This is a genomic window from Rheinheimera aquimaris (genome assembly GCF_020531985.1).
In the GTDB taxonomy this organism is placed as follows: Bacteria; Pseudomonadota; Gammaproteobacteria; order Enterobacterales; family Alteromonadaceae; genus Alishewanella; species Alishewanella aquimaris.
In genome coordinates, this window is the sequence record NZ_JAJAVQ010000002.1 from 1 (window position 1) to 57,671 (window position 57,671).

At 49.7% G+C, this 57,671-nt stretch carries 56 protein-coding genes (1 of these 56 running past the window's edge); 26 read left to right on the forward strand and 30 right to left on the reverse strand.

Annotated elements, in window-relative coordinates; genetic code table 11:
* The first annotated feature begins 107 nt into the window (after nt 1-107).
* On the forward strand, nt 108-641 hold the full coding sequence (locus LHL18_RS04925) for a gamma carbonic anhydrase family protein (protein WP_226766009.1): 534 nt from the start codon (nt 108-110) through the stop codon (nt 639-641).
* On the opposite strand, the gene LHL18_RS04930 is transcribed toward LHL18_RS04925, so the two are convergent.
* Together LHL18_RS04930 and aroE are read right to left on the reverse strand one after the other, a co-directional pair.
* Nucleotides 638-874: a DUF1488 family protein gene (locus LHL18_RS04930; RefSeq protein ID WP_226766010.1), complete on the reverse strand. Its 237-nt coding sequence runs from the start codon at nt 872-874 to the stop codon at nt 638-640. The two genes, LHL18_RS04925 and LHL18_RS04930, sit on opposite strands and share 4 nt — an antisense overlap.
* Nucleotides 871-1,686, reverse strand: a complete 816-nt coding sequence (gene aroE / locus LHL18_RS04935) for a shikimate dehydrogenase (RefSeq protein ID WP_226766011.1) — start codon at nt 1,684-1,686, stop codon at nt 871-873. The genes LHL18_RS04930 and aroE overlap by 4 nt, the downstream gene beginning before the upstream one ends.
* 44 nt (nt 1,687-1,730) lie before the next feature.
* Here aroE and LHL18_RS04940 point away from each other — a divergent pair, with 44 nt between their 5' ends.
* Complete coding sequence (locus LHL18_RS04940) at nt 1,731-2,138, forward strand: group II truncated hemoglobin (RefSeq protein WP_226766012.1); 408 nt, start codon at nt 1,731-1,733, stop codon at nt 2,136-2,138.
* Here LHL18_RS04940 and hemF read toward each other — a convergent pair.
* Both hemF and LHL18_RS04950 read right to left on the reverse strand, forming a co-directional pair.
* A complete protein-coding gene (gene hemF / locus LHL18_RS04945; RefSeq protein ID WP_226766013.1) occupies nt 2,135-3,067 on the reverse strand; it encodes an oxygen-dependent coproporphyrinogen oxidase in 933 nt (310 codons plus the stop codon). The genes LHL18_RS04940 and hemF overlap by 4 nt on opposite strands.
* 1 nt (nt 3,068) lies before the next feature.
* A complete protein-coding gene (locus LHL18_RS04950; RefSeq protein ID WP_226766014.1) occupies nt 3,069-3,623 on the reverse strand; it encodes a Sua5/YciO/YrdC/YwlC family protein in 555 nt (184 codons plus the stop codon).
* A 119-nt stretch (nt 3,624-3,742) separates the two neighbouring features.
* On the opposite strand from LHL18_RS04950, the gene purE reads away from it, so the two are divergent.
* Nucleotides 3,743-4,234, forward strand: a complete 492-nt coding sequence (gene purE, locus LHL18_RS04955; protein ID WP_226766015.1) for a 5-(carboxyamino)imidazole ribonucleotide mutase — start codon at nt 3,743-3,745, stop codon at nt 4,232-4,234.
* Nucleotides 4,231-5,364, forward strand: coding sequence for a 5-(carboxyamino)imidazole ribonucleotide synthase (locus LHL18_RS04960; RefSeq protein ID WP_226766016.1), 1,134 nt, complete (start codon nt 4,231-4,233; stop codon nt 5,362-5,364). Before purE ends, LHL18_RS04960 begins: the two co-directional genes overlap by 4 nt.
* A gap of 14 nt (nt 5,365-5,378) precedes the next feature.
* Here the strand turns inward: LHL18_RS04960 and LHL18_RS04965 are convergent, their stop codons facing one another.
* Genes LHL18_RS04965 through LHL18_RS04980 form a run of 4 tightly spaced genes read right to left on the reverse strand, consistent with a single transcriptional unit; the run spans nt 5,379 to nt 8,638 of the window.
* The gene (locus tag LHL18_RS04965) at nt 5,379-5,921 is read right to left on the reverse strand and encodes a DNA topoisomerase family protein (protein WP_226766017.1); all 543 of its coding nucleotides are present in this window, start codon (nt 5,919-5,921) and stop codon (nt 5,379-5,381) included.
* 15 nt (nt 5,922-5,936) lie between these two features.
* Nucleotides 5,937-6,410, reverse strand: coding sequence for a DUF494 family protein (locus tag LHL18_RS04970; protein ID WP_226766018.1), 474 nt, complete (start codon nt 6,408-6,410; stop codon nt 5,937-5,939).
* A 2-nt stretch (nt 6,411-6,412) separates the two neighbouring features.
* Nucleotides 6,413-7,504 carry a DNA-processing protein DprA gene (gene dprA, locus LHL18_RS04975; RefSeq protein ID WP_226766019.1) on the reverse strand — a complete coding sequence of 364 codons (1,092 nt, stop codon included), beginning with the start codon at nt 7,502-7,504 and terminating at the stop codon, nt 6,413-6,415.
* A 24-nt stretch (nt 7,505-7,528) separates the two neighbouring features.
* Nucleotides 7,529-8,638, reverse strand: coding sequence for a LysM peptidoglycan-binding domain-containing protein (locus tag LHL18_RS04980; RefSeq protein WP_134053506.1), 1,110 nt, complete (start codon nt 8,636-8,638; stop codon nt 7,529-7,531).
* A gap of 123 nt (nt 8,639-8,761) precedes the next feature.
* Here LHL18_RS04980 and def point away from each other — a divergent pair, with 123 nt between their 5' ends.
* From def to trkA, 4 genes are read left to right on the forward strand one after another with little or no spacing between them, the layout of a single operon-like run.
* Nucleotides 8,762-9,277: a peptide deformylase gene (gene def, locus LHL18_RS04985; RefSeq protein WP_134053504.1), complete on the forward strand. Its 516-nt coding sequence runs from the start codon at nt 8,762-8,764 to the stop codon at nt 9,275-9,277.
* A gap of 12 nt (nt 9,278-9,289) precedes the next feature.
* A complete protein-coding gene (fmt, locus tag LHL18_RS04990) occupies nt 9,290-10,246 on the forward strand; it encodes a methionyl-tRNA formyltransferase (RefSeq protein WP_226766020.1) in 957 nt (318 codons plus the stop codon).
* Entirely contained in the window at nt 10,243-11,547 is a 1,305-nt protein-coding gene (gene rsmB, locus LHL18_RS04995) for a 16S rRNA (cytosine(967)-C(5))-methyltransferase RsmB (RefSeq protein ID WP_226766021.1), read from the forward strand. The genes fmt and rsmB overlap by 4 nt, the downstream gene beginning before the upstream one ends.
* Nucleotides 11,548-11,583: 36 nt before the next feature.
* Complete coding sequence (trkA, locus tag LHL18_RS05000; protein WP_226766022.1) at nt 11,584-12,960, forward strand: Trk system potassium transporter TrkA; 1,377 nt, start codon at nt 11,584-11,586, stop codon at nt 12,958-12,960.
* A gap of 24 nt (nt 12,961-12,984) precedes the next feature.
* Here the strand turns inward: trkA and LHL18_RS05005 are convergent, their stop codons facing one another.
* The 3 genes from LHL18_RS05005 to LHL18_RS05015 are packed head-to-tail and all read right to left on the reverse strand — an operon-like array spanning nt 12,985 to nt 17,743.
* Nucleotides 12,985-14,436, reverse strand: coding sequence for a TrkH family potassium uptake protein (locus LHL18_RS05005; protein ID WP_134053496.1), 1,452 nt, complete (start codon nt 14,434-14,436; stop codon nt 12,985-12,987).
* 22 nt (nt 14,437-14,458) lie between these two features.
* Nucleotides 14,459-15,784 (reverse strand): Xaa-Pro dipeptidase, encoded by a 1,326-nt coding sequence (pepQ, locus tag LHL18_RS05010; RefSeq protein ID WP_226766023.1) that lies wholly within the window; start codon nt 15,782-15,784, stop codon nt 14,459-14,461.
* A 45-nt stretch (nt 15,785-15,829) separates the two neighbouring features.
* The gene (locus LHL18_RS05015; protein WP_226766024.1) at nt 15,830-17,743 is read right to left on the reverse strand and encodes a transglycosylase SLT domain-containing protein; all 1,914 of its coding nucleotides are present in this window, start codon (nt 17,741-17,743) and stop codon (nt 15,830-15,832) included.
* Between the two features lie 190 nt (nt 17,744-17,933).
* Here LHL18_RS05015 and fadB point away from each other — a divergent pair, with 190 nt between their 5' ends.
* From fadB to tusA, 3 genes are all read left to right on the forward strand, one after another.
* Nucleotides 17,934-20,087 (forward strand): fatty acid oxidation complex subunit alpha FadB, encoded by a 2,154-nt coding sequence (gene fadB, locus LHL18_RS05020; protein ID WP_226766025.1) that lies wholly within the window; start codon nt 17,934-17,936, stop codon nt 20,085-20,087.
* 13 nt (nt 20,088-20,100) lie between these two features.
* Nucleotides 20,101-21,267: an acetyl-CoA C-acyltransferase FadA gene (gene fadA / locus LHL18_RS05025; protein WP_425542611.1), complete on the forward strand. Its 1,167-nt coding sequence runs from the start codon at nt 20,101-20,103 to the stop codon at nt 21,265-21,267.
* Between the two features lie 294 nt (nt 21,268-21,561).
* Nucleotides 21,562-21,810 carry a sulfurtransferase TusA gene (gene tusA, locus LHL18_RS05030; protein ID WP_226766026.1) on the forward strand — a complete coding sequence of 83 codons (249 nt, stop codon included), beginning with the start codon at nt 21,562-21,564 and terminating at the stop codon, nt 21,808-21,810.
* Here the strand turns inward: tusA and LHL18_RS05035 are convergent.
* Genes LHL18_RS05035 through LHL18_RS05045 form a run of 3 tightly spaced genes read right to left on the reverse strand, consistent with a single transcriptional unit; the run spans nt 21,800 to nt 23,278 of the window.
* Nucleotides 21,800-22,438 (reverse strand): transglycosylase domain-containing protein, encoded by a 639-nt coding sequence (locus LHL18_RS05035; protein WP_226766027.1) that lies wholly within the window; start codon nt 22,436-22,438, stop codon nt 21,800-21,802. The two genes, tusA and LHL18_RS05035, sit on opposite strands and share 11 nt — an antisense overlap.
* Nucleotides 22,435-22,929, reverse strand: a complete 495-nt coding sequence (locus LHL18_RS05040; RefSeq protein WP_226766028.1) for a hypothetical protein — start codon at nt 22,927-22,929, stop codon at nt 22,435-22,437. Before LHL18_RS05040 ends, LHL18_RS05035 begins: the two co-directional genes overlap by 4 nt.
* Nucleotides 22,919-23,278: an excalibur calcium-binding domain-containing protein gene (locus LHL18_RS05045; RefSeq protein ID WP_226766029.1), complete on the reverse strand. Its 360-nt coding sequence runs from the start codon at nt 23,276-23,278 to the stop codon at nt 22,919-22,921. Before LHL18_RS05045 ends, LHL18_RS05040 begins: the two co-directional genes overlap by 11 nt.
* 189 nt (nt 23,279-23,467) lie before the next feature.
* Between LHL18_RS05045 and LHL18_RS05050 the strand changes: the two genes are divergently transcribed.
* A complete protein-coding gene (locus LHL18_RS05050) occupies nt 23,468-24,262 on the forward strand; it encodes a response regulator (protein WP_226766030.1) in 795 nt (264 codons plus the stop codon).
* Nucleotides 24,263-24,309: 47 nt separating this feature from the next.
* Here the strand turns inward: LHL18_RS05050 and glyS are convergent, their stop codons facing one another.
* From glyS to LHL18_RS05080, 6 genes are all read right to left on the reverse strand, one after another.
* Nucleotides 24,310-26,367 carry a glycine--tRNA ligase subunit beta gene (glyS, locus tag LHL18_RS05055; protein ID WP_226766031.1) on the reverse strand — a complete coding sequence of 686 codons (2,058 nt, stop codon included), beginning with the start codon at nt 26,365-26,367 and terminating at the stop codon, nt 24,310-24,312.
* Nucleotides 26,367-27,290, reverse strand: coding sequence for a glycine--tRNA ligase subunit alpha (gene glyQ, locus LHL18_RS05060; protein ID WP_226766032.1), 924 nt, complete (start codon nt 27,288-27,290; stop codon nt 26,367-26,369). Before glyQ ends, glyS begins: the two co-directional genes overlap by 1 nt.
* 168 nt (nt 27,291-27,458) lie before the next feature.
* Complete coding sequence (locus LHL18_RS05065) at nt 27,459-28,088, reverse strand: hypothetical protein (protein ID WP_226766033.1); 630 nt, start codon at nt 28,086-28,088, stop codon at nt 27,459-27,461.
* Entirely contained in the window at nt 28,078-29,247 is a 1,170-nt protein-coding gene (locus LHL18_RS05070) for a flagellar assembly protein T N-terminal domain-containing protein (RefSeq protein ID WP_226766034.1), read from the reverse strand. The genes LHL18_RS05065 and LHL18_RS05070 overlap by 11 nt, the downstream gene beginning before the upstream one ends.
* Nucleotides 29,247-29,705, reverse strand: a complete 459-nt coding sequence (locus tag LHL18_RS05075; protein ID WP_226766035.1) for an LPP20 family lipoprotein — start codon at nt 29,703-29,705, stop codon at nt 29,247-29,249. The genes LHL18_RS05070 and LHL18_RS05075 overlap by 1 nt, the downstream gene beginning before the upstream one ends.
* On the reverse strand, nt 29,693-30,451 hold the full coding sequence (locus tag LHL18_RS05080; RefSeq protein WP_226766036.1) for a flagellar basal body L-ring protein FlgH: 759 nt from the start codon (nt 30,449-30,451) through the stop codon (nt 29,693-29,695). Before LHL18_RS05080 ends, LHL18_RS05075 begins: the two co-directional genes overlap by 13 nt.
* 166 nt (nt 30,452-30,617) lie before the next feature.
* On the opposite strand from LHL18_RS05080, the gene LHL18_RS05085 reads away from it, so the two are divergent.
* A complete protein-coding gene (locus LHL18_RS05085; protein WP_226766037.1) occupies nt 30,618-31,157 on the forward strand; it encodes a winged helix-turn-helix domain-containing protein in 540 nt (179 codons plus the stop codon).
* Nucleotides 31,158-31,217: 60 nt separating this feature from the next.
* Here LHL18_RS05085 and gyrB read toward each other — a convergent pair whose 3' ends face one another.
* From gyrB to dnaA, 4 genes are read right to left on the reverse strand one after another with little or no spacing between them, the layout of a single operon-like run.
* On the reverse strand, nt 31,218-33,635 hold the full coding sequence (gyrB, locus tag LHL18_RS05090) for a DNA topoisomerase (ATP-hydrolyzing) subunit B (RefSeq protein ID WP_226766038.1): 2,418 nt from the start codon (nt 33,633-33,635) through the stop codon (nt 31,218-31,220).
* Nucleotides 33,619-34,737, reverse strand: a complete 1,119-nt coding sequence (gene recF, locus LHL18_RS05095; protein ID WP_226766039.1) for a DNA replication/repair protein RecF — start codon at nt 34,735-34,737, stop codon at nt 33,619-33,621. Before recF ends, gyrB begins: the two co-directional genes overlap by 17 nt.
* 3 nt (nt 34,738-34,740) lie before the next feature.
* On the reverse strand, nt 34,741-35,844 hold the full coding sequence (dnaN, locus tag LHL18_RS05100) for a DNA polymerase III subunit beta (RefSeq protein ID WP_226766040.1): 1,104 nt from the start codon (nt 35,842-35,844) through the stop codon (nt 34,741-34,743).
* 12 nt (nt 35,845-35,856) lie between these two features.
* Nucleotides 35,857-37,233 carry a chromosomal replication initiator protein DnaA gene (dnaA, locus tag LHL18_RS05105; RefSeq protein ID WP_134053621.1) on the reverse strand — a complete coding sequence of 459 codons (1,377 nt, stop codon included), beginning with the start codon at nt 37,231-37,233 and terminating at the stop codon, nt 35,857-35,859.
* A gap of 438 nt (nt 37,234-37,671) precedes the next feature.
* On the opposite strand from dnaA, the gene rpmH reads away from it, so the two are divergent.
* The 6 genes from rpmH (at nt 37,672) to LHL18_RS05135 (ending at nt 43,686) form a co-directional block, all read left to right on the forward strand.
* The gene (gene rpmH, locus LHL18_RS05110) at nt 37,672-37,809 is read left to right on the forward strand and encodes a 50S ribosomal protein L34 (protein WP_008222343.1); all 138 of its coding nucleotides are present in this window, start codon (nt 37,672-37,674) and stop codon (nt 37,807-37,809) included.
* A gap of 18 nt (nt 37,810-37,827) precedes the next feature.
* Entirely contained in the window at nt 37,828-38,196 is a 369-nt protein-coding gene (gene rnpA / locus LHL18_RS05115; RefSeq protein WP_134053462.1) for a ribonuclease P protein component, read from the forward strand.
* Nucleotides 38,151-38,414: a membrane protein insertion efficiency factor YidD gene (yidD, locus tag LHL18_RS05120; RefSeq protein WP_134053460.1), complete on the forward strand. Its 264-nt coding sequence runs from the start codon at nt 38,151-38,153 to the stop codon at nt 38,412-38,414. Before rnpA ends, yidD begins: the two co-directional genes overlap by 46 nt.
* A 3-nt stretch (nt 38,415-38,417) precedes the next feature.
* Entirely contained in the window at nt 38,418-40,055 is a 1,638-nt protein-coding gene (gene yidC, locus LHL18_RS05125; protein WP_226766041.1) for a membrane protein insertase YidC, read from the forward strand.
* Between the two features lie 178 nt (nt 40,056-40,233).
* On the forward strand, nt 40,234-41,598 hold the full coding sequence (gene mnmE, locus LHL18_RS05130) for a tRNA uridine-5-carboxymethylaminomethyl(34) synthesis GTPase MnmE (protein ID WP_226766042.1): 1,365 nt from the start codon (nt 40,234-40,236) through the stop codon (nt 41,596-41,598).
* A 186-nt stretch (nt 41,599-41,784) separates the two neighbouring features.
* Nucleotides 41,785-43,686, forward strand: a complete 1,902-nt coding sequence (locus LHL18_RS05135) for a sensor histidine kinase (RefSeq protein WP_226766043.1) — start codon at nt 41,785-41,787, stop codon at nt 43,684-43,686.
* Here LHL18_RS05135 and LHL18_RS05140 read toward each other — a convergent pair.
* The 6 genes from LHL18_RS05140 to LHL18_RS05165 all read right to left on the reverse strand — a co-directional run bounded on the left by LHL18_RS05140 (nt 43,683) and on the right by LHL18_RS05165 (nt 50,878).
* Complete coding sequence (locus LHL18_RS05140; RefSeq protein WP_226766044.1) at nt 43,683-44,873, reverse strand: YbfB/YjiJ family MFS transporter; 1,191 nt, start codon at nt 44,871-44,873, stop codon at nt 43,683-43,685. The genes LHL18_RS05135 and LHL18_RS05140 overlap by 4 nt on opposite strands.
* 89 nt (nt 44,874-44,962) lie before the next feature.
* Complete coding sequence (locus tag LHL18_RS05145) at nt 44,963-45,457, reverse strand: YbhB/YbcL family Raf kinase inhibitor-like protein (RefSeq protein WP_226766045.1); 495 nt, start codon at nt 45,455-45,457, stop codon at nt 44,963-44,965.
* Nucleotides 45,458-45,480: 23 nt separating this feature from the next.
* Nucleotides 45,481-45,903: a thioredoxin TrxC gene (gene trxC, locus LHL18_RS05150; protein WP_226766046.1), complete on the reverse strand. Its 423-nt coding sequence runs from the start codon at nt 45,901-45,903 to the stop codon at nt 45,481-45,483.
* A 67-nt stretch (nt 45,904-45,970) separates the two neighbouring features.
* A complete protein-coding gene (locus tag LHL18_RS05155; RefSeq protein ID WP_226766047.1) occupies nt 45,971-46,468 on the reverse strand; it encodes a DUF6702 family protein in 498 nt (165 codons plus the stop codon).
* Nucleotides 46,468-48,954: a M1 family metallopeptidase gene (locus LHL18_RS05160; protein WP_226766048.1), complete on the reverse strand. Its 2,487-nt coding sequence runs from the start codon at nt 48,952-48,954 to the stop codon at nt 46,468-46,470. The genes LHL18_RS05155 and LHL18_RS05160 overlap by 1 nt, the downstream gene beginning before the upstream one ends.
* A 154-nt stretch (nt 48,955-49,108) precedes the next feature.
* Nucleotides 49,109-50,878 (reverse strand): DEAD/DEAH box helicase, encoded by a 1,770-nt coding sequence (locus tag LHL18_RS05165; protein WP_226766049.1) that lies wholly within the window; start codon nt 50,876-50,878, stop codon nt 49,109-49,111.
* Between the two features lie 163 nt (nt 50,879-51,041).
* Between LHL18_RS05165 and mioC the strand changes: the two genes are divergently transcribed.
* The 7 genes from mioC to atpB form a co-directional block, all read left to right on the forward strand.
* Nucleotides 51,042-51,479: an FMN-binding protein MioC gene (mioC, locus tag LHL18_RS05170; protein WP_226766050.1), complete on the forward strand. Its 438-nt coding sequence runs from the start codon at nt 51,042-51,044 to the stop codon at nt 51,477-51,479.
* A gap of 580 nt (nt 51,480-52,059) precedes the next feature.
* Nucleotides 52,060-53,949 carry a tRNA uridine-5-carboxymethylaminomethyl(34) synthesis enzyme MnmG gene (gene mnmG / locus LHL18_RS05175; protein WP_226766051.1) on the forward strand — a complete coding sequence of 630 codons (1,890 nt, stop codon included), beginning with the start codon at nt 52,060-52,062 and terminating at the stop codon, nt 53,947-53,949.
* Between the two features lie 17 nt (nt 53,950-53,966).
* Nucleotides 53,967-54,584: a 16S rRNA (guanine(527)-N(7))-methyltransferase RsmG gene (gene rsmG / locus LHL18_RS05180; RefSeq protein WP_226766052.1), complete on the forward strand. Its 618-nt coding sequence runs from the start codon at nt 53,967-53,969 to the stop codon at nt 54,582-54,584.
* Between the two features lie 19 nt (nt 54,585-54,603).
* Nucleotides 54,604-55,398, forward strand: a complete 795-nt coding sequence (locus LHL18_RS05185) for a ParA family protein (RefSeq protein ID WP_226766053.1) — start codon at nt 54,604-54,606, stop codon at nt 55,396-55,398.
* 29 nt (nt 55,399-55,427) lie between these two features.
* Nucleotides 55,428-56,303, forward strand: a complete 876-nt coding sequence (locus LHL18_RS05190) for a ParB/RepB/Spo0J family partition protein (RefSeq protein WP_226766054.1) — start codon at nt 55,428-55,430, stop codon at nt 56,301-56,303.
* Nucleotides 56,304-56,435: 132 nt separating this feature from the next.
* Complete coding sequence (locus LHL18_RS05195; protein WP_134053436.1) at nt 56,436-56,816, forward strand: ATP synthase subunit I; 381 nt, start codon at nt 56,436-56,438, stop codon at nt 56,814-56,816.
* A gap of 14 nt (nt 56,817-56,830) precedes the next feature.
* Nucleotides 56,831-57,671, forward strand: partial view of a F0F1 ATP synthase subunit A gene (atpB, locus tag LHL18_RS05200; RefSeq protein WP_226766055.1) — the 5' portion only. 20 nt of this gene lie beyond the right edge of the window; only the first 841 of its 861 coding nucleotides appear in the window; it begins with the start codon at nt 56,831-56,833; the stop codon falls past the right edge of the window.

The following is a 57,671-nucleotide window of genomic DNA, read 5'->3' on the forward strand; positions in this document are numbered from 1 at the left end:
CGAATAATTGAGAAAAATTGGCTTTTTAGGATCGTTCGAAGAAAAAACGCTCGAAAAGCGCTTTTTTAATACATTTACTGCATAATAACTCAGCATTGGAGGGAATTATGACGATAAGAGCTTATAAAGATGTATCACCGAAACTGGCAAAAGGTGTTTATGTCGACGACTCAAGCGTACTGGTAGGCGATATTGAACTAGCAGAAGATGTTAGTATCTGGCCATTAGTTGCTGCCCGCGGCGATGTTAACTATATCCGCATCGGCGCACGCACTAATGTACAGGACGGCAGCGTGCTGCATTTATCCAGGCCCAGTAATGGTAAACCGGCTGGTTCGCCGCTTGTTATTGGTGAAGATGTTACCGTAGGACATAAGGTTATGCTTCATGGCTGCAGAATAGGAAACCGCATTCTTATTGGTATGGGCGCTATCGTTATGGACGATGTCATAGTAGAAGATGATGTCATTATCGGCGCGGGCAGCCTGGTACCGCCGGGTAAGCATCTGCAAAGCGGCTATTTATATGTCGGTAGCCCGGTAAAACAGGCGCGACTATTAAATGATGCTGAAAAAGCTTTCCTTAGTGAATCCGCTGCAAATTATGTACGGTTAAAGAATGAATATCTGGCTGAAGTTTAAAGCCAGATCTCTCCTGCAGCATTAAAAGCATCGTCAGCGATTGCTTGTTCGGCGAAATCTTCCCAGGTAAAAGCATCCGCTTTTACCTGTTGTAGAAAAAGTGGCGCAGTTATACCTTCAGCTAAAGGTATAAAACACATTACTTTTAGCCCGGAGACCAGACAGCTGAACACCACGGCATTGTTCTCAGCTGTCAAAGCAAAATCATTATTGAAGATGATGCTTTGGTTCATTGCGCCAGTTGCTCCTGAACTAAGCTTAATACCGGCGTAATATCCGGCCTTACACCTCGCCAGATAAAAAATGCCTCGGCCGCCTGAGACAGCAACATACCTAGACCATCTTCACAGCGCTGCGCGCCCTGTTGTTTTGCCCATTGCAAAAATGCAGTGGGCGTTTTGCCATACAACATGTCATAAACCAGCGCACACTGGTGAACATGCTCAGCGGCAATATTCGGTCGTTCCCCGGTTAAACCAGATGAGGTGGCATTAATAACCAGGTCGTAACGCAGCGCAGGGATCTGAGCAAACCCTACCGCCTGCACGCGGTTGTCGAAACAGCTCGCTATTGTCGCTGCTTTTGCCGGTGTGCGATTCGCCAGTACAATCTGGGCAACCCCAGCGGACAATAAAGGCCCGATAACTCCCCGGCTTGCACCGCCTGCACCTAATAGCAGCACTTTAGCATCAGCAAGTTTGCAGCCTAAACGCTGCAAGTCGGCAACCAAACCACAACCATCGGTGTTGTCGCCGCATAGCTGCCCGGCTTCATCTATATAAAGCGTATTAACTGCACCCGCTTGTTTTGCCCGCTCAGACAAACAAGCAGCTAACTGAAAGGCCTGTTCTTTGAGCGGCGCAGTCACATTAGCACCTTTACCACCTGCAGCAACAAAACGCTGCCAGCTGTCGGCAAAGCTATCGAGCGGTGCTAGAATGGCCTCATATGTCAGTTGCTGCGCACATTGCTGTGCAAATTGCAGGTGAATAAAGGGTGACTTGGATTGCCCTATTGGATTTCCGAAAACAGCGTAACGGTCCACAACGAATGTCCATCAAAAATGTAATACAGAAGATTGTTAATAAAATGACTGCAAATAGCAAGTCTCATCCCACCCCGGATGAACCACCCTATCAATTGATGGGTGGCGAACAGACTGTACGCCGGTTAGCCAACCGCTTTTACGACATTATGGAAACGGCACCGCAAGCGGCCGAACTTTACGCTATTCACCCTTTGCCTTTAGATGTTATCCGGCAAAAATTTTATGAATTTTTGTCGGGCTGGCTTGGCGGTCCGGCACTATTTGAGCAAAAGTATGGTCACCCTCGCCTACGCGCACGGCATCTGCCATTCACGGTAAACGAGCAATTGCGCAATCAATGGATGTTTTGTATGAACCAAGCGCTGGATGAAGTGATTGAAAATAGAATGCTGCGTGAGGGCATTCGCCAGTCGATAGGTCAACTGGCGAGCCATATGATCAACTGTTAAGGCTCAAGCTTCAGCCAATCCTGTGGTTTTAAATAGCGCTGATACAACTGCGCTTCTGCACTACCCGCTTCCGGCTGATAACCATACTGCCAGCGCACCAGCGGTGGCATTGACATTAATATCGACTCTGTACGGCCGCCACTTTGCAAGCCGAACAAGGTTCCCCTGTCATACACCAGATTAAATTCCACATAACGGCCACGGCGGTATAGTTGGAACTGTCGTTCGCGCTCGCCAAAGGGTGTAACTTTGCGCTTCTCAACTATCGGCAGATAGGCCGGAATAAACGCCTCACCGACTGAGCGCATCAATGCGAAGCTTGTATCAAAACCCGGTTGGTTTAAGTCATCAAAGAACAAACCACCGACACCACGGGTTTCGTTGCGGTGTTTCAGATAAAAATAGTCGTCACACCATTTTTTATACGCCGGATAGTATTGTTCACCGAACGGGTCCACCGCAGCTTTGGCTGTTTGGTGCCAATGCACCACATCCTCTTCAAACGGGTAAAAAGGTGTTAAATCGAAGCCACCGCCGAACCACCATACCGGCGCTTCACCTGCTTTTTCCGCGATAAAAAACCGCACATTAGCATGTGTGGTTGGCAAATAAGGGTTGTTGGGATGAATAACCAAAGAGACGCCACAGGCATTAAAGCTGCGCCCGGCCAATTCCGGCCGGTGTGCAGTTGCAGACGCAGGCATGTTAGCGCCAAACACATGAGAATAGTTAACCCCGGCTTGTTCAAACACAGCGCCACCTGTGAGCACCCGGCTTTTACCACCGCCGCCCTCTGCACGCTGCCAGGCGTCTTCGACAAACTGCGCTTTGCCATCAGCACGTTCCAGGCAGCTGCAAATACTATTCTGCAACTGTTGTAAAAACTGCTGTACAGCCGTTAAATGCTCATGCGGTTGTGTCTGTGCCACCTTAACTCCTTACGATATCGCCGGTTAACGCATTGCGGATTTGGCTCGGCTGCGTCGCGCCGCCCAAAGCGCCCGGCATAATAGCTGATAACAGCGAACCTAAACTTTGCTCCAGCTCAACCGGATCGGTAATTGATGGTTGGCCGGATAAATTCGCGCTGGTTGACACCAGCGGTTTGCCGTAAGCCCGGCACAGCTGCTGTACGATTGGATGAGCGCTGACGCGCACGGCGATGGAATCAAACTGACCAGTAATCCATTTGGGAGCGGTCGCGCCAGCTGGTAGCACCCAGCTAACATGGCCTGGCCAGCTTGCGAAAATCTTGGCGCGTTTATCCTGGGGTATAGCAGTATCATCCACATAGGGCAAAAGCTGTGAGTAATCGGCAGCAATCAGGATAAGACCCTTTTCAACCGGGCGTTGCTTTATCGCCAGTAATGCCATTACTGCCGTTTCATTGTCAGGATCACAGCCCAAGCCAAATACCGCCTCTGTCGGGTAGGCTATTACACCACCGTCATTCAGAGCCTGAATTACAGAATCCAACGCCGTCATTTCTTACAGTTACTCCAGTATACGAACGGAAATTCACAGTTAAAATTTTCTTCGCTTGCGCAACTGGCTATAATAGCGCCTTCACGCTTTTAGTTCATCACGTTCAGAAGGAAACAACAATGCAAGTTGGTATCATCATGGGCTCCACTTCAGACTGGCCTACTATGAAAAACGCCGCTGATATGCTGGATAAATTCGGTATTGCCTATGAAACCAAAGTTGTTTCCGCACACCGCACACCGCAGTTACTGGCGGATTACGCCAGCTCTGCAGCCAGCCGCGGTTTGAAAGTAATTATTGCCGGTGCCGGTGGTGCTGCGCATTTACCTGGCATGGCAGCAGCCTTCACCAGTTTACCGGTGTTAGGTGTGCCTGTGCAGTCAAAAGCACTAAAAGGCCTGGACTCACTGTTATCTATTGTACAAATGCCAAAGGGCGTAGCAGTAGGCACCTTAGCCATTGGCGATGCGGGTGCAGCCAACGCCGGTTTATTAGCGGCGCAAATTCTGGCCACACACAGCCCTGAACTGATGAAAAAAATCGATGAGTTCCGTCAGGCGCAAACAGATATGGTGTTAAGCCAGCCAGATCCATCACAGGTGCAATTATGAAGGTATTAGTACTGGGAGCCGGCCAGCTAGCGCGGATGATGTCCCTAGCCGGTGCACCGCTGAATATCAGCATCAGTGCGTATGATGTTAACAGCGACAGTATAGTGCACCCGTTAACACAGCAGCCTTTAGGTAAAGGTCTGGACAAGGCCATTGCCGATGCCGACGTTGTTACAGCAGAGTTTGAACATATACCTCTACCGATTCTGGCGCAGTGTCAGCAAAGCGGTAAGTTTTTACCCGGCGAAACCGCGATAAAAGCCGGTGGTGACCGTCGATTAGAAAAACAGTTGCTGGATGACGCAGCTGTGCGTTCTGCCGCTTATCATATCGTTAATAACGAAACGGACTTTGAACAAGCTATTCGCAAACTGGGTTTACCCTTAGTATTTAAAAGTGCACTGGCTGGCTACGACGGCAAAGGCCAATGGCGCTTAAAGCGCGCTGAGGATGCCGCTGCACTGTGGCAGCAACTGGATGCGTTTCTTCAGGCAGACAGTAAACAAAGCATCGTTGCCGAGCAGTTTATTCCGTTTCAGCGTGAAGTTTCACTGATTGGTGCCCGCCGAGCCAATGGTGATGTGCAGGTGTTTCCACTAACTGAGAACCATCACGTCAATGGTGTGCTTAGCGTATCGCTGGCGGCAGCCGGGAATGAGCAACTGCAACAACAGGCACAGCAGATGTTTACTGCGGTGGCTAATCAACTCAACTACATTGGTGTATTAGCGATAGAGTTTTTTGACGTTAACGGCGAGCTGCTGGTTAACGAAATTGCCCCGCGGGTACATAACTCTGGTCATTGGACGCAGCAAGGTGCCGACGTTTGCCAGTTTGAACAGCATTTACGTGCTGTGTGTAATTTACCTTTGGGCAGTGCTGCGTTAGTTCGCCCCAGCCTGATGGTAAACATTCTTGGCGAAGAAAGCGTGCCGGAAGCTATTTTGGACATACCAGGCTTACACCTGCACTGGTACGGTAAAACGAAACGGGCAGGCAGAAAGATGGGCCATATTAATTTGTCCGGTGCGACAACAGCGGAACTTAAAGCCCGGTTTGAGACATTGATCAGCTTGTTGCCTGAAACGGCCTTTCCTGAACTGGCACTAATGGCCGCCAGGCTGAAGTAAGAATGAGGCCGGTGCTAGTCTGGCACCGGCTGCTTTACACCGCAGCGCTTATCGGCACAGAATAGCTGGCCTTTTTTATAGATCAATAAACCAAAGTCGCAGTCGGCGCACTGCCCACTAACAGGTTGGTCATTTAGTAAAAACTTACATTTGGGGTAGTTATCGCAGCCCCAGAAGTGCTTACCAAATTTATTCACCCGCTCAGTCATGTGGCCATTACTGCACTTAGGGCAAAGCAACCGCTCAGCTTCAGGCTGTTCATCTTGTTCGTGTACAACAAAATGGCAGTCGGGATAGTTTGTGCAGCCGATAAACATACCATAGCGACCATTCTTTACCGCTAACGCAGCACCGCACTCTGGGCATGGTTCGGTTTCAAGCACTTTTACAATCGCGGTTTCATGCTGATGCAATGCTTTAATATAGTGACAAGCCGGGTAAGCACTACAGCCGAGAAAAGGACCGTTTTTACCGGATTTCATCACCAGGGGTTGCTGGCATAAAGGGCACAGTTGCTGCTGTTGTGGCAACGAGAATAGCGCAGAATCGTCGGTCATAAAGTTAAAGGCCGCTTAGTGCAGCGGCCCTTCAGGTTCATCAAAAATTAAGTCTTCCATCTGGGCATAGGCGGATTCATGGCCTGGAACGTTGAACAGCACCATCAGTACCACCCATTTTAAATCTTCCAGGCTGATGCTGTTACCATCTAAATCCATCACTCTATCAATCACCATTTCACGGGTAACAGCATCGAGTACATTGATCTGCTCCAGAAACAGCAAGAAGCCCTGACACTCGACTTCCAGTTTTGCCAGTTCAGGCGCACTGTAAATACGAGTTGCGTTGGACGCTCCTTTTGATAAGTAAGGCTTGACGTGACTTTCCTGCAGCGCAGACAGATTGTCGAGCCATTTTAGCGCTTTAAAGATATCGTCGTCATGAAAACCCGCCCGGCTTAGCTCTTTGGTCAGATCAGCATGATTAACGTAAATGTCAGATTCGTTGTGGATATAATTTTCGAACAGGTAAACGAGGATATCAAACATACTCAGGCACTCCTCACTCTTATGTAGCCACCGGGAACTGCTGCTACTTCTCCAGCCAACTCCAGCTGCAGCAGCGCTATTGTTGCATCAGCTATCACCAAACCGGCGCGCTCTGCAATCAGATCAACTGCGGTAACTTCATCTCCTACGTTAGCCAACAACTGACGGGCAAACAAGTCCGTTTCCGTACTTTTTTCTTCCTCAATACTACTTTTTAGACAACTTTGACTAAAAAAGCTCCATTCTTCCACTATATCGGCCACACTGGTGACCAGTTTAGCGCCTTGTTGAATCAGCGCATGGCAACCCGCCGACTGTGGGCTGTACACCGGGCCAGGCACCGCAAACACATCGCGGCTGTACTCAGCGGCCAGGTTGGCACTGATCAAGGTGCCGCTTTTCAGCGCCGCTTCAACCACTATAGTACCTATGCTTAATCCAACGACAATGCGGTTACGTTGTGGAAAAAACTCGGCTCTGGCCTGCACATCCGGAAAATACTCCGATACCAGGGCGCCTTGCTCAGCGATGGTCTGTGCCAATATCTTGTTAGACGAAGGATAGACCTGCTCTAAACCATGGCCCAATACGGCTATTGTGAGGCCACCTGCACTTAACGCACCTTTGTGGCTCTCGCTGTCAATACCACGGGCCATACCGCTGGTTACCAGATAGCCCTGTTGTGTCAGCTCAGCCGCAAAGTTATAGGCCACTTTGCGCCCGGTTGGGGTTGGCTGCCGGCTTCCGACCATTGCCAGCTGTTGTTGCGACAACAGCTGCGGATCACCTTTTACAAATAATAATAGTGGAGGCTGTTTCGTTTGTTTCAATACCGACGGATAGCGCACATCAGCATAAGTTATAACGTGATGGTTCTGTGCTGCATCTAACCAGCGCAATGCAGATTGCGCTTTAGGCATAGCTTCATGCGCCAGCAAGTATGCCTGCCGTTCGGTGAGGCCAATGTTGCGTAACGTGCTTGCCGGTAGTTTAACCAGCTCAGCAAGTGAGATGTGCTCGCGAAGTCGCTGGTACTTCAGGCCATCCAGGCCATGCACAGAGGCTAAAGCGAGCCAGTTATGGAGTTCATCCATGACAAACCGGCTCCCTGAGATTTGTTACAGGTTGGCGATCATGTCACCAACACGGATAGGCCGTTGGGTTTTGGTCACGATAGCAAAGCTGGTGCGCTCAGACACTTTAAATACCATCAACTCACCCACTTTTTCCCGTGGCAGCGTGATAGTATCTTCGCCAAAATTTTTAAACATCTTTTGTAGCTTGTTTGCATCCTCAACATATACCGGACCGTTTTTGCCATCGATCACTGTAGGTGAGTTACGATAAATACCCAGCATATGTCCGGCCTTGAGTTCACTCAGCGTGCCACGGTTCAACACCACGATATCCCATTTAGAAAATTCACGCAGGTTAGAGGTGGTATCGATAATAGTGCCCGACACATCAAACTCCGGTTTTTGCATCACAAAGAAAGCTGGTAGTGCTTGCCCTTCCAGCGCAGGCATAACCCGGTCACCTTGTTTGATCTCACGCTTAACACTGAGCACATTCAAAGACGATGCCTCTGCCGGAGTATCTTCTGTCGCTTCACGGCCACTTCTGAAAGCGCGCGCAGTTGCAATTAACGTAGTTTCGTAACCAAGCAGGTCGCCGGTTTCTAAATCAATGTAAGGCTTGCCTTTGCGATACACGCCATATGATGCCCCGCTTTCCAGTACGCCCTTGGCGTAGATGGTATGGTCACCGACAGAGTTCTTAACATTGGCATTCGACCCCAGAATATAAGGTAATGCTTTGATCTGTTCATCATCAAGTGATTGTTCGAAGGTAAGATAATGGCGGATCATACTCAGCGGCAACGTACTTACAGCATCTCCACCTTTCATTGTTTTACGAATACCTGGAGATAAGCGTTTTACATTGTCATTAACTATCAGCCTTGGCCTGCCCTGAGCATCGTAAGTTAACGTTAGCGTATCACCGGGATAAATCAGATGCGGGTTATCAATTTGCGGGTTCATCTGCCATAACTGAGGCCACAACCAGGGTTCGTTCAAATACAGTGCAGAGATATCCCACAACGTGTCGCCTTTTTTCACCACATAGTTTGCAGGAGCATCGTCACGGATCTTTAGTACGTCCGCAAACACGTTAAAACAGCCACTCAATACAATCAGAGTGACAATCATTGCAATTTTTTTCAGCATGCCTGCATCCTTGAGCTCGATCTTGTTGTAATTATTGCACACTAAGCTGTTAATACAGCGGATTAATGGCTAAAATTAAAACATACCACAACCTTTGAAACAAAGCATATTTTTGTAGGTGTTATGGCAGTTTTACAAGTTTTACATTTCCCGGACGAACGGCTACGTACCGTAGCAAAACCGGTAGACAAAATTACCCCCGAGATTCAGCAATTAGTGACTGATATGCTCGACACTATGTATGACGAGAACGGCATCGGGCTGGCAGCAACTCAGATCGATGTGCACCAGCGCGTTGTTGTGATCGATATTTCTGAAGACCGTAATGAACCCATGGTGTTTATTAATCCGGAAATTACCTCACGCAGCGGTGAAACCAGCTATGAAGAAGGCTGTTTGTCTGTACCACAGAACTACGCCAAAGTTGAGCGGGCAGCTGAAGTAACCGTAAAAGCGCAAGACAGGGACGGCAACTGGTTTGAACTGCACGCTGACGGCTTGCTGGCTATTTGTCTGCAACACGAACTCGATCATTTGCTCGGTAAACTGTTTATCGATTACCTGTCTCCGTTAAAGCGGGATCGCATCAGGAAAAAGCTGGAAAAAGAAGCCAAAATGGCGCAGCGCCACGCGCTGTAAACAGGAACGACTGTGACCACTCCCTTACGTATTATTTTTGCAGGCACGCCCGATTTCGCGGCGCGCCATCTGCAAGCACTGTTAAATTCTGAACATGATGTTGTTGCTGTATATACCCGACCCGACCGCCCGGCCGGGCGTGGCCAGCAATTGCAACCCAGTGCGGTAAAACAGCTGGCAATGCAGCACGATGTCACCGTTTACCAGCCTAAATCATTAAAAAAAGCCGCTGCACAAGCCGAACTTGCAGCTTTAAATGCAGATTTAATGATTGTTGTCGCCTACGGCCTTATTCTGCCACAGGTTGTGCTGGATACCCCCAAGCTGGGCTGTATTAACGTGCATGGTTCTTTATTGCCAAAATGGCGCGGTGCAGCGCCAATTCAGCGGGCCATTTGGGCTGGTGATACGCAAACCGGTATTACCATTATGCAGATGGATGCCGGCTTGGATACCGGCGCCATGCTAAGCAAAGTAAGCTGCGAGATAAGCAGCACAGATTCCAGTGCATCCTTGTACGAAAAGCTGGCTCAGCTTGGCCCCAACGCGCTGCTGCAGGCGCTGGCAGATTTGCCCCGGTTGCAACAACAGGCGCAGGCTCAGAATAATGATTTAGCCAGCTACGCGGAAAAACTGCACAAAGACGAAGCCCAGCTCAATTTTGCGAAAAGTGCTGTTGCACTAGAACGTGAAATAAGAGCTTTCAACCCCTGGCCGGTAAGCTGTATCAGCCTGCCACAGGGTACCGTTAAAGTGTGGCAGGCCCGCACACAAAACAGCACCACCACATCGCCAGTTGGTACAGTAACCGGTGCAGATAAACATGGCATTCGTATCGCCTGCGCCGAAGGTGAACTGATTATAAGTCAGTTGCAACCACCGGGTAAAAAGCCGATGGCTGCAGCGGATTTTCTTAATGGCCGCGCTGACTGGTTCAGCGTCGGCAGCGTTATCGGTCAGTCTGAATGAGCTTGAGTGTAAGGGCGCTTGCTGCCCGTAGCTGTTTTGATGTGGTTGATCAGGGGATGTCACTGTCCGAGGTATTACCTAAGGCTCAGGCGTTACTTGATAACCCGCTGGATAAAGCGCTGCTGCAGGAAATCTGTTTTGGTGTTATGCGCTACCTGCCTCAGCTGGAGGCCGTATGCAGCCAACTGATGGCTAAACCACTAATCAAGCAACTGCGGCCACTGCAGTTTTTGTTGTATGTCGGTATTTATCAGCTGAAGTTTATGCGCATTCCGGACCATGCGGCGATAAGTGAAACGGTAGAGGCTGCACGCGAGTTAAAAGGCCAGTCGTTAACCAAATTGATTAATGGCGTGCTGCGCAATGTGCAGCGCCAGCAAGAGCTGTTTAATTTCGAGGCCGCACCGGCCGCTGTTAAGTTCAATCACCCCGGTTGGCTCATCACCGCTTTGCAGCAGGCGTATCCTGAGCAGTGGCAGGCGATACTGGACGCCAACCAGCAAAAAGCCCCACTTTGGCTGCGGGTTAATGTCAGCAAAATCAGTGCCACCGATTATGCCGCTGCATTAACCCGTGCCGGCATCGAATATAGCCGGCCACTGGCAGACCTGCCAGCAGCAATTAAATTAGCGCAAGCGCAGGATGTCACTAGCCTGCCGGGTTACAGCGATGGCTGGTTTTCAGTGCAGGATGCGGCAGCGCAATATGCTGCAACCCTGCTCGATGTGCAAAACGGCCAACAAATACTCGATGCCTGTTGCGCGCCGGGCGGTAAAACCTGTCATATTCTGGAACTGGCACCCGATGCCAGCGTAACAGCACTGGACAAAGACGCCAGACGTCTGATGCGGGTGCACGACAACCTGGCGCGGCTTGGCCTTACAGCCAAGGTGATTGCCGCCGACGCCAGCGAACCGACCACCTGGTGGCAAGGCCAGCTGTTTGACCGGATTCTGCTGGACGTCCCTTGCTCAGCCACCGGCGTAATACGCCGCCATCCGGATATCCGCTGGCTGCGCAAGAAGGCAGATATTCCAGCTCTTGCCGAACTGCAACAGCGTATACTTCAGCAGTGCTGGGCGCTGCTGGCGCCGGGTGGTAGCCTGCTGTATGCAACCTGCAGTGTGCTACCGCAGGAAAACAGCATGCAGATTGAACAGTTCTTACAGCAAAAGAGTGATGCCAGTTTAGTCGCGCTGCCGCATCAGCCAGACAACGCGAACTACGGCTGGCAAATACTACCTGGCGAGCGCGATGTGGACGGTTTTTTCTATGCCCGGCTGGTTAAACAGGTACGCTGACATTTATCAGCCTTAATAGCGAGATAGTGAGCAAGCATGAAGATTATTATCTTAGGCGCAGGTCAGGTTGGTGCCACGCTGGCAGAAAACCTGGTGGGTGAGCAAAACGATATCACAGTAGTAGATATTAATATCGACAAGCTCCGGGCCTTGCAGGACAGGTTTGACTTACAGGTGGTGCATGGCCACAGCTCACACCCGGATATTTTAAAAAAAGCCGGTGCAGAAGACGCTGATATGATCGTCGCGGTAACCAACAGCGACGAAGTAAATATTGTCGCTTGTCAGGTGGCATACAGTATTTTCAGTACTCCGCTTAAAATTGCCCGCATCCGCACGAACCAGTATCTGAAGTATAGAGACCAGCTGTTTCATAAAGACGATATGCCGGTTGACCACTTCATTGCCCCAGAGGCTTTGGTTACCAACTATATCCGCCGGCTGATTGACTATCCGGGCGCTTTGCAGGTGGTAGAATTTGCTGGTGGCAAAGTCAGCCTGGTTGCAGTCAAAGCCTACTATGGTGGTTTATTGGTTGGCCACGCATTATCTGCGCTGAAAGAGCATATGCCGAATATCGAAACCCGGGTAGCGGCTATATACCGTCGCGGTCATGCGATAAAGCCGCTTGGCACCACTATTATTGAAGCCGACGACGAAGTGTTTTTTGTCGCCGCCACTAAACATATCCGTGCGGTAATGAGTGAGCTGCAAAAGCTGGAGCGCAGCTACCGCCGCATTATGATTGCCGGAGGCGGTAATGTCGGCTTTGGCTTGGCCCGCGCGCTGGAAAAAACCCATAGCGTAAAATTGATAGAACGCGGTAAAGAACGCGCAGAGTTTTTATCCAGCTCGCTGGATAATACCGTGGTATATGTTGGTGATGCGTCAGATCCAGAGCTGCTGGAAGAAGAAAACATCGAACAGGTAGACGTGTTTATTGCGGTTACCAACGATGATGAAGCCAATATTATGTCGGCTATGTTGGCTAAGCGGATGGGTGCGCAGAAAACCATGGTACTGATCAAGCGCGGTGCCTACGTTGATCTGCTGCAGGGCGGCGAAGTTGACATCGCGGTGTCGCCGCAACAGGCGACTATCTCGGCGCTGCTAACGCATATCCGCCGCGGTGATATCGTGAATGTGTACTCGCTGCGCCGCGGCGCCGCTGAAGCCATAGAAGCCATTGCGCATGGAGACAGCAGTACCAGCAAAGTCGTGGGAAAACCGATTGGCGCGATCAAGTTGCCACCGGGTACCACTATCGGCGCCATAGTGCGCGGCGATGAAGTATTAATTGCCCACGACAGTACGGTAATCGAGACAGACGATCACGTTATCCTGTTTATGGTGGATAAGAAACACATCATTGAAGTGGAAAAACTGTTCCAGGTCAGTGCAATCTTTATCTGACACTTGATGCCGGCCCCGCCGGCGTCAGTCTTTCCAGAATGCCGGGGTGAAAAGCACCAGCAGTGTGAACACCTCAAGCCGGCCAAACACCATGGCAACAATCAGCAACCATTTGCTGCTATCAGGGATAGCGCCGAAATTCGCTGCCACTTCGCCAAGGCCGGGGCCTAAGTTATTTAAACAGGCGGCCGTGGCGGTAAAGGCGGTAATATTGTCCAGACCGGTCATCAGCAGTAGCAACATAATGACGACAAACACCAGCGCATAAGCTGCAAAAAATCCCCATACCGCCTCAACAATGCGATCTGCCACTGGCCGTCGGCCCAGTTTAATGGCGTACACCGCCCGGGGGTGAATAAGCCGGTTCAGCTCACGGATCCCCTGTAAAAACAGCAGTAACACCCGCACTACTTTTAACCCTCCGCCGGTAGAACCGGCGCAACCACCAATAAAGCTGGAAAAAATCAGCAATATCGGTAAAAACAAGGGCCAGGCGGCAAAACCGTCGGTAGCAAACCCTGCGGTGGTCGATATCGATACCGCCTGAAATGCAGCATGGTTCAGGGCTTCGGCGCTACTGCTGTAGACATTGGTATACAGCAATACGGCAAAACAAATCAGCACCAGCGCGGCCTGTATCAGTAGAAACGCTTTAAATTCAGGGTCGCGAAAATAGGTGCTGACACTTTTGCCACGGATAGCAGCAAAATGCAGTGGAAAATTCACCGCGCCTAATAACAAAAACAAGATACAGATAGCGTTGATCAACGGGCTTTGAAAATGACCAATACTGGCATCGTATGTAGAAAAACCACCTATAGCTACAGTAGAAAACGCATGGCATATCGCATCGAACCAGTCCATGCCTGCCAGATAAAATGACAAAGCGCAGGACAGCGTTAATGCCAGATAGATATACCACAAATGCTTTGCTGTATCGGCTATGCGCGGTGTCATCTTGTTATCTTTTACCGGGCCCGGTGTTTCGGCACGGTACAGCTGCATGCCCCCTACACCCAGCATCGGCAAAATGGCAACGGCCAGTACGATGATCCCCATACCGCCAAGCCATTGCAGCTGCTGACGGTAATACAGAATGGCTTTTGGCAGAAACTCAATGCCCGTCAGCACTGTAGCCCCGGTCGTTGTCAGGCCGGAAAAGGCTTCAAACATCGCACTGGCAAGATTCAGGTGCGGATTGCTGGCCAGCATAAACGGAATAGCCCCTACCGCCCCCAGTACTATCCAGAACAAGACGACAATTAAAAAGCCGTCCCGAACTTTCAGCTCTTCTTTATATTGCCGGTTTGGATACCAGATCAGAAAGCCGATAACCACGCACAGCACAAAAGACAGAATAAAGGGTACGCCGGCACCATCCTTATACCAATAAGCTACAAATGCCGGCGGCACCATGCTAATGCTGAAAATCGCAATCAGCAGCCCCAGGATCCGGATTATCGAGCGGTATTGCATACCCTGTTGGCGTCCTTAGGTGTTAAGCCAGCTTAAGTTCACGGGTCATATTTTCGTTGCGGTCCTGATGCACAATGATGTTATCTTCAATACGAATACCGCCATATTGGCGGAATGCATCAATTTTCTGCCAGTTAATGGCGTTATCGTGCTCAGTGGTAGCCAAATCGGCCAACAGGCTGTCGATAAAATACAGACCAGGCTCAATGGTAAACACCATATTTGCCTCTATCGTACGGGTACAGCGCAGGTACGGGTGGCTTTCTGGTGCTGCCACATGGGTGCCGCGCTCATCAGCCATAAAGCCGCCAACATCATGCACCTGTAACCCCAGATGATGGCCTAAACCATGCGGGAAGAACGTACGGCTGATCTCTGTTTCGACAATCGCATCTGCTGACATACGGACGAAATCAAACCGTTGCAGAATCTCTGCAATACGCTGATGACATTTCACATGCAGCTCGCCGTATTTCAGGCCCGGCTTTAGTGCCGCAGCCAGCTCCAGCGTCACGTCATTTACAGCCGTGATCAGGCTGGCAAACTCGTCCTGAGTATCGTAACTGTAGGTACGGGTGATATCCGCGGCATAGCCATTAAACTCAGCACCGGCATCAATCAGAAACGAATGGCGCTTGGCTGGCGCAGTGCGTTCCAGTGCAGTGTAGTGCAAAATAGCGGCATTCTGATTCAGCGCGATAATATTGCCATAGGGCACTTCGTTCTCGGTTTGACGCACCGCGGCAAGATACGCCAACTGAATATCAAACTCGCTGCCACCGGCATAAAATGCTGCTTTAGCAGCGTTGTGCCCTGCCACTGCCATTTGGTTAGCGATACGCAGGCAGGCCTGTTCATATGGTGTTTTATATGCCCGGTAAAAGTGGATGAAATTCAGTACCGGCTCAGGGTTAATCTCGTTAAAGCCTAGCGCACGGGCCACTTCCAGATACTCACCTAAATAGGCCATACGGGCTTTATCATAAGGTAGCAGCGTTTCCACCTTATTGGCTTTGTCGAGCAACTGGATATCAAAATACTCAGCCCAATAATCATGCGGCTCATCCGGTACTTTGTGCCAGAAGTCTTTTGGCCGGTAGAAAATCAGTTTTGGCTTGTTCACGCCGTCTACAATCAGCCAGCAATGTGGATTATCAATTACCGGCAGCCAGGCCTTAAACAGCGGGTTGGCTTTAAACGGGTAATCCATATCATCAAGAAACTTACGCTGGGTCTGGCCGGAATGAATAACCAGCGCATCCAGATTTTCCCGCTCTAATAAACGGCGGGTGCGCAGTTGTAACTCGATAATATGGGCCTGGTACAGGCTCTGATAAGAAGCTGTCATAAGTGTCTGACCTGTTGGCTGAAAAATATGCGGGGCATCATAACATTAATCCACCACGACCCCAATCTGCATTGTCGTCAGTGGTTTAAATACGTCTGTAGGGGTATTCAGCCGGATATTATAGATCTGATAATACGCCATTACCGCTTTCACATAGTCACGCGTTTCACGGTAAGGAATCGTCTCAACCCAAACATCAGCCGGCATGGCATAATCTTTTGGCACCCACTGCTTAACCCGGCTGTAACCGGCATTGTAGGCTGCTGTAGCCATGAGTAAATTACCGTCGTTGCGTTTCATCAGGTAATTTAAATAATCGGTACCATAATCGATATTCAGTGCCGGGTTATTCAGCTGCGACAATTGCACCGGTTTTTTTGCAATCTGCCGTGCGGTAGCGGGCATTAGCTGCATTAAGCCACGCGCACCCACGGGTGATGCAGCATCGGCCATAAAAGAGCTTTCCCGCCGGGCTATCGCCATCGCCCAACCCGATTCAATCTCAGCCTTGGCAGCTGACTGACTGATTTCATCCTGAAATGCCAGCGGAAAGCGCAGTTCTACATCGTCCCAGTAGCCGACATCGGCCAGTGAAAAAATGGCGCGCTCATACCAGCGCAGTTGATACGCCAGTTTGGCAGATACCAGCTTTTGTTGTTCATCCGAGCTGTCCTGCAGGTAATTCCATTCACGGCGGGCCTCAGTTAACCGGCCAAGCGCCAGCCATTCCTGCGCCCGGCGTACGGCGGGATGTTGTTGCAAGCCGGCCAGTTCCTGCTCCGATACGGTCACAGGCGCATGGGCCAGACTGGGTGGCAGCCCCAACCGGGCAGCAGCCATAAAGCCATAAAAATGCCGTTGCAGTGCCAGCTGCTGAAAAATCGGCGTAGCTTTATCATCCTGCCCCTGCTGCTGATACGCCCGAGCCAGCCAGTATTGCCAGCTGGCATCTTTAGCAATATCAGCCGGCAATGCTGTAATCACCTTTTCAACCTCAGGCCAGTCAAGCTGCGCCAGCGCATGGCTTACCTGCCAGTGCGCCAGCGTACTGTCAATCAGCTCGGGCGGTAATTCATCAAACCACTGCGCAGCGCGGTCATCCCCTTTACTGGCAAGCGCTATAGCAAACTGGCGCTGTACATCAAGCCGCTGGCCTGCGCTAAAATAGGGGTCGTTGACAAACTTCTGCCATACCCGCAGGGCCTGATCCGGGTGTCGCCAGATCAGGCGCTTCATGCCGTAGGCAGCAATGTCGCGCTCCTGTACTGTTTTCAGCGCAAAGAACTTGCTGTTGGCAATAACCGCAGGATTACGCCGGGTTTGCTGATACATATCCGCCAGATACTGCTGAGCCGCCGGCAGTTGCGTTTTTAGATAGGGGATAAGGCTGGCATCCCCGCCCTCTGCAGACAGTATCAGCCGTTGCCATACCAGCTCTGGTGTCTGCTGGCCGGCTTTACGCCAGGCACTGAACAAGGGGTCGCAAGCTTTAGGCTGCGACTTACCCACCACCCACAAACGGCTGACATCGAGCCAAAGTGCAGCTGCATCAGCGTTCTTCTCTGCCAGTTTAAACCGCAGCGCCAGACACTCCAGCTCAGCATCCTTAGAGCCTTTGTAATTGGCCAGATATAACTGGCTTTTGCCGCGGCGGGCTAAATCCAGTAACCAGGGTTTACGCAGCGGCCAATCCATCGGGGTGCCGGTATGCTGCTGCAAAAAGGCACTGATACGCTCATCGGCTGTCAGAAACTGTTGCAGCCGGCGCTGCTCAAGATAGGGCTGCAACGGATAGTCAGCAAACTTTTTCAGCACCTTTTGTGCCTGTTCGTACTTTAAACTGCCAATCTGGCGCTCGGCCTGCAGAAATTCGTTCCGTAACGCTGCCTCAGAAGACACCGACGCCGCAGACAGCGGCGCCAAAAGCAGGTTAGCCAGCATAAAAACAATACGTTTCACGACGATAACCCCGACAAAAATTCTAAACTGAAAGAAATACCACCTATAGTTACTGCTGATTACCGCGGCCAATTCAAACACGCGTTTAAATAACGGTTGAATTTTTTACTGATCCGCGACACACTGACTGTGACAACCTCATCGTACCAGTTGCGAACAACCCTAACATACGCGACCAAGGAGCACCGTTATGATTTACCAGAGTGACAACATCAGTGTTGCTTACCTGAAACCTGGTATCGCCCGTTTTGCTTTTAGTGCCAAGGGCTCAGTCAACAAGTTTGATCAGCAGACACTGTCTGATTGTAAGACAGCTTTAGAGCAACTGCACGCTGACAAGGCCTTGCAAGGCGTTATTTTTTGTAGTGAAAAAGACACCTTTATTGTCGGCGCCGACATTACTGAATTTTTAAGCACCTTTCAGCGCCCGGAAAACGAACTCATTCCCTGGATAAAACAGGCATCAGATATCTTTGATCTGGCCGAAGATTTACCGGTACCTACGGTAGTAGCCCTCAAAGGTTTCGCGCTGGGTGGTGGATGTGAGTGGTCACTTACTGCCGATTACCGCGTTGCCGATACCACCACAAAAATAGGTTTACCAGAAGTTAAACTGGGCCTAATGCCAGGCTTTGGCGGCACAGTGCGCCTGCCACGTATTATCGGCGCAGACAATGCAATGGAGTGGATCACCACCGGTAAAGACCACAGCGCCGAACAAGCACAAAAGTTTGGTTTAATTGATGCTGTAGTGGCGCCAGAAAAGCTTGAAGCCGCAGCCCTTAGCGTATTGGAAGATGCCATTGCCGGCAAATTGAACTGGCGTAAAAAACGCGCAGTTAAGTTAGAACCGCTGAAACTGAATAAAACCGAAGCCACTATGAGCTTCTCTACTGCAAAAGGTATGGTATTCGCCACTGCCGGTAAGCACTACCCTGCACCTATGGTGGCCGTATCGACCATCGAAGCAGCTGCCGGTTTAGATCGCGCAGGCGCTATGGCACTGGAAAATGCCGGTTTTGCCAAACTGGCGAAAACCGATGCCGCGACAGCGCAAATTGGCCTGTTCTTGAACGATCAGCTGATTAAAGGCAAAGCGAAAAAAGCCGCAAAAACGGCCACGAAAGCTGTCAATAAAGCCGCAGTACTGGGCGCTGGCATCATGGGTGGCGGTATTGCCTATCAGTCTGCGTTAAAAGGCGTACCGGTAGTCATGAAGGATATCGCCGACAAAGCCCTGCAGCTGGGTATGGGCGAAGCGACCAAGCTACTGGGTAAGCAGGTCGAGCGCAAAAAGCTTGATGCCATCGGCATGGCAAAAGTCATTGCCTCTATTACCCCGACGCTGAGTAACGAAACCGTTAAAGGCGTTGATATCGTCGTTGAAGCAGTAGTCGAAAACCCGAAAGTAAAAGGCGCGGTATTAAAAGAAGTTGAAGGCTTAATTGCAGAAGATGCGATTTTAACCTCTAACACGTCGACCATTTCTATTGATTCACTGGCGGCTAATTTAAGCCGGCCGCAAAACTTCTGTGGTATGCACTTCTTTAACCCGGTACACCGCATGCCATTGGTAGAAGTTATCCGCGGTAAAGACACCAGCGACGAAACGGTTGCGGCTGTAGTGGCATATGCCGCCAGGATGGGCAAATCGCCTATCGTGGTCAACGACTGTCCGGGCTTCTTTGTTAACCGCGTGCTGTTCCCCTACTTCGCCGGCTTTAGCAAACTGGTGCTGGACGGTGCCGACTTTGCCCAAATTGATAAAGTCATGGAAAAGCAGTTTGGCTGGCCAATGGGCCCGGCTTACCTGCTGGATGTGGTTGGCTTAGACACCGCCTATCACTGTACTGATGTAATGGCGGCAGGTTTCCCCAGCCGCATGGCGAAACTGGATAACGACCCGGTTGCCGCTATGTACAAAGCCGAGCGCTACGGCCAGAAAAATGGCGTGGGTTTCTATGCTTACAGCAAAGATGCCAAGGGTAAGCCGAAAAAAGACGTCGACCCGGTCGCTGTTAACCTGTTAGCCGGTATTGCGGCTGATAAGCAGGACTTCAGTAGCGACGACATCATTGCCCGCGTGATGGTGCCGATGATCAATGAAACCATCCGCTGTCTGGAAGAAGGCATCGTCGAAAGCGCCGCCGAAGCGGATATGGGCCTGGTTTATGGTTTAGGCTTCCCTCCGTTCCGTGGCGGCCCGTTACGTTATGCCGACACTATCGGGCTGGCGAACTTTGTCGCCCTGGCTGATAAGTACGCCCATTTAGGCGAAATTTATCAGGTAACAGATAAAACCCGCGCTATGGCCGCAGCTGGCCAGCGTTTCTTCCCGGTTTAAGCGCAGGAGCAGAATGATGAAAAACGCAGTTATCGTAGATTGTATCCGCACCCCTATGGGGCGCTCTAAAGGCGGCATGTACCGTAACATCCGCGCTGAACAGTTATCTGCCCATGTCATGGCATCACTGGTTGAGCGCAACCCGGCATTAAACCCAAGTGATATCGACGACATTATCTGGGGTTGTGTGCAGCAAACACTGGAACAAGGCTTTAACATCGCGCGTAATGCTGCGCTGTTAGCTGGTATTCCGCACTCTGTACCTGCCGTTACAGTAAACCGCCTGTGCGGCTCGTCGATGCAGGCGCTGCACGACGCAGTACGTGCTATTCAAACCGGCATGGGTGAGGTGTATTTAATCGGTGGTGTGGAACATATGGGCCATGTGCCAATGAACCACGGTGTCGACTTCCACCCAGGCTTATCTACGTCAGTCGCTAAAGCGGCCGGTATGATGGGTCTAACCGCCGAGCTGCTGGGTAAGATGCACGGCATCAGCCGTCAGCAGCAGGATGAATTCGGCGCCCGTTCGCACCGTCTGGCGCAGGAAGCCAGTGTGCAGGGCCGCTTTAAAAACGAAATTATCCCCACCGAAGGCCACGACGCTGACGGCGTGTTAAAGCTGATGGATTACGATGAAGTTATCCGCCCGGAAACCACAGTAGAAGCACTGGGCCAGCTACGCCCGGTGTTCGATCCGGCCAACGGCACTGTAACTGCAGGTACTTCATCTGCCCTGTCTGACGGCGCTTCAGGCATGCTGGTAATGAGTGAAGACAAAGCGAAAGAGTTGGGCTTGCCTATTCGCGCTTACGTGCGCGGCATGGGTGTGGCAGGTTGCGATCCGTCAATCATGGGTTACGGCCCGGTACCGGCGTCGAAAAAAGCGTTAAAAGCCGCTGGTATTACTATTACCGATATCGACTACGCCGAACTGAACGAAGCTTTCGCAGCGCAGGCACTGCCGGTAATGAAAGACTTAGGCTTACTGGAAGTAGCTGATCAGAAAGTCAACCTGAACGGCGGCGCTATTGCCCTAGGCCACCCGCTTGGCTGCTCAGGTTCACGTATCGCCACTACGCTGATTAACGTGATGGAAGATAAAGGCGGTAAGTTTGGCCTGGCGACCATGTGTATCGGTTTAGGTCAGGGTATTGCTACAGTGTTCGAACGCCCATAGTTTGAGCGGCCGTAAGCTGGTAGCAAGTAACACAATCGCATAAAATAAGGGCCGCTTTTTTCGGCCCTTTTTATTGCTTTAGACGAAGCAGCAATCTATAACCCTGAAGCTTGCAACCCCGATCCCGCAGCCACAGAGTGTCTGGGGATTTGCGCCAGCAAAGCCGAGTTGCTGTGACGAGGACAGCGGGTGTTACAAGCTTCGCCGGGCCAGCAGTCTCTGGCTGCGTTGTCAGTGTTTTAATTTCAGTGTCCACTTAGTGGTGCTTGAACGTACAGTTTTACCGGAGTATAAATGGAAGATATTTTTAACAGCGCAGATCAAACACTGGACGCTTTAGGCTTGCGCTGCCCCGAGCCGGTAATGATGGTACGACTGCAAATGCGCAAAATGCAGGTAGGCGAAACCCTGCTGATTATCGCCGACGACCCGGCCACCACCCGTGATATCCCCGCTTTTTGCCGGTTTATGGAGCATGAGTTAGTGGACAGTGATACGACAGAGTTGCCGTATCGATATGTAGTGAAAAAGGTTAGTGGCTAAACTTTTCGGACTTGCGATGCCCAACACTCGCAAGTTTATCCTCAATATATTTAACTCGATTCATATGTTTTGACATCCAAGCTGTGCTTTGCAAACTAGGCTCTGGATACTTCAACCTTGAGACTATAGAAATCTTGTCTGCTTCTGAAGCTAGCTTCAAGTTGCCGCCAACAACTAACGTCAATCCCGTTAGCCCATTCAGCCCCTGCCCATAATGCGCTATTGAAAGATAAGCGGTTGCTATATCTAGCTTAGTTCTTTTCCTGGATAGCATCATAGCAACGACCTGCTCTCTCAGTTTCCGTTTTAAAGACCTCTCATAATCTTCAGTGGCTACTCGGACAAACTGTTGCTCAATTGTGCTAGCACCTTGAATTTTCCCTCTCGATAATTTGACAAATATAGCTCTCGCTACCCCGATTGGGTCAACACCAAAATGTTGGAAATATCGATGGTCTTCAGCAGCAACGAGATAAGGAACATAGCTGTCTAGCGAACTATTACTTATTGTATCGACTTTATCTAAGCAGATTCTTATACGGCTTCTTACGTCCATTATATTCAGGACGAAAAAGACGACTAAGACCAACTGTAGAGGTAATACCAAGAAAAATAGTAGTTGCTTCAAAAAGGCGCCCTTTGAATCAATACGCGCCCATCTTGATCGGCAACCATGGATTTAAAAGTGCCTGCGAGCTCAGTTTTTGTCGTTGCAACAACATCATAGAAGTTTGTAGATTGCCTACCATGTCCATCTTCAACTACATGCAAAAATATACGGTCTTTACTTAAATAGTTCTTCTCTAATGAACCATTTATGATTGCTCTTGTTCTCGATTTGCCGATAAATTCGCGTTCACCAGTGGAAGAGTTTTCGTAGATCTTTTCTGCACTCCCCTTAATGCAGCCCCCCTCTCTCCAGATTACTAAAACATAACGAAGAATCATCCCCTTATAAGGGTTGTAAGCTGAACTCTCTGTAGTCATCTGCAAATACCATTTTCCTGTAATGTCAAATGGCGGAAATACCCTTTCCCTAAACAGAAAGAAAAGAAACGTCAGTACGACACCTCCAAGCAATGTGACAGCTAAATCGGCCCAGAAAGTCTCAAAATTCATTTATTCTCCACGTCTTAATGGTAGCTGATGCTTCTACAAACATATAAGCCACCGAAAATCTCGAATCATTCTCACAAGGTATACCATCTCTATCACCATCCATCTTGGTGTTAGGGCAATTCCGTAGAAAAAATTCTGCTTCAGCTCGAGATGTCATCTGGCTACAGTGCTGACGCCCATCACACTGAAAGTTCGGTTGCCTTGAGACGTTACGGGCTGCTTGCCCTTGCTCAGAATAATCCGGCAGTACAGATTCAGCTGGTTGAGAGTAAGGTTGTGGGGTGTTTTGCTTCTGGTAGTAATTCCAGGCACCTAAAGCTACTAAGGCAATTAATAAGAGTTTTTTCATCGCGGTACATCCCTGCGCATCAATACAGTTCGCTTTCCCTGTGAATTAAAGTAAAGCAATGAATTCGGTACAGCAATCTTTTTAACTAATGGAGAGCTGATAATTCTCGAATATTGCTTTGAAATTAACTGTACATCACCTATTAAAAACTATGGCAAAATGCCGTTTTTAGCTTGTTGCGGAGCCGTTATGCAACTGTCCCCTGCCGATTTACATATATTGCTGGTTGAGCCGTCTGATGTTCAGCGCAAAATCATCCGCAAGAAACTGGCGGAAGAAAACGTTAACCAAGTGGTAGAAGCAGCCAGCATGCAACAGGCGATGCAGCATATTGCGCAGCATAAACCCGATGCCATTGCCTGTGCCCTGCACTTTGCCGACGGTACCGGCGAGCAACTCCTTAAACAGTTAAAAGCCGATGCGGCCACCGCTGACATTCCTTTTATGCTGGTGTCCAGCGAAAGCCGCAAAGCCCAGCTGGAAGCCTTTAAACAGTCCGGTGTGGTGGCTATTTTGCCCAAGCCATTTGATGCGATGCAGCTGGGTAAAGCATTAAACGCAGCGGTAGACTTGTTAAGCCCGGCTGAGCTTGAGCTAACGCTGTTTGATGTGCACGATGTGCGGGTATTGGTGGTTGATGACAGTAAGCTGGCGCGAAACCATATTAAGCGTGTGCTGGGTAATTTGGGTATGCAGCATATTATTGAAGCCGAAGATGGCCAACAGGCAATCAGCATTTTACAGCAGCAAATGTTTGATCTGGTCGTTACCGATTACAACATGCCGGAAGTTAACGGTCAGGAGCTGACCGAATACATCCGCGAGCACAGCACTTTGTCGCACATTCCGGTGCTGATGGTCACCAGCGAAGCCAACGATACCCATCTGGCGAATATTGCCCAAAGCGGCGTTAATGCGCTGTGCGATAAACCCTTCGAGCCTGACGCAGTCAAGCAGTTGCTATACCGCTTACTTGAACAGTAAAACAAAAAGCCAGCTTAACGCTGGCTTTTTTAATTTATTTCAATGCCTTACTGCAGCACTGAAATATCAGCTACCTGCAGGAACAACTCCCGCAGCTGTTTTAACAGCGCCTGACGGTTAGCCCGTACCGCTGCGTCATCGGCGTTTACCATCACTTTATCAAAGAAGTTATCAATAACGTCACGCATAGCAGCTAAGTGCGCCAGGCCTTCAGCATAGCTGTGCTGGCCTGCCTGATAGGCTTGCTCGGCCACTATGGCACTGTGCAGTGCCTGCTCGGCCTCTTCCTGCAATAAAGCGGCGTTAACGGTATTGGCAATATCGCCTTCTACTTTCGCCAGAATATTCGCTACCCGCTTGTTAGCGGCCGCTAAGGCTTCAGCAGCGTCCAGCTTGCGGAACTCCGCTACCGCTTTAACCCGGCGGTCAAAATCGCTTGGGTTGGTTGGCCGGCGAGCTAACACTGCCTGTATTACGTCTACACCGTAGCCCTCAGCTTCATACCAGGCGCGGAAACGTCCCAGCATAAACTCCAGTACTTCTTCGGCCACTTTGGCATTGCTGAGCTTGCTGCCAAAGGTTTGCTGGCTAAAGGCAATAACGTCCACCAAATCCAGCGGCAGTTGTTTGTCGACCATAATACGCAGTGCACCTATGGCAGCACGGCGCAGTGCAAACGGGTCTTTATCACCTTTTGGCGCCTGACCGATACCGAAAATACCGACCAGCGTATCCAGTTTATCGGCTATAGCTACCGCGGCGCCTTCAAGCCGGCTTGGCAGCTCATCACCGGCAAAACGCGGCATGTACTGCTCGTTCAGTGCCAGTGCTACCGCTTCGCTTTCGCCATCGAGGCGGGCGTAGTGCATGCCCATAATGCCCTGAACTTCCGGGAACTCGCCAACCATATTGGTCATCAGGTCAGTTTTTGATAACAAACCGGCCCGCTCAGCGGCGGCGGCATCAGCGCCAATCTTAGCAGCAACAAAAGCCGCCACTTTGGCGATACGCTCTGACTTTTCAGCCAGCGTGCCCAGCTGCTGCTGAAACAACACGGTTTTTAAGCTATCCAGCCTATCGGCTAGCTTTTGCTTGCGGTCGGTATTAAAGAAGAACTGCGCATCAGATAAACGCGGACGCACCACTTTCTCGTTACCGCTGATAATCTGCTGCGGATCTTTGCTGGCAATGTTGGCGACAAAGATAAACTTGTTCTGCAGCTTGCCGTTGTTATCCAGCAGCGGAAAATACTTCTGGTTGTCTTTCATGGTAGAAATCAACGGCTCTGCCGGCACCTGCAGGAAGCTTTCTTCAAAGCTGCCTACCAGCACCACCGGCCACTCGACCAAGGAAGTCACTTCTTCCAGCAGCGCATCATCCATTTGCGCCTGACCGTTTAAGCTGGCCGCTGTTTTAGCAACTTCGCCAGCGATAAAGGCTTTACGCTCGGCAAAATCGGCCACAACATAGGCGCTACGCATCGTCGCCAGGTAGTCATCTGCATGGGCAATGCTAACTTTTTCGGGCGCGTGAAAACGATGGCCATGCGTTTGATTACCACTGTTGCGACCCAGAATTGTCGCCGGCACCACGTCGCGGCCAAACAGCATAATAATGGTATGCACCGGACGGATAAATTCCGCCGTAGAGTTACCCCAACGCATTGGCTTGGCAACCGGCAGCTTGGCCAGAGCCTGTTGCACTACCTCAGGCAGTAACGACACGGTCGTAGCGCCGACTACTTTGGCTTTGTGCAGCAGCCAGGCGCCTTTATCGGTTTCCAGCTTTTCCGCCTGTTCTACCGCAATACCACAACCGGCGGCCCAGCCCTGGGCGGCTTTGGTTGGCTTACCGTCTGCATCAAAAGCAGACGCGATAGCCGGGCCGCGCTTTTCTACCACCTTATCCGCCTGCTGGGCTGATAAGGCATTAATACGCACGGCTAAACGGCGCGGTGCCGCATACCACTGCACATCGCTGTGGCTAAGTTCAAGTTTGGCCAGCTCAGCACACAGGTTATCGGCAAAGGCGGTCGCCAGCGTTTTCAGCGCTTTTGGTGGCAGCTCTTCAGTGCCAATTTCAACAAAAAAATCTTGCGCTGCCATTATGCCTCCTGCTTCGCACTATTATTGTTCTTACACAGCGGGAAACCCAGCTTTTCACGGGTGGCGTAGTACGCCTCGGCACAGGCTTTCGCCAGGGTGCGTACCCGCAGAATATAACGCTGACGCTCGGTGACCGAGATAGCGTGGCGCGCATCCAGCAGGTTAAAAGCATGCGAGGCTTTCATCACTTTTTCATAGGCAGGTAAGGCTAAGCCTTGCTCGATTAAGTATTGGCTTTCTTTTTCGCACTGATCAAAGTAAGCAAACAGCGCCGGCACATCGGCGTGCTCAAAGTTATAGGTACTTTGCTCTACTTCGTTTTGGTGGAATACATCACCATAGGTAACACGGCCTAAGGGGCCGTCGGTCCAGACCAGATCATAAATCGAATCAACGCCCTGAATATACATCGCCAGACGCTCTAAACCGTAGGTAATTTCGCCGGTAACCGGGCGGCATTCTAAGCCACCAACCTGCTGGAAATACGTAAACTGGGTGACTTCCATACCGTTTAACCACACTTCCCAACCCAGGCCCCAGGCACCCAGCGTTGGTGATTCCCAGTTGTCTTCAACAAAACGGATATCATGTACCAGCGTATCAATATCCAATTCACGCAGAGAACCTAAATACAGCTCCTGAATATTGTCCGGTGATGGCTTTAAAATAACCTGAAACTGATAGTAGTGCTGCAGCCGGTTTGGGTTTTCGCCATAGCGGCCATCAGTTGGCCGGCGGCATGGCTGCACATAAGCCACATTCGTTGGTTCCGGGCCCAGTGAGCGCAAAAACGTCATAGGGTGAAAGGTGCCGGCGCCCACTTCTAAATCCAGCGGCTGCACTATGACACAGCCCTGGCGCGCCCAATAATCCTGCAGGGCTAAGATCAGGCCCTGGAAGGTTTTTATATCGTACTTATGCATGCGACAGACTCACTGACAAAATGACTGGAAAGTATACCGAGTTGTGTCGCTGATCTGTAGGGGCTAAGTGGTGTTTTACCAAATTTGTTCGCCGCTGGCGCAATATTTTCAGCTGTTGGAACAGGCTGGCGCAGCTTACGCCACCGCCAGCTTGTAACCCCATACCGCTCAGCTGGTAACAGCTTTGGCAGGCGCTACCGTTTTCGGTACTGCGGCAGTAGCGGTTGCACCCGCTTCGTCAGCAGTTAGAAACTGATGAATATAATCTGACGGACTTTTCCCCATAATGCTGGTCAGCCCCAGGTTTAAAAATGATGTCGCTACACCGACACCACCGCCCCATAGCGCCCCGCCGGCTACCTGGGACACATAGCCCATATCATCGCCGGTCCACTCGCGATAATACTGGCTTACCAGCGGAATGTGCTGTAGCGGGTTTATCATATCGACAACGTCGGCCATACCGGGCGTGGTGCCATCAGCAAAAGCGGTTGGTTGCTGCTCTTGCGCCAATTGCTCTGGGGTTTTCTCAGTTTGCAGCGCCGATTGCACCAGGCTCTGCATCAAACTCTGTGTCAACACTGAGAACATAGCGTCAGAGCGGCTAAGCGCTATGCCGTTGTTCTCTTCACTGCCGCTTAACAGTGTCACCAGTTCAGCCGCAGAGTTTGCGCTATCCTGTTCTGTACCCAGTGCCGCCGACAATGTCTGGGTAAAGTCATTACTGCCTGCGCTTTGTTGCTGTCCGGCGAATAACCAGTCGGATACGCCGGTCAGGCTGCTGTCTTTAATTTGCATACTTTCTCTCCTTTAAACCAGCAATTTGCACCAGATCACGTACCTGTACCGGCAACACGTTAGATTGTGTCAGCGCCCGGGTCAGCGCATGATCGGGATACACCTGTGTTACCTCCAGCTCGATATTGTCTTGCGTCAACTGACGGTACTGATTACCCCAACTGTCAGTAAAACTGTCGCTGTAAAATAGCCGGAAAATATCACCACTTTTAACGCCCTGCCGGCTGCCGGCACTTATCGCTACACCTTGCGGCACGATGCGCACCACCTGGGCTTTAACCGGCGTGCAGGCTAGCGTTTGCGCTATATCATCAACGGCATCACGCAGCAGCCGCTGCACTTCAAGGCCATAGTCAGAACGCCATAACTGATCGCTGCCACTGTCAATCGGTGTTGTCAGGGGTACCGGCCACAAGGTCCGGGTTTGGTAAGTGTTATTCTGGATAAGTGCGCCGCTAATGCCGTCTGTGACGCTGATATCGAGCGCGAACTGGCGGGTCCAGCTTTTCTTACTGAGTAAATTGCCGGGTAGTACACCAAACGACAGATTTCTCAGCTGGCCCGAGACAACAAACTGGGCCTGTGCCGCCTGCGCTATTTTCTGCAGTTGCTGCGCTGCCGCTGCGCTTTGTAATTTATCAGCACCAGGCAAACTGTAAGACGCGCCCTGCTTTAGCAGAAAATCAGCGTTGGCACGCTGCAAAGTTGCAGCGAAGCGGCGGCTCACCTCGGCCGCCAGCCCTGTATTACTCTGTGCGACCTGAGTAGCGCCTTCAGCCAGATTAAACGACGTTAATAGCACAGCTTTGCTCAGGGTGCGGTCCGGGCATAAACTGGCTTGCGGCCAAACGTCTGCTTTCAACGTAATAGACAGCCTGTTATCGCGTTCATCTTCTTCCAGCACGACAATTTGCAGTACCGGTAAGCCTGCCGTTAAGCTAAACAGCTCCTCACCCAACGGCTCGGTGTTAATCACACTAAGTGCGGCCAGTGATATATCCGCTTGTAACAGGATATCTCTCAACGCCTGGCGTGCGGCCTGCTGCCGTGCCAGTTGGCGATTGTCATCAAAGATAACAGCCGTACCGCTGGCACTGAACCACTCCGCCGACAGCGCGCTACAGTACAGCGAAAACAACAACACACTGAATATCCGCATCAGAACCACCATTTCGTGCGGCTGCTGGCAGGTTTAATCTCAGCAACCGGCATTGTCAGTAAATTAGCGGTATCGAGCCGCAGTCTGGTGACGTAAAGCTTGCCCTGTAACGACTCTTCCACCAGCTCTGCACCTTTAATCACGCCCTGCACCTGGCTTTTTACATTATCCTCTGTCAGTACTGATTGTTCTGTGCCACTGCTGGCATGAAGTTTCTGGCCGTATAGCTGCTCGGCCAGGCGACGGTACGCCTGTTGTCTCGATGCTGCCATCGCCAGCAACAGTTTGTCTTCGTAGTGTTCACCGGGTTGTGACGCTACGACAGCGTACCCGGTGGCGTGCAGTATTACGCTCGCCTCCGGTGCCTCCAGCTGATAGCGGATGGTGCGCTCAAAGGCACAGCCACTCAAGAGCACACTGAGCAGCACTACTTGCAGATGAAGCTTTAGAACGGCCATAGTTCAGGATTATTCAGTTTTTCAGTTAGCCAGCCAAGCCGCTGACTGTCCGCCAAGGCACCGGTACCCGAGTATTCGATGCGGGCATTGGCAATTTTGGTCGACTTAATTTTGTTATCTTTGTCAATGTCCTTGGCACGGATAATACCGGTTAAACGGATAAACTCGCGGCCGTTATTGATCAACATCCATTTATCACCCCGCACCAGCAGGTTGTCGTTGCTCAGCACCCGCATTACGGTAACTGTGAGTTCACCTTCAAAATCGTTACTCTGGCTGGCGCTGCCATCGCCCTTAAACTGCTGATCCTGGCTCAGCCCCAGGTTAACGTCTCTGCCAGCGATCTGCAGGTTTCCACCCGGAATTTGTATCGGGTCCAGGTTGTATTCCGAACTTTTCTTTAACTGTGTCTGGCCCTTTTTTGTTGCCTTGGTAGATTCGGACAACTGTACGGAGACAATATCACCGGCTTTAAAATGTGAACGCTCTATATAAAGGCTGTGCAAACGGTTGGGATTAAATAATGAGCCGGTGTTCTGTAGTGGCAGAGCCTCTGGCTGCGGTTCCAACGCGGCGTAGTACGGATCGTCTGGGTCAGGCGTTTCCATGCGAGCTAGTGGCAGGCCTGCATCGGGCTTTACTCTGTCTTCCAGCCCCGCAGGAGGCGCGGCAGGGTCACCAAAAGACGAGCAACCGCTTAACTGCACAGCTGCTGCTATCAGGACGACATTAAAATACTTGCGCATCGCTGTTATCACCTTAATATTGTTTGAGCCATAGTCAGCCAATATCAGGTTAAAGCAGCATTATGGAAAAATTGTGGAGGAAATTAAGGAAAAGCGTTAAGAAAAGTAAAACGCGCTTCACTTTGATTTTATTTGCGTCATAGTAACGTTTTCCGGAGGTTTATCAATGATGTCGACTGATGAAACCGATAGTCATGCCGGTGCGCAACTGTCGCAAAAGGCCTATTTGCTGGTGTCATTGCTGGAGCAGCAAGTACAGAAATCAGACATTCCAGCCGAACTTTACCATCGGCTGAGTGCCCAGATCGGTGAATTGAATACTGTATTGGGAGATTTGCGCCAGCATATTAAGCAGCTTTCGCCTAAGCCAGCCGACACCGAGGTGACGACGCCACCACCATTGCTACAGTTGCACGAGCATAACTTTACGCTGTGCTCGCCTCAGCAAGCGGTAAAGCTAACCCGGCTGGAATTTCGCTTGCATGCGACACTGGCAAAGCGCCCTAAGCATATCTTCAGCCGTAGCCAGCTGATAGATAACGCTTACGCCGACTTTACTGATATCTCCGAGCGCACTATAGATTGCCATATTCGCAAGCTGCGTAGTAAGCACCGGCAGCTGTATCCGGATTTACGCTTTATTCATACCTTATACGGCGTGGGCTATTACTATGCCGAACCAGAGCCGTACACACTACAAAAATAAAACGGGCCTACAGGCCCGTTTTTTAATAGCTATCTGAGTAGCAGCGGCTACACAAACTTGTTACACATCCAGGTTGGCAACGTAAAGCGCGTTTTCTTCAATAAAGGCGCGGCGTGGCTCTACATGATCACCCATCAGCGTAGCGAACAGCTGGTCAGCGCCAATCGCATCTTCAATGGTTACCTGCAGCATACGGCGGGTATTCGGGTCCATTGTGGTTTCCCACAGCTGTTCCGGGTTCATCTCACCCAACCCTTTATAACGCTGAATATACAGGCCGCGTTTCGATTCGCTCATCAACCATTCTAACGCTTCAAGGAAGGTTTCTACCGGCTTGATTTTCTCGCCACGGCGGACATAACCACCCTCTTCGATCAGCTCGCGAATTTCATCGCCCAATGCCGCTATGCTCAGATAATCGCGTGAGGTGACAAAATCATGGTGCAGCAGGTATTCGTTGTCGATACCGTGCTGGCGGATAATCACTTTCGGCAGGAATAACTGACGTTCGCGGTCTTCGTGAATTTCATAACGATAGCTGGAACCATCACCCTCTTTGTCATCCAGCCGCTGTACCAGCGTTTTAGCCCACTGTTCACTGTAAGCGGCTGTTTTGGCCTGAGCAACATCCAGCGCCGGCACATAGATCAGTTCGTTTAACAGGTTGTACGGGATTTTACGCGTTAAACGGTCAATGGTTGCAGACACCTTGTGATACTGGCGTACCAGCTTCTCCAGCGCTTCACCACCAATACCCGGGGCATCAGCATTAACATGCAGCGAGGCTTCATCTAATGCCAGCGTGGTCAGGTATTCCGTTAATGCGGCTTCATCTTTGATATATTGCTCGTTCTTACCCTTCTTCACTTTGTAAAGTGGTGGCTGAGCAATATAGATATAGCCGCGTTCAATCAGCTCTGGCATCTGACGGTAGAAGAACGTTAACAGCAGCGTACGAATATGCGAACCGTCGACGTCGGCATCCGTCATCAGGATGATACTGTGGTAACGGGTTTTATCCGGGTTATATTCTTCACGGCCGATGCCGCAACCCAGCGCAGTGATTAGCGTACCTACTTCCTGTGAAGACAGCATTTTATCAAAACGGGCTTTCTCAACGTTCAGGATCTTACCTTTTAGTGGCAATATTGCCTGATTTTTGCGGTTACGGCCCTGTTTAGCAGAACCACCCGCAGAGTCACCCTCCACAATATACAGTTCAGATAATGCCGGGTCTTTTTCCTGACAATCTGCCAGCTTACCGGGTAAACCGGCAATATCCAGCGCACCTTTTCGCCGTGTCATTTCACGCGCTTTACGCGCTGCATCACGGGCACGGGCGGCATCGACAATCTTACCGACGATAATTTTGGCATCGCCCGGGTTTTCCAGCAGGTATTCATTTAGCTTCTCGGCCATAACGCTCTCTACCGCTGAACGTACCTCTGACGACACCAACTTATCTTTGGTTTGCGAGCTGAATTTCGGGTCCGGCACTTTTACGCTGATAACGGCGGTTAAGCCTTCGCGTGCATCGTCGCCCGAGGCCTGCACTTTCATCTTTTTGGCGTAGCCTTCCTGCTCGATATAGGTATTCAGTACCCGCGTTAACGCGCCGCGGAAACCGGCTAAGTGGGTACCACCATCACGCTGTGGAATATTGTTAGTGAAACAGAATACATTTTCCTGATAACTGTCATTCCACTGCATGGCCACTTCTACTGAGATGCCGTCGTCGCGCTCATCCGTAAAGTAAAATGCTTTAGGGTGTACACTGGTCTTGGTGCGGTTTAAGTACTGCACGAAAGCTTCAATACCACCTTCGTATTTGAAATGATCTTTCTTATCGTTACGCTCGTCTGTCAGGATAATGCTGACGCCAGAGTTCAGAAAAGACAGTTCGCGCAGACGTTTGGCCAGAATGTCGTAATGGAAATTGATGTCGCTGAAAATAGTCGGGCTTGGCCAGAAGCGAATCGAGGTGCCTTTATCTTCGGTTTCACCTATTACTGACAGTGGCGCCTGTGGCACGCCCAGACTGTAAATTTGCTGATGCACCTGGCCTTTACGACGAATGGTCAGCTCCAGTTTGTCTGACAAGGCGTTTACTACTGATACACCCACACCGTGCAAACCGCCGGATACTTTATAAGAGTTATCATCGAATTTACCGCCGGCGTGCAGTACTGTCATAATAACTTCAGCAGCAGACACCCCTTCTTCGTGCATGTCGGTTGGAATACCACGACCGTTATCACGCACTGACACTGAGCCGTCGCTGTGGATGGTTACCCAGATATCAGAACAATGACCTGCCAGCGTTTCATCGATAGAGTTATCTACAACTTCAAATACCATATGGTGCAAGCCAGTGCCATCGTCTGTATCGCCAATGTACATACCTGGTCTTTTACGAACTGCATCCAGTCCTTTTAATACTTTTATGCTCGAGGAATCGTAATTATGTTGTTCGGCCATCGTCATCTGTCCGTGCTGTTAGCTGCCCTTGTTCCACGTGAAACATTGCCAGTTGCCCGGCATCAATAAAAGGTGAAACCTGTTCAGCGTTAATTGCAGTAATAAAAACCTGTGAGTTAATATCGCGTAAGTAGCTAAATATCTGCCGGGTAGACTGTTGGTCTAACTCCGACGCCAAATCGTCAATCAATAGCAAAGGCTGTTTCTGCCCACTGTCACGAATGACATTGTTCTGCGCAATTTTAAGCGCAAATAATAACACTTTTAGCTGGCCACGGGATAACACTTCTTCTGCTGCCCCCTGATCCAACCTTAATTTTAAATCGGCTTTTTGTGGCCCGTACTGGGTAAATCCCATCCGGTGATCCTGCATAAAGCTTTGCTGTAGCAGCTGCATTAACTCGGCTGGCTCAGCTATTTTTTCCGGCCAGCCGCGTTGCAGCTGAAAACCAAGTTGCTGCAGTATGGGCTCCTGCTGCGTCAACGCTCTGAAAGCCGCCTCCAGCTGATCGATATAAGCTTGCCGAAAACCCTGTAACTCAAATGCCAACTGCGAAAACTGCTCATCCCAGAACTGAAATTGGCTATCATACTGTCGACTGGTTTTCAGTAAGGCATTGCGCTGTTTCAGCACCTTGCTAAAGCGCAACCAGCTGTCAAAAAACGCTGGTTCCACGTGGAACAATCCCATATCGAAAAACTGCCGCCGCTCTTTCGGCCCGCCAAAAAACAACCTGAAGCTGTCTGGAGTAAGCAGCTGCACTGGCAGCAAGCTGGCAAATTCCGCTAATCGGTTTACATTGGCGCCATTCAGCCGCAGCATTAACTCGCCCTGCTTGTCACGCTGCAAACCCAAACTATGCGTTTGCTGTGCTGTCGCTACCTTAGCGTGCAGCATAAAGGCATCGTTATCGTGCTGCACCAGCCGTTGCGGCCTGCTGGTACGAAACGACCGGCCATGCGCCAAATAATAAATAGCCTCAAGCAGGCTGGTCTTCCCGCTGCCATTCATGCCAACAATTAAGTTAAACCGGGCATTAGCATTTAATGACACTGCCGTCAGGTTACGAAACTGACGGGCAGTCAACGACAGCAGTGACATAAGTTAGAGGCGCATTGGCATAACGACGTACGAGGCTCCGACATTACCAACGCCCTCGACCAGCGCGCTGGAATTGGCGTCGCTCAAATGCAGGATGACCAGATCGGTGCCCAGCGTATTTAATACATCCAGCAGATAGCCAACGTTAAAGCCGATTTCAAGATTATCGCCCTGATACTCCACTTCAATAATTTCTTCGGCCTGTTCATGCTCAGGGTTATTTGCCACTATCTGCATTTCACCGCTACTGAGGGTAAAACGTACGCCCCGGTATTTTTCGTTCGATAAGATGGACGCTCGGGTGCAGGCATCTTTCAATACGCTGCGATGCGCAGTCACCAGCTTAGTGCTGTTACGTGGCAGTACGCGGCGGTAATCCGGGAAACGCCCATCAATCAATTTACTGCTGAACACGTAATTACTGTCAGTCAGCCGAATGTGGTTCTGGCCCAGACTCAATGTAATAAGCTGCTCGTCGCTGGCCAGCAACCGCATAATTTCCAGCACGCCTTTACGTGGAATAATAATTTGTTTTTGTTGCGCGACCAGCCCCGCCAACTCCAGCGAGCTTAGTGCCAGTCGGTGACCATCGGTTGCTACTGCTTTAACGGCACCGTTATCTACTTCAAATAACAGACCATTTAAATAGTACCGCACGTCCTGATTCGCCATTGAAAAGGCGGTATCGTCTAACAGCTTGCGCAATTGTTGCCGCGACAACTGAATGTCGACCTCACCCTGCCAGCTCTCCAGGTTGGGATACTCAGACGCGCTCAGCGTCGACAAAGTGAACTTGGTCTTACCGCAGGTAAGAATGCAGCTATCAGCCTGCAGCTGCACTTTTATATCAGAGGCCTCAGGTAAACTGCGGCAGATATCCAGTAACTTTTTTGCCGGCACCGTAATGCGGCCAGGGCTTTGTATTGTCAGCGCATCAGTGGTTGCTACCAGCTCTACCTCTAAATCGGTACCGGTCAGCGATAAGCGCTCTTCGCTCACCTCTAACAATACATTGGATAAAATCGGCAGTGTATGGCGACGCTCTATCGCTCCGGAAACCATTTGTAATGGTTTTAACAAAGCGTCTCGGTTGATAGTAAATTGCATGACCAAGTCCCTTTACGATGACAAAGTACGGATTAAATTCTGGAAGTCTTCTTTGATTTCGTGTGTTTCTTCTTTCAGTGATTCTATTTTACGGCAGGCATGCAGCACCGTCGTATGATCGCGACCACCGAAAGCATCGCCGATTTCAGGCAAGCTATGATTAGTTAGCTCTTTTGACAGTGCCATCGCCATCTGTCGCGGCCGCGCTACAGAGCGAGAACGGCGTTTTGATAGCAAATCTGCGACGCGGATTTTGTAGTATTCAGCGACGGTTTTCTGAATGTTTTCAATGGTAACCAGTTTATCTTGCAGCGCCAGCAGATCCCGCAGCGCTTCGCGGACAAAATCGATGGTTATAGGCCGGCCGGTAAAGTTGGCGTTGGCGATAACCCGGTTTAACGCACCCTCGAGTTCGCGTACGTTTGAGCGTAAGCGCTTAGCAATAAAAAATGCCACTTCTTCCGGCAAACGGATCTGGTTCTCATGAGCTTTACGCATCAGGATCGCAACCCGGGTTTCAAGCTCCGGTGGCTCGATCGCTATCGTCAAACCCCAGCCAAAGCGGGATTTCAGCCGGTCTTCTACACCATCAATTTCTTTTGGATAACGATCACTGGTCAGGATGATCTGTTGGTTACCTTCGAGCAGCGCATTAAAGGTATGAAAAAACTCTTCCTGCGAGCGCTCTTTATTAGCAAAGAACTGGATATCATCAATAAGCAGTGCATCCACTGAACGATAATAACGTTTAAACTCTTCTATCGCATTGTTTTGTAAGGCTTTAACCATATCCTGTACAAAGCGTTCAGAGTGCATATAGATGACTTTAGCGTCGGGCTTTTTTGCCAAAATGCCATTGCCAACCGCATGCAATAAGTGGGTTTTACCCAAACCGGTTCCACCGTAGATAAACAACGGGTTGTAAGCTGTACCGGGGTTGTCTGCGACCTGGCTGGCGGCTGCCCGCGCCAGTTGGTTAGATTTACCTTCAACAAAGTTGGTAAAGGTGTAGTTAGCCCGAACGTTACTGGTGACAATGGTTTTAGGGGCCGGTTCAGGTGCGTCTTTTGCGACCGGTTCTGCTGTATGCGCCACTGCAGCAATAGCGGCCGGCGCCGGTGCTACGGATCGCCCTTTTCCTACAGAGCTGCTGCCGACGTCAAATTTCAGCCGTGGTGCATCATCACCACAGTAATCCTGGATCAGCTCCATAATCCGGTTCAGATACTTCTCACGTACCCAATCCAGTACAAACCGATTAGGTGCGTATAACGTTAACCCTGTGTCAGAACTGTCAGCTTGCAATGGACGGATCCACATACTGAAATGCTGCGCGGGTAATTCAGCTTGCAGCGCTTGCAGGCAATTTTGCCAAACGGACTGATACACCATATCTCCTGAAGCCTTAGTTATAATGGTTAAAAAGGCTGGCGTAAGTTATCGAAGCGCACATTATGGTACTATCTTATCCACAAGTTCAATATTGACTTTTTCAAATTAGCAGCCTGCGCCAACAATTAAAATCAACACTTTGTTTTGTTTGAATAAATTTCTCTTATATCGATTAATAATACCGCCGGTTTCGCTGGAACAAATTTGAACTAACCGCGAAGTAACCCACACTTTATTCAGCCGACAACAGCGTATCTGTGGAAAACTTAAATAAAAACAGGATCGGACAGGATCGCGCAGTAATAAAACGCAGGATCAGATTGACTTTGCCCCTGAGACTACTTAAAATTCGCGCTCATTTTTGTCAGCTGCGTTTTGGTATATTTACTAAAACACAGAAACCTTTAGTAAATATTTCGACCGAACGGGTGAATTATGAGTAAAAGAACTTTTCAACCAAGCGTATTAAAGCGCAAGCGTAACCACGGTTTCCGTGCCCGTATGGCCACTAAAAATGGTCGTCAGGTATTAGCGCGTCGTCGTGCTAAAGGCCGTAAGCGTTTAACAGCTTAATCAGCGGTTAGCCGCTGAGTGGTCAGCTTAAAATTCGGCAGGGAGTTACGCCTGTTAACTCCCGGTCAATTTGATAACGTCTTCCAACTCCCTTTCCGGGTATCTTCTCCGCTGTTTACCATCCTGGCAAAAGCCAATCACCTGCCTCATCCCCGATTAGGCCTTACTATCGCAAAAAAACGTGTTAAATTAGCCGTGCACCGTAACCGCATTAAGCGCTGCGTGCGTAACAGCTTTCGTTTGCACCAGCATGAGTTGCCAGGTGTCGATTTGGTACTGATGGTAAAGGGTGATATTAGCAATACGGCTAATGACGAGTTACAGAGGCAACTGGAAAAGTTATGGCGCAAGATCGAACGCCAATACACCGCTTCGCTGTCAGCTTAGCCTTGCTGCTGTTACGCGGTTACCAGAGACTTATCAGCCCTCTGCTTGGGCCAAGCTGCCGCTTTCACCCCACTTGCTCGCACTATGCCATTACGGCAATAGAGCGCTTTGGTGTGATTAAAGGCAGTTGGTTAACCACGAAGCGGTTATTAAAATGTCATCCCCTGCATGCAGGCGGTGATGATCCTGTTCCTGAAAAGCACAATGAGAAAAGCTAAGCCATGGAATCACAACGTAGTTTATTAGTTATTGGTCTGGCACTGGTCAGTTTTTTACTGTGGCAACAGTGGAATATTGACACGGCGCCTAAGCCTGTCACACCGGCAACCCAACAAGACAGCAACGCTACTGGCGGCTCAGCCGATTTGCAGCTGACCACTGCAGATGCAGAGCAACCGGCAACCAATACCGTAGAAGCAGCCCGCACTATTGCTATCAGCACCGATGTGCTGCAGCTTAAAATCGACACCCGCGGTGGCGACATTGTTGCATTGCAATTGCCAGCCTTCGAGCTGCATAAAGGTGAAGGCGATGCGTATCCACTGATGCGTAAGCTGCCTGGCTTTGAATACGTTGCTCAAAGCGGTTTAATTGGCCGCGACGGCCCGGACGACAGCCGTAACAGCCGGCCGGTATATACCGCGACACAAAGCAGCTACACCCTGACTGATGGCGCGGAAGAACTGATAGTACCTTTAACGTTTAACCGCAATGGTTTAACGGTAGAAAAACGCTTTATTTTCAAAGCGGGCCAATATGATGTCCGGGTAGAATATCTGCTTCACAACCAAAGTGGCGAAGTTAAAACTGTACAACCCTACCAACATTTGGTGCAAACCATCGATAGCGGTAAAAAGAGCAGCATGATGATGCCAATTTACCGAGGTGCAGCCTTTGGCACATCGTCAGAACGTTACAATAAGTACGCGTTTGATGATATGCAGGAAAAGAATCTGTTAGAAGCCACGACCGGTGGCTGGGTTGCAATGCTGGAACACTACTTCGTTTCTGCCTGGGTACCGGATCAGCAAACAGAAAACCAGCTGTACAGTTTAGTGCGCAATGGCCAGGGCGCAATCGGTGCCAAGGGCCCAGCTGTTAATATCGAACCCGGAGCTCAAGCGACTTTAGGCAGTACCTTTTATGCCGGACCAAAAGATCAGGATCATCTGGCAAATATCGCCAATGGCCTGGATTTAACCGTTGATTACGGCTTCTTATGGTTTATCTCACAACCTCTGTTCTGGTTACTGACTACCATACAGGGTTTTGTCGTAAACTGGGGCTTAGCCATTATCTGTATTACGCTGATTGTTAAAGGCGCCATGTACCCACTGACCAAAGTGCAGTACGAGTCTATGGCAAAAATGCGTAACCTGAAGCCAAAAATTGACGAGCTGCAGGCTCGCTACAAAGATGACCGGCAGAAAATGGGCCCGGCAATGATGGAGCTGTATCGCAAAGAGAAAGTTAACCCTATGGGTGGCTGTTTGCCGATGCTGATCCAGATGCCGATTTTCCTGGCACTGTACTGGGTATTCGTTGAAAGCGTTGAGTTGCGCCACGCCCCGTTTATACTATGGATTAATGATCTGTCAGCTCAGGACCCATACTATGTGTTACCTGTGTTGTTTGGTCTGAGCATGTTCTTAATGCAAAAGCTGACGCCAATGCAGGTGACTGACCCAATGCAGCAGAAGATTATGATGTGGATGCCGGTAGCGTTCTCAGTATTCTTCCTGTGGTTCCCAAGTGGCCTGGTATTGTACTGGTTTGTCAGTAACCTGATTTCTCTGGCGCAGATGTTATACATCTACAAAGGTATGGAAAAGAAAGGCTTACATACTAAAAAGGCCTGACGCGATACCATCCCGGGTGTTCCTGTATAGCAGCGGCAGGGATGCCGCGCAGGCTGAGACAATACAGGGATGTACTGTCGAAGACGGCGAAGCAGGAATTTCCCGGTTCATACTCTGAGCAATATCAATAGCCTGTCGCACTATGCTGACAGGCTTTTTCTATTAAGAGGCAACACTCATGTTTACTACCGACACCATCGCCGCTTTAGCTACAGCCCCCGGCCGCGCCGGTGTTGGTATTATCCGTATCTCCGGCCCGGATACCAAGGCGGTGGCGCAAGCGATACTGCACCGCCTTCCTAAGCCACGTTATGCCGAATATCTGCCGTTTTTTGACAGCAACAAGCAGGTACTGGATCAGGGCATAGCACTGTATTTCCCCGGGCCAAACTCCTTTACCGGCGAAGATGTACTGGAACTACAAGGCCACGGCGGCCCGGTGTTACTCGATATGCTGTTAAAGCAGGTATTGGCGCTGCCAAATGTACGTATCGCACGCCCGGGCGAATTCTCCGAGCGCGCCTTTTTAAACGACAAGCTGGATTTAGCCCAGGCCGAAGCGATTGCCGATTTAATTGATGCCAGCAGCGAGCAAGCCGCGCGCAGTGCCATGCAATCGCTGCAGGGCGAGTTCTCGCGTCATATTCATGAGCTGGTGGAAAAAGTCATATACCTGCGTATGTACGTTGAAGCCGCAATAGACTTTCCGGATGAAGAAATCGACTTTTTATCTGATGGTAAAGTCGCTGGCGATCTGGCGGAGATAATAGATTATCTGGCTAATGTGAAGAAGCAAGCAACGCAAGGCAGTATTCTGCGTGAAGGTATGAAAGTGGTGATTGCCGGCCGGCCCAATGCCGGTAAATCGAGCTTATTAAATGCCTTAGCCGGCCGTGAAGCCGCTATTGTTACCGACATCGCAGGTACCACGCGCGATGTATTGCGTGAACATATTCATATCGACGGTATGCCGCTGCATATTATCGACACTGCCGGTCTTCGCGAAGCAACCGATCAGGTCGAGCAAATAGGTATTGAACGGGCCTGGAAAGAAATAGAGCAAGCCGACCGGGTGCTGTTTATGGTTGATGGCACCACCACCGATGCGACTGATCCACATGATATCTGGCCTGATTTTATCGACCGCTTGCCAGCCAACTTAGGCGTTACCGTTATCCGCAACAAAGCCGATTTAACCGGCGAGCCAATGAAGGCTGATTTGACAGCTAAAGCACCGGTTTATCGTTTATCAGCTAAAACCGGCGCCGGTATAGATGCGCTACGCGAGCATTTAAAACAATGTATTGGTTTTGATGCCAGCGTTGAAGGCAGCTTCCTCGCCCGCCGCCGTCATTTAGATGCTTTAGATCGCGCAGCCGAGCATTTAGCTATTGGTCAGGAGCAGCTGCACAGTTTTATCGCCGGTGAGATCCTGGCAGAAGAGCTGCGTTTAACCCAGCAGCACTTAAATGAAATCACAGGTGAATTCAGCTCGGATGATTTGCTGGGACGAATATTCAGCTCGTTTTGTATCGGAAAATAAAATCTTCTTACACGACAAGCCTCTGGCATCCGTCAGAGGTTTTTCGTCCAGCTATTTGGTACTTATTTAATCTGCCGCTACACTTTCACTAAATTAACGTTAATACCACTTCAAAGTTTCTTCTGTGACGCATTAGATTAACCAAATTGCGAACTTCAGGCTTTTAAGCCTGGCAAAGGAGTATTGATGGTAGTAGGACTCGCGTATCAACGGCATGCCAAAACTGTTCTATCCATAGTTTTTATTATCATTGTGGCAGGCATTAGCCTGGTCAGTAAAAGCTTAATTGACATGAAGCAAATAGAGTCTTACTGGATAGCTCATGTTAAAAAATCCAATCAGATAACAGCAGAGCTCGCCAGCATCCGTCATCACCTGGGCTATGGTGGTTTTATTCACAACTTTAAGAATTTAGTGTTAAGACAAGATGTTCAACGTTATCAACCACGGATAGAGCGCGATATTCTCGCAGTACAGGATGATTTAGCCAGGTTGCACAAACTGCTGGATGACCCAACCAGTATTCAGGCGCTGTTACAGCTTCAGCACACAGTCACGGAGTATCAAAGTAAGTACTATCTGGCGCTGCGTATGCTACAACAAGCGAGTAGCGACAGTATTGATGCCCAGGTTAAAGTAGACGACGAACCAGCATTACAGGCGCTTGCAACTTTGGATAACCTAATCAGAAAGCAAACCCGTGCGCTGATTGATGACGCCCGCCAGCGCAACGAGCAAGCGCGGCAATTTATGTTGTATGGTGCTCTATTACTCTTACCACTGCTGTTTATTGCAGTCGGCTTTATCATCAGTTTGCTAAAACGTATCGTGCTAATCACTGATGAAGTCATAGCCACCAGACAAGATCTGGATAACCTGCTGTCGACTGCGCCGGATCCGATGCTGACTATAGGCTCTGACGGCCAGATAGTGCGGGTAAATCAGCAGGCGGCAAGCTTTTTTCAGCAGAGCTGTGATGCTCTGCTGGGTCAGCCAGTGATGCAATGGGTTCCTGCTGACCTTTCATGTCAGCAGCCAGCAAGCTACAGCGGATATATTCAGTGGCTGACCGCCAAACAAAACAAAGGCGAGCGGATTATCAGCACAACATCCGTTAATGATGAACAGCGCAGCGTTGAAATAACACTGGCAAAAACAGCTACCCGAAATGATACCGTGACCACACTGACACTGCGTGATATTACGGAGCAACTGCAGATGCGTGCCGCTCTGATAGCAGCAAAAGAGCTGGCTGAACAGAACTTGCAGCGCCAAAAAGCCATGCAGGATGAACTGGTGCAGGCCGAAAAAATGGCCGCGCTAGGTAAGCTGGTTGCCGGTGTAGCGCATGAAATTAATACCCCGGTGGGCATAATGCTAACAGCGGCGTCACACTTACAATGCGAGTCTGTCACCATTACGCAGAAACTTCAGCGGGAAAAACTCGGTGCAAAGCAACTATCAGCTTACTTGCAAACCACACTGGAAAGCTCAGATCTTATCTGCAACTGCTGTAACCGGGCGGCGGAGCTTATTCAGAGTTTTAAACAGGTTGCAGTTGATCAGGCCGGCGCCGTCAGGCGGCAGTTTGATATGGCAAGCTACCTGAACGAAGTGGTACAAAGCTTAAAACCGAGTTTTAAAAACCGACCGGTATCAATCAACATAAACTGCCCGGAAGGTATTACGCTGGACAGTTATCCTGGCACGGTGGCGCAGGTCCTTACCAACCTGGTTTTAAACTCGCTTAGACATGCATTCAGCGAAGAACAGACCGGTAGGATCGGGATAACCATCAGCCCGCTGGAGCAACCGGCTAATTGGCTGGAATGGCTATATGAAGACGATGGCGCTGGTATACCCAATGAATACCATAGCAAAGTATTTGAGCCGTTTTTTACCACCAATCGCCAGCAAGGTGGCAGCGGTCTTGGTCTACATATAGTGTATTCCTGCGTAACACAAGTACTGCAAGGCTCTATAGTAATGTCCAGCACACCGGATCAAGGTACCTGCTTTATTATCCGTATCCCGTTAACGGTGCAGGATGAAACATCAGCGCAGTCTTCACCAGGCAAACTGAATTAACTCAACCTGTCGAACTGAATGGCAGACCGGCCATATGCGGCTACCGCTATCAGCAGCGCACCCAACCCGACAAAAGCAGCAGCCAAGTATAATCCGATGTCATAATTACCACTACGGGCCGCCAGATATCCGGTCAGAGCAGGCGCCAGTACCTGCGCACTGCCGTACGCCAGCGTCATTTTACCCATTAGCATTGCCGGCTTGCCAGGGTACAAGCGCCCGGCCATGGTGAGTACCAGGCTGACAACGCCAATAAAGGTGGCACCAAAGAGGGCCGCACTTAACAGCACAGCAAAGACATTGTTAAACCACAACGGTAGCAGTATAGATATCAGCTGCAGCAGCAGTGCCAGCAGTATCGCTTTAAGATAACCCGTGCGTCTTGCCAGCAGATCCCACAATAACACCGCAGGCGCGCCAGCCAGCCCCAGCACGATAAAACTGAGATTTCCGCTACCCGCCAACCCGGGCATCCGCTCCACAATGGTGACAATAAAGGTGGCGCTGATAACATAACCGTACCCAGCGCAGAAATAGCTGGCCAACAGCAGATAGAATAGCTTCGGGCTAAGTGGTTTCACAATTTCAGGCGCTGTCTGAGACGTGACCTGAGCAATCGCAGGTTTAGGCAACCAACGCCAGGCTGGCAGCATCAGAGCTAAAGAAAATACAGCCAGATACAGCCACTGAGTGCGCCAGGCCAAATCCAACACCAACATAACCTCAACCAGTATTGCACTGAGCGCGATGCCCAAACCTAAGCCGGCAAAATGTAATCCGAGCTCGGCACGCTGGCCATTACGCACCAGCCAGTGCAGGATCAGCGCCGACGCCAGCAGCATGGAGCCTGCACTGCTTAAACCCGCGACAAAGCGCCAGAAAGCCCACAAGTAAAGATTTTCGCTCAGCGCCATCCCCAGGGTGCTCAGTAAAGCCAAAACCAAACCCAGGCGATACAAGGTGTCTTTAATTTGTAAACTACTGACTGTTGCAGCCAGTAAAGCGCCGCTCATGTAGCCGGCATAATTTACCGCCGCCAGGTAGCCGCCGGTGGCATCATTAAGCAGGGTTTGCTGCTGCATTATTGGTAGCAAAGGCGTATAGGCAAAGCGGGCTATACCCAAACAAAACAGCTGACTGAAAAAGCCGGCAAATAGCACGTAAAATCGCTGTGAAGACAGATGCATGTAAAGGCGTCCGCTGGCTAAAAAAGCAGCTTAGCGTAAGAAAAAAGGCCGCGATATGCGGCCTTAGTCTGATAACCAGATATACAGGTTTAACGGGCGTAAGTCGCCGTCAGGGTGGCTTTACCCAAAGCCATTGCATTTAAATTAAAGCCAACAGCGGCGGCACTGGCACCATCCGGCACCGGCAAGGCTTCTTCCGGTAAGGCCCATACGGTAAACTGATAGCGATGCATACCATGGCCTTCTGGCGGGCAGGCGCCGCCAAAGTCTTTGCTACCATAGTCATTGCCAAAGCTACGACTACCGGTAGGCAAGCTGCCTTTACCGGCGCCCCGCGCCAGGCCCGTTGCATCAGCCGGAATATCGGCTACCAGCCAGTGCCAGAAACCAGAACCCGTTGGGGCATCTGGGTCAAACACAGTAACGGCAAAACTTTTGGTGCCCGCAGGTGCATGCTGCCAGTTCAGTTCAGGCGAAACATTTCCACCACTGCAGCCCCAGCCATCAAACTCGTGTACCTTTGCCATAAAGTGGCCTTCCTGAATGTCCGGGCTACTTAAAGTAAAACGTTGCGTTGTCATCATGCCTCCAAAAGGTGAGTGAATACTTACTTAAACTGAGATAACCATTGATAAAAGGCTTGCTTTGGCAATGCACCCGACTGCTGCGCCACCACGTTACCTTGCTTAAATATCATCAGCGTGGGTATAGAGCGAATATTAAACTGCGCCGCCAGTTGTTGTTGCTGTTCGGTATCAATTTTGCCAAAACGGAATTGCGGCTCCAGCTCGCTGGCAGCCTGGCTGAAAACAGGGGCAAAACTCTGACATGGCCCGCACCAGCTGGCCCAAAAATCGACTACCAATGGCAGTTCAGCTTTTTGCGCATGGGCGGCAAAGTTTGCCGGAGTCAATTCGACCGGTTTGCCACGGAATAACGCCGTTTTGCATTTACCACAAACCGGTTGCTGCTGCAGACGTTCGGCCGGCACGCGGTTCAGCGCCGCACAATGAGGACAGGCAATAATCATGAAAATTCCCCAGACACAGTGATATGCAGACTATATAGCGTCTGGCGCTGCAATTTTAAAGGGAGGGTTAAAATTGCAGTTGTTGCCAGGTTGTCTGGTTATCAAAAGTCAGGCTTTTGATTCTGCCGCGCCCTTCTACATTGACGACATTAATCTGACTGGGCCAGATTGCCTGTAGCGCATCCTGTTTAATGCGCAGCCCCTGCAGCTCATCAGGTAACGGCATTTCCTGATATACCCAGAAAAAACGCCCGTCCAGCTGACCGCCAAGCAAGGTTAACGGTAACACTTCGCCCCCAAGTGTCTGCAGCGCGAAGTGCTCGCTGACATACTGACTGAAAGTCTGTTGTGTTTGCTCGCTGTTTAATAAATCAGCCGACTTATCGAACAGCTCTTTTACGCCATGTTCGGCATCATGCACGTAAAAACGGTGCATTACCTCAAGATTGCCACTGCGGGTGTTAAACAGCACCCGGGTCAGCGCAGTTTTCATTTCATGTGCCAGTGCCTGGCCATTACCGGCCAGCACTGACAACATCATTACAATTGCCGGCAACAGACGCATTAATCGTCCTTGTTACCGTCTTTATCTGCTGCATCTTTCGCTGCAGGGTCTTTCAGCTTGGTTTTAATGTCGTGCATAATATCGCGGCTGACCTTGGCTTTACTCTTCTCGGCTTTGTACGCTTCGATGCGTGACGGAATAATACGGCGTGGATAATAGTTATTTTCCACATCCACATCTGCCGTCAGCCATTTCGGGTCCACTTCAACGCTCTGCAACACTTTTTCTTTGTCAGTAACAATAAGTTTGCTGACATTGAACGGGCTGCGGCGCCAGATTTCTGCCGGAAGGTAGCGCTCTTCAGAGCTACCGTCAGCATAATTCAGCTGCAGCAGTATCGGCATTACCAGGCCACCCAGGTTGCTAAAATCGAGCACGTAGTAATTTTTGTCTTCTTTAACCGCACGCTCAAATACCTGACGTTCCCATGGCTCTAACTCTTTCAGGAACTTGTTATAGGCATTCCGTTCTTTGTTCGTTACGGTGAACTGATCATGCTCATCATAAAAATCAGTCACATCTTTATTGCGCTCAACCCATAAGGTTTTGCCTTCCGCTTTGTTCCGTTCAACAAAGACTGAAGCTGGTTTATCTGCTTCTATCTGGCGCAGGCGGGCAAAATCAATATCCGGATTTTTAGTATCCAGTTGTAATTTGTATACCCGATCAAGTGAAATATCGACATGATCTGTGCTGTAGAACCAGCCACGCCAGAACCAGTCCAGGTCAACTCCTGAGGCTTCTTCCATAGTACGGAAAAAATCTGATGGTGTCGGGCGTTTAAACTTCCAGCGCTGCGAGTATTCTTTAAAGGCAAAATCGAATAATTCGCGGCCTAAAATCACTTCACGCAAAATATTCAGCGCCACGGCAGGTTTAGTATAGGCATTTGGCCCTAAACGCAGCACGCTGTCCGATTGTGTCATCGTCGGCACCTGTGTACTGGATTTCATATAATCCACGACATCACGCGCTTCCACGCCCCATGGAATAGTCGGGTCCCACTCGCGGCCGGCGATACCGTCAAGAAAGCTATTTAACCCTTCATCCATCCAGGTCCATTGCCGTTCATCGGAGTTCACAATCATCGGGAAATAATTGTGCCCCACTTCATGGATCACTACGCCAATCAGAAAACGTTTCTCAGCCTGAGAATAGGTGCGGCTGCCATCATCCTGTAATTTGGTACGCGGACCATTAAAAGAAATCATCGGATATTCCATACCGCCCACCGGGCCGTTAACCGATTGCGCGACCGGGTAAGGGTAATCAAATGAGAACCGCGAATACACTTCCAGCGTGTGAACAACGGCTTCAGTAGAGTATTTCTGCCAAAGTTCACCGCCTTCTTTCGGGTAGAACGACATTGCCATCACGAAAGGTTGCTCGGCACCACCTTGCTGATAACCTTTGGCATCCCAAATAAATTTACGTGACGATGCCCAGGCAAAATCGCGCACATTGTCAGCTTTAAAATGCCAGGTTTTAGTTTTGTCCGTGCCGGCTTTCTCGTTTTCCAGTGCTTCCTGTTCAGTAACAATAAACACAGGGCGCTTAGCCGTTTTTGCCTGCTCCAGCCGTTGCTGCTGTGCTTTGGTTAGTACTTTACTGCTATTTTGCAACACGCCGGTGGCAGAGACGACATGATCAGCCGGTACCGTCAGGCTGACATCATAGTCCCCAAACTCCAGCGTAAACTCACCACGGCCAAGAAACTCTTTGTTGGTCCAGGCTTCGTAATCAGTGTAAGCCACCAGACGCGGGAACCATTGCGCCAGCAAAAAGATATCGTTACCGCCTTCGCGCTCGTCTTTAGGGAAATGCTCATAGCCGGAGCGCGCAGATACGGCGTCTTCTTCAACAATGTTAAAAGAAAAATCCAGGCTAAAGTCTACTGCCTGACCGGCTTTTAACGGCTTTTCCAGGTCGATACGCATTAACGTACCCACCAGCGTTGCTTTTAATGCTTTGCCATTGCTGGTTTTAATATTAGTGATGGAATAACCAAGTTCATTATCGGCCATAAACTGCTGACGACGCAGCTCGTCCAGACTTAATTTCGCTGGTTCATTGCCGCTGGCCAGTTTGGTCTCAGGCCCACGCCGGCCAATGCCACCAAAACTGGTCGACATCTCAGCCATAGAATCATTTTTAAAAATGTTTTGATCCAGCTGTAACCACAGATACTTCAGTGTGTAAGGTGAATTGTTCTGATAATGCACGCTCTGGCTGGCACTGAGCTGGCGCTGGGTTTCATTCAGACTGGCTGATATTTTATAGTCAACTTGCTGCTGCCAGTATTTTTCTGCCGGCTCGCCCGCAGCATTACGATACACATTAGGTGTAGGCAGTACTTCATCAAGCTGACGAAACTTATCTTCAAAATCACCTTTAGTCTGGCGGATGGCATCAGCACCGGCCAACTGACTGCACAGCAGCAAGCCCGCCATGCTAAATATCGAATATCTGGAAAAAGTGGTGGCCATTAGCAGCGCTCTCTGGTTATTAGAATATATTTTTCGCTGGCTACAATAAGAAACTTCGGCAGGTCAGACAAGGGGGCTTTAACACGTTATCCGGTTAATCTGTCGCCAATAAAAAAGCCCCGCTATCGCAGGGCTTTGAATTAACGCTATTTGGTTAGTCTCTTGGCTTACGTGGCGCACGGGGTGCGGCACCCGGCCGTGGGCCTGGCCCGTTAGACGGACGACGGTCACCCGATGGCGCTGCGCCAGTGTCTACGGTGATATTCAGTTTCTGCTTACGCACATAGACTTTCTTCAGGTGCTGAAATATTTCGTTCGGAATAGCCGCAGGCAGCTCTACGGTACTGAAATGATCAAACAGCTTGATGTTACCGATAAACTGGCTGTCTATGTTAGCTTCGTTAGCAATAGCACCAACGATATCACCGGCACGTACACCGTGCTCTTTACCGACCTCAATCCGATAGGTCTGGTAATCGCCTTTCATTTCACGCTTAACACGCGGACCACGATCCGGCCGATCACCCCGTTCAGGGCGATCACTGCGTTCGCGGCGTGGGCGGTCTTCACGCTCGCCACGGGCATGCGGTTCACGGATTTCCGGGAACTGACTGGCCACATTCAGCGGCTGATCTTTTTGTGCCAAATACAGTAAAGCGGCGGCTAGTTCGGCATCAGTCGCTTCTATTTTTTCGCGCCAGTCGTTGATCAAATCCTGGAAAAAGCTCAGGTTCTGCGTTTCAACAGTTTGTGCCAGTTGCTCGCGGAACGACTCGATACGACGTTGTTCAATAATTTGCCCTGACGGCAGCGACATCTTATCGATTGGCTGTTTGGTAGCATGCTCAATGGTACGCAACAAACGGCGCTCACGTGGTGAAACAAACAAAATAGCCTTGCCTTCACGACCAGCACGGCCGGTGCGGCCAATACGGTGGACATAAGCTTCGCTGTCGTACGGTATATCGTAGTTAACCACCAGACTGATGCGCTCGACATCCAGACCGCGGGCTGCAACGTCGGTTGCAACAATAATGTCCAGCTGGTTAGCTTTCATTTTGCGGATCGTCAGCTCTCGGTGCGCCTGGTTCATATCACCGTTCAGGCAGGCAACAGCATAACCGCGGGCGCCCAGCTTCTCTGCAATTTCTTCAGTCGCACTTTTAGTACGTACGAAAACGATAGAAGCATCATACTCTTCGCCTTCAAGTACACGGGTTAAGGCATCCAGCTTCTGATTGCCGTCAAGCATCACATAGCTTTGCTTAATGCGCTCAACCGTACTGGTTTTTGACGCAATCTTAATTTCTTCGGCATCTTTTAAATGTTTCTGTGCAATAGCCCGGATCGGTGCAGGCATCGTCGCAGAGAACATTGCGACCTGACGACCTGCCGGCGTGGCGTCCATAATGGTCTGCACGTCATCGATAAAGCCCATGCGTAACATTTCATCAGCTTCATCCAGCACGATAGCGCGCAGCTTATCCAATTTTAAGGTGCCGCGGTCTAAGTGATCCAGAATACGACCCGGCGTACCGACTATCACCTGAGAACCGCGCTTTAACGATTTCAGCTGATTGGTATAACTTTGCCCACCGTATAAAGGTAAGACATGAAACGCAGGCATGTAGCGGGCATACGCCTGAAACGCTTCCGCAACCTGAATAGCCAGTTCGCGGGTAGGTGCTAGCACCAGAATTTGCGGATCATTCTGTGAAGGATCCAGACGCGCCAGTAATGGCAAAGCAAAAGCACCTGTTTTACCGGTACCTGTTTGCGCCTGGCCAAGCACGTTTTCACCAGCTAATAACTTGGGGATAGCCGCCGCCTGAATAGGCGAAGGTGATTCATAGCCAAGTTCAGTTACAGCACGAACAATAGCTTCAGGCAGCATAAGCTGGGAAAATGACACAGTGTCAGACATACGTTGTTTAAACCTCAATAACACGCAGGCGTAGTGGTAGTGCTATTGTTGTTTTTACTTAGCCTGCAAAGCAGTAAAAACACGTAAATCAGGCCAAAAACATAGCATTGACCGATTTTATTCCAGTAGTATAGCCAAACATTCTTATGACAAGAGGCCTATCATGATAGACATCCTCGTTGGCAGCCAAATGGGCGCAGCGGAATATGTGGCAGAACAAGTTGCTGAAACACTGGTACAAGCGGGCTATGACGTTAAACTACATCTGAAACCCGAACTGGATCACCTCAACCAAAATCACGTCTGGTTAGTAATCACATCCACCTATGGCGCAGGAGATCTGCCTGATAATATTCAACCCTTTGCGGATCAATTAGCACAAGATCGGCGTGATCTTACCACACTTTCTTATGCCGTGATCACTTTAGGTGACTCAGGCTACGATACTTTTTGCGAAGCTGGGCGAAAAATAGACCATTTACTACAGAAAAGAAGGGCTCGCCGTTTAATTACAGCATTAGAAATTGATGCTCAGGATCCGCAATTACCCGAAGATACTGCCCTGCTCTGGCTACCCCAGCTAATAAAAAATCTGCGATAAAAAAAGCGGGTGCAAAACACCCGCAAACACAAGTATCTCTCAGGAAGAACAGGATAACGTTAGTTTCTCCCGGGTTGGCCTCAGCAATAAAACCAACTTGACGCCACAGTACAGCGCAGCAGTTGCTTTGTCCTGATATCAGCATGATAAAGCCATGATAAGTGACAGATCAGCTAAGATCGGTTTACCCCCAAGTTATATACAGACTTTAAAATTTATCAGATCATCTGTGCATAACTAACGATAAAAGTGGTGATTAAGCTGTATTTATCCTAGTTATAAAAAAAATATTTTTTTGATATGTGGATAACACCCCAAGTTGATCACCGGTTCAACGTCAGCAGATCCTAGTTTGATCACAGGATCTGATCCAATCTAACTTGCTGATCCTTTTCGTGAAGATCTACTTATGCACCTATCAGGCGGTCTCTAATAGTAAAAATAATAAAAAGATCTCTAAAAAGATCTTATTTAATTTAGAAGATCCTCTGCCCTCTGTAGCATTCCACTTAACCTCAGATCAGGCTACAATACGCCTCTTTGAAAACGTGATCTTATTAATCCAGATACTGAGGCAATTATGCTGTACCAGCAGACATTCGACGTTATCGTTGTAGGCGGCGGCCATGCAGGCACTGAAGCTGCATTGGCAGCAGCGCGTATGGGTCGTAATACCCTATTGCTTACCCATAATGTTGAAACACTGGGACAGATGTCATGCAACCCGGCCATAGGTGGCATTGGTAAAGGTCATCTGGTAAAGGAAATTGATGCCCTGGGCGGCGCCATGGCTATCGCTGCTGACAAAGGTGGTATTCAGTTCCGTACGCTTAACAGTTCCAAAGGCCCGGCAGTTCGAGCTACCAGGGCCCAGGCTGATCGTCAATTGTATCGCGCAGCTATCCGGCATATGCTGGAAAACCAACCTAATTTAAGTATCTTCCAACAGGCATGTGATGACTTAATTGTTGAAAATGACAAAGTTACCGGCGTTGTTACCCAAATGGGCCTGAAATTTAAGGCAAATGCTGTTGTACTGACTGTTGGTACTTTTCTGGGTGGCCAAATACATATCGGCTTGCAAAGCCACTCAGGCGGCCGTGCCGGTGATCCGCCGTCTATCGCGCTGGCAAAACGTCTACGTGAATTGCCTTTTAGGGTCGACAGATTAAAAACCGGTACACCACCGCGCATTGATGCACGGACAGTTGATTTTTCGGTAATGCAAGCTCAGCCGGGTGACAACCCAACACCGGTATTTTCATTTCTAGGCAAACAAGCCGATCATCCTGCACAAATACCGTGTTACATCACTTATACCAACGAAAAAACCCATGATGTTATTCGCAATAACCTTGACCGCTCCCCTATGTATACCGGCGTAATTGAAGGTATAGGTCCGCGTTATTGCCCATCTATTGAAGATAAAATCATGCGTTTTGCCGATAAAGACAAACATCAGATCTTTATCGAGCCAGAAGGCCTGACTACTCACGAACTTTATCCGAACGGTATATCAACCAGCCTGCCATTTGATGTGCAGCTGAGCATAGTCCGTTCAATTAAGGGTATGGAAAATGCTCATATAACCCGTCCTGGTTATGCCATTGAGTATGATTTCTTTGATCCGCGCGATCTGAAAAGCACACTGGAAACCAAGTTTATCAGTGGTCTGTTTTTTGCTGGCCAGATTAATGGCACAACGGGTTACGAAGAAGCCGGTGCACAGGGTTTACTGGCTGGCTTAAATGCCGCCTTATTCAGCCAGGACAAGCAAGGCTGGTCACCTAGCCGCGATCAAGCTTATTTAGGCGTGCTGGTTGATGATCTGACAACACTTGGTACTAAAGAGCCATATCGTATGTTCACCAGCCGGGCTGAATATCGCCTGATGCTGCGTGAAGATAACGCTGATGCCCGTTTAACCGAGAAAGGCCGTGAATTAGGCCTGGTAGATGATGTGCGCTGGGCTGCGTTTAATGAAAAGATGGAACAAATTGCGCTGGAGCGTCAACGCTTAAAGCAAAGCTGGATCCATCCACAACACGCTGCACTGGGGCAGGTAAATGCCCTGGTAAAGACACCTTTGAGCAAAGAAGCCAGTTTAGAAGAGCTGGTACGCCGGCCAGAAGTCAATTATATCGATCTGATGCAAATCGGTGACCTTGGCCCGGCGCTGACAGATCCTGCCGCAGCTGAACAGGTTGAAATTCAGATCAAATACGAAGGGTATATTCATCGTCAACAAGACGAAATTGCTAAACAGCAACGTAACGAACAAACGTTATTGCCGCAGCAATTTGATTATAAAGCCGTTAAAGGCTTGTCAAACGAAGTTATTGTTAAGCTGAACCAGACTCAGCCACAAACCGTTGGCCAGGCATCGCGTATTTCCGGTATTACACCTGCAGCCATTTCACTGTTACTGGTGTACCTGAAAAAGCAGGGCTTGTTGCGTAAAACGGCTTAACTCAGACAAGGTTATTGATGCTAGAACAATTACGCTCGCTGGTTGCGCAAACCGACTTATCGCTGACAGATCAGCAACTGCAGCAATCTGTTGAATATGTAAAGCTGCTGGATAAATGGAACAGTGCCTACAACCTGACATCTGTGCGCGATCCACAAGAAATGTTGATCAAACATGTGATGGATAGTCTGGTGGTGGCGCCACACCTGAGCGGAGATCGCTTTATTGATGTTGGCACCGGACCGGGTTTACCGGGTGTATTACTCGCGATCTACTATCCGGATAAACAATTTACTCTGCTCGACAGTCTGGGTAAACGTGTTCGTTTTCTCAATCAGGTGAAATTGCAGCTGAAGTTGAGCAATGTTTTCCCCTTACAAAGCCGGGTAGAAGACCATCAGCCAGAACATGGCTATGATGGCGTGATCAGCCGCGCTTTTGCTTCTATGAACGATATGCTGAACTGGTGCAGGCATTTACCTGCGCCAACTGGGCGCTTTTTCGCCATGAAAGGTGCAGCTGTACAAGAAGAAATTGCAGCTTTGCCTGATTTTGTTAAAGTAGCGTCCGTTCAGCCATTGCTGGTACCACAGTTGCAAGCGCAACGGCATTTGGTAATACTGGACCCCTGCTAACTGATAACGAGGACATCTTGTGGCGAAAGTGATCGCAATAGCTAACCAGAAAGGTGGTGTAGGTAAAACCACTACGGCAGTGAATCTGGCTGCCTCGCTGGCTGCGACCAAGCGCAAGGTACTTCTGATCGATTTGGATCCTCAGGGCAATGCTACTATGGGCAGCGGGGTCGATAAATATGAGCTGCCAGCGACTGCCTATGAATTGCTGGTAGATGACAAACCGTTAGTTGATGTATTGGTCAAAGAAACCAGTGGTGGTTATCATCTGGTTGGCGCTAATGCCGATCTCACCGCTGCTGAAGTGCGTTTAATGAATGTTTTTGCCCGTGAACTGCGTTTGCGCAATGCACTGAAAGATTACCGCAACAGTTACGATTTTATTTTTATCGACTGCCCGCCTTCACTCAATATGCTTACGGTCAATGCCATGGCTGCTGCAGATACTGTACTGGTACCAATGCAGTGCGAGTATTTTGCTCTGGAAGGTTTAACCGCTTTGGTTGAAACTATTAATCAGCTGGCTGCGGCTGTTAATTCAGAGTTAAAGATCGAAGGTATATTAAGAACGATGTACGATCCGCGTAATCGTTTGGCCAACGACGTATCAGAGCAGTTAAAACAACATTTTGGTGACAAGGTCTACCGCGCCGTTATTCCACGCAATGTGCGCCTTGCCGAAGCACCCAGTTTTGGTGCGCCGGTAATGTATTATGACAAGAGCTCAACCGGGGCTAAAGCCTATCTGGCGCTGGCTGGCGAAATGTTACGCCGGGCCGATAAAAAAACGGTTAACAGCCCCGCCGCTGTCTGAGCGTTAATTTTTTAGGGAAGCAATTTAGCATGTCGGTAAAGAAACGCGGCTTGGGCCGGGGTCTGGATGCCTTACTTACATCCAACAGAACCAGCAACAGCGATACTGCCACTGTGATCAGCAGCGAACTGCAGCAGTTGCCGGTTGAATTTCTCAGCCCTGGCAAATATCAGCCGCGTAAAGATATGTCACAGGAAGCCTTGGAAGATTTAGCCAGTTCTATTCGTGCCCAGGGCGTGATCCAACCAATCGTTGTGCGCCCGCTTGCTAAAAACAAATTCGAAATTATTGCCGGCGAGCGACGCTGGCGTGCCAGTCAGCTGGCGCAGTTGTCTGAAGTACCCTGTATTGTTAAAGATGTGCCGGACGAAGCGGCTGTTGCTATAGCGCTGATAGAAAACATTCAGCGCGAAGATCTGAATGCGATGGAAGAAGCGGTAGCACTGGAGCGCTTACTGAACGAATTTGCGCTTACTCACCAACAAGTGGCTGATGCTGTAGGTAAATCCCGTGCCTCGATAACAAATCTGCTGCGTCTGAACCAGTTAAATGAAGATGTTAAATTATTGCTAGAGCATGGCGATATTGAAATGGGCCATGCCAGGGCTTTATTGGCATTAAAAGAGACTGAACAGTCTGATGCAGCACGCCTGGTGGCCGCAAAACAGCTTACCGTGCGGGAAACCGAAAATTTAGTACGACGCATACTGGAACCTAAACCTGCCGTTGCCGAGAAACCTCGTGATCCGGACGTCATCTCACTGGAGCAGCGTTTAAGCGAACGTTTTGCCGCACCGGTGCAAATCAGCTACAACAGCAAAGGTAAGGGTAAACTGGAGATTGCCTACAGTAGCCTGGATGAGTTAGATGGCATTATTAGCAAGTTGAATGTAACTGAGCATTAATGCACCAAAATGTACCAGAATTCTGTACTATCGTAGTGCCGCCGCCGCTTTTTGTTGCAAATTAAAGGCAAATAAGTATACTTTCGCAAGTTTTCATAACCCCCTACAAGGGCGATTTCAGGGGGCTAAAAAGTGACAGATAAAAGTGTGGCTGAGCAACGAAAATCAGCCTATAAGCTGGTGTTGTGCCAGCTGGTAGTAGCCGGGGTTATCGCACTGGCTTTTTTTTTAGCTGCCGACGCAGCCGCGGCCAAATCTGCCATTAAAGGTGGTTTAGTTGCCGTGATACCAAATTGTGTATTTGCGTTTTTCGCGTTTCGTTTCAGTGCATTAGATAACGCAAATATTGTAGTGGCCGCCTTTATGCGGGGGCAGTCACTAAAACTAATTTTAACCGCTGTGTTACTAGCCGTAGTTTTTTCACAGCAGCAACTGGTACCTGAAGTGTTTTTAACCGGTTTTCTGCTCACTCTGCTAGCACAATGGTCAGCACCGTTTTTTTTTAAACATTAACAATGGGATGAAACATGGCTGCAGGTGAAGAGTTAACTCTCTCTAGCCATATTCAGCACCACCTTACTAACGCCAAAATGTGTACTGTCGATGGCAGTGTTGCATTTAACAAAGCGTGTAGCGAGGCCGGGTTCTGGACATGGCATGTCGATACATTAGCGTGGTCTATCGGGCTGGGTTTGTTGTTTCTGTGGATTTTCCGCAGCGCAGCAAAAAAAGCAACAACCGGTGTACCCGGAAAGTTTCAGTGTTTTATCGAAATGGTCGTCGAGATGGTTGCCACCAACGTTAAAGACACTTATCACGGTAAAAGTAAGCTCATCGCACCACTGGCACTGACCATCTTTGTCTGGGTGTTTCTGATGAACCTGATGGACTTAATCCCTGTCGATTTCCTGCCTGCTTTTGCCGGTTGGGTTGGCGCGACCGGTTTTGGCATGGATTCACACGATGTGTACATGAAAATTGTACCCACGACTGACGTGAACCTGACTGCTGCTCTGGCCATCGGTGTATTTATTCTGATGATCGGGTATTCAATCCGGATTAAAGGCGTGCTGGGCTTTATTAAAGAGCTAACGCTGCATCCGTTCAGCAGTAAAAGCGTGCCACTGCAGATTATACTTATCCCGGCTAACCTGATCCTGGAAACCATAGCCTTAGTCGCTAAGCCGTTTTCACTGGCCCTGCGGTTATTCGGTAACCTGTATGCTGGCGAGATGATCTTTATTCTGATTGGTGCCATCGGTTTAGCGCAGTTACCACTGCACTTTATCTGGGCGGCATTCCATATTCTGGTCATTGTGTTACAAGCGTTCGTATTTATGATGCTGACCATCGTTTACTTAAGTATGG

Excerpts from the sequence above, each read along its gene's own strand:
- LHL18_RS04925 (WP_226766009.1), top strand. The coding sequence starts at position 108 with ATGACGATAAGAGCTTATAAAGATGTATCACCGAAACTGGCAAAAGGT.
- LHL18_RS04930 (WP_226766010.1), bottom strand. The coding sequence starts at position 874 with ATGAACCAAAGCATCATCTTCAATAATGATTTTGCTTTGACAGCTGAG.
- LHL18_RS04940 (WP_226766012.1), top strand. The coding sequence starts at position 1,731 with ATGACTGCAAATAGCAAGTCTCATCCCACCCCGGATGAACCACCCTAT.
- LHL18_RS04950 (WP_226766014.1), bottom strand. The coding sequence starts at position 3,623 with ATGACGGCGTTGGATTCTGTAATTCAGGCTCTGAATGACGGTGGTGTA.
- purE (WP_226766015.1), top strand. The coding sequence starts at position 3,743 with ATGCAAGTTGGTATCATCATGGGCTCCACTTCAGACTGGCCTACTATG.
- LHL18_RS04960 (WP_226766016.1), top strand. The coding sequence starts at position 4,231 with ATGAAGGTATTAGTACTGGGAGCCGGCCAGCTAGCGCGGATGATGTCC.
- LHL18_RS04965 (WP_226766017.1), bottom strand. The coding sequence starts at position 5,921 with ATGACCGACGATTCTGCGCTATTCTCGTTGCCACAACAGCAGCAACTG.
- LHL18_RS04970 (WP_226766018.1), bottom strand. The coding sequence starts at position 6,410 with ATGTTTGATATCCTCGTTTACCTGTTCGAAAATTATATCCACAACGAA.
- dprA (WP_226766019.1), bottom strand. The coding sequence starts at position 7,504 with ATGGATGAACTCCATAACTGGCTCGCTTTAGCCTCTGTGCATGGCCTG.
- LHL18_RS04980 (WP_134053506.1), bottom strand. The coding sequence starts at position 8,638 with ATGCTGAAAAAAATTGCAATGATTGTCACTCTGATTGTATTGAGTGGC.
- def (WP_134053504.1), top strand. The coding sequence starts at position 8,762 with ATGGCAGTTTTACAAGTTTTACATTTCCCGGACGAACGGCTACGTACC.
- rsmB (WP_226766021.1), top strand. The coding sequence starts at position 10,243 with ATGAGCTTGAGTGTAAGGGCGCTTGCTGCCCGTAGCTGTTTTGATGTG.
- trkA (WP_226766022.1), top strand. The coding sequence starts at position 11,584 with ATGAAGATTATTATCTTAGGCGCAGGTCAGGTTGGTGCCACGCTGGCA.
- LHL18_RS05005 (WP_134053496.1), bottom strand. The coding sequence starts at position 14,436 with ATGCAATACCGCTCGATAATCCGGATCCTGGGGCTGCTGATTGCGATT.
- pepQ (WP_226766023.1), bottom strand. The coding sequence starts at position 15,784 with ATGACAGCTTCTTATCAGAGCCTGTACCAGGCCCATATTATCGAGTTA.
- fadB (WP_226766025.1), top strand. The coding sequence starts at position 17,934 with ATGATTTACCAGAGTGACAACATCAGTGTTGCTTACCTGAAACCTGGT.
- fadA (WP_425542611.1), top strand. The coding sequence starts at position 20,101 with ATGATGAAAAACGCAGTTATCGTAGATTGTATCCGCACCCCTATGGGG.
- tusA (WP_226766026.1), top strand. The coding sequence starts at position 21,562 with ATGGAAGATATTTTTAACAGCGCAGATCAAACACTGGACGCTTTAGGC.
- LHL18_RS05040 (WP_226766028.1), bottom strand. The coding sequence starts at position 22,929 with ATGAATTTTGAGACTTTCTGGGCCGATTTAGCTGTCACATTGCTTGGA.
- LHL18_RS05045 (WP_226766029.1), bottom strand. The coding sequence starts at position 23,278 with ATGAAAAAACTCTTATTAATTGCCTTAGTAGCTTTAGGTGCCTGGAAT.
- LHL18_RS05050 (WP_226766030.1), top strand. The coding sequence starts at position 23,468 with ATGCAACTGTCCCCTGCCGATTTACATATATTGCTGGTTGAGCCGTCT.
- glyS (WP_226766031.1), bottom strand. The coding sequence starts at position 26,367 with ATGGCAGCGCAAGATTTTTTTGTTGAAATTGGCACTGAAGAGCTGCCA.
- glyQ (WP_226766032.1), bottom strand. The coding sequence starts at position 27,290 with ATGCATAAGTACGATATAAAAACCTTCCAGGGCCTGATCTTAGCCCTG.
- LHL18_RS05065 (WP_226766033.1), bottom strand. The coding sequence starts at position 28,088 with ATGCAAATTAAAGACAGCAGCCTGACCGGCGTATCCGACTGGTTATTC.
- LHL18_RS05070 (WP_226766034.1), bottom strand. The coding sequence starts at position 29,247 with ATGCGGATATTCAGTGTGTTGTTGTTTTCGCTGTACTGTAGCGCGCTG.
- LHL18_RS05075 (WP_226766035.1), bottom strand. The coding sequence starts at position 29,705 with ATGGCCGTTCTAAAGCTTCATCTGCAAGTAGTGCTGCTCAGTGTGCTC.
- LHL18_RS05080 (WP_226766036.1), bottom strand. The coding sequence starts at position 30,451 with ATGCGCAAGTATTTTAATGTCGTCCTGATAGCAGCAGCTGTGCAGTTA.
- LHL18_RS05085 (WP_226766037.1), top strand. The coding sequence starts at position 30,618 with ATGATGTCGACTGATGAAACCGATAGTCATGCCGGTGCGCAACTGTCG.
- gyrB (WP_226766038.1), bottom strand. The coding sequence starts at position 33,635 with ATGGCCGAACAACATAATTACGATTCCTCGAGCATAAAAGTATTAAAA.
- recF (WP_226766039.1), bottom strand. The coding sequence starts at position 34,737 with ATGTCACTGCTGTCGTTGACTGCCCGTCAGTTTCGTAACCTGACGGCA.
- dnaN (WP_226766040.1), bottom strand. The coding sequence starts at position 35,844 with ATGCAATTTACTATCAACCGAGACGCTTTGTTAAAACCATTACAAATG.
- rpmH (WP_008222343.1), top strand. The coding sequence starts at position 37,672 with ATGAGTAAAAGAACTTTTCAACCAAGCGTATTAAAGCGCAAGCGTAAC.
- yidD (WP_134053460.1), top strand. The coding sequence starts at position 38,151 with ATGGCGCAAGATCGAACGCCAATACACCGCTTCGCTGTCAGCTTAGCC.
- yidC (WP_226766041.1), top strand. The coding sequence starts at position 38,418 with ATGGAATCACAACGTAGTTTATTAGTTATTGGTCTGGCACTGGTCAGT.
- mnmE (WP_226766042.1), top strand. The coding sequence starts at position 40,234 with ATGTTTACTACCGACACCATCGCCGCTTTAGCTACAGCCCCCGGCCGC.
- LHL18_RS05135 (WP_226766043.1), top strand. The coding sequence starts at position 41,785 with ATGGTAGTAGGACTCGCGTATCAACGGCATGCCAAAACTGTTCTATCC.
- LHL18_RS05140 (WP_226766044.1), bottom strand. The coding sequence starts at position 44,873 with ATGCATCTGTCTTCACAGCGATTTTACGTGCTATTTGCCGGCTTTTTC.
- LHL18_RS05145 (WP_226766045.1), bottom strand. The coding sequence starts at position 45,457 with ATGATGACAACGCAACGTTTTACTTTAAGTAGCCCGGACATTCAGGAA.
- trxC (WP_226766046.1), bottom strand. The coding sequence starts at position 45,903 with ATGATTATTGCCTGTCCTCATTGTGCGGCGCTGAACCGCGTGCCGGCC.
- LHL18_RS05155 (WP_226766047.1), bottom strand. The coding sequence starts at position 46,468 with ATGCGTCTGTTGCCGGCAATTGTAATGATGTTGTCAGTGCTGGCCGGT.
- LHL18_RS05160 (WP_226766048.1), bottom strand. The coding sequence starts at position 48,954 with ATGGCCACCACTTTTTCCAGATATTCGATATTTAGCATGGCGGGCTTG.
- LHL18_RS05165 (WP_226766049.1), bottom strand. The coding sequence starts at position 50,878 with ATGTCTGACACTGTGTCATTTTCCCAGCTTATGCTGCCTGAAGCTATT.
- mioC (WP_226766050.1), top strand. The coding sequence starts at position 51,042 with ATGATAGACATCCTCGTTGGCAGCCAAATGGGCGCAGCGGAATATGTG.
- mnmG (WP_226766051.1), top strand. The coding sequence starts at position 52,060 with ATGCTGTACCAGCAGACATTCGACGTTATCGTTGTAGGCGGCGGCCAT.
- rsmG (WP_226766052.1), top strand. The coding sequence starts at position 53,967 with ATGCTAGAACAATTACGCTCGCTGGTTGCGCAAACCGACTTATCGCTG.
- LHL18_RS05190 (WP_226766054.1), top strand. The coding sequence starts at position 55,428 with ATGTCGGTAAAGAAACGCGGCTTGGGCCGGGGTCTGGATGCCTTACTT.